This window comes from Microtetraspora sp. AC03309 (assembly GCF_020826795.1).
GTDB lineage: Bacteria > Actinomycetota > Actinomycetes > Streptosporangiales > Streptosporangiaceae > Microtetraspora > Microtetraspora glauca.
In genome coordinates this window covers 1-56,933 of record NZ_JADDIL010000061.1, presented here as the reverse complement: position 1 = coordinate 56,933, position 56,933 = coordinate 1, and the positions used below count along the sequence as shown (strand labels likewise).

50 protein-coding genes and 3 tRNA genes (1 of these 53 running past the window's edge) are annotated in these 56,933 nt (G+C 70.4%); 29 read left to right on the top strand and 24 right to left on the bottom strand.

The window, feature by feature from the left end; all coding sequences use genetic code 11:
- Window positions 1-335, top strand: the 3' portion of a protein-coding gene (locus IMZ11_RS30260) for a PD-(D/E)XK nuclease family protein (RefSeq protein ID WP_228645831.1). It extends 538 nt beyond the left edge of the window; the window shows 335 of its 873 coding nt (coding positions 539-873); its start codon lies beyond the left edge, outside the window; it ends in the stop codon at window positions 333-335.
- Between the two features lie 125 nt (window positions 336-460).
- On the opposite strand, the gene IMZ11_RS30255 is transcribed toward IMZ11_RS30260, so the two are convergent.
- Together IMZ11_RS30255 and IMZ11_RS30250 are read right to left on the bottom strand one after the other, a co-directional pair.
- Complete coding sequence (locus tag IMZ11_RS30255) at window positions 461-1,339, bottom strand: alpha/beta fold hydrolase (RefSeq protein ID WP_228645830.1); 879 nt, start codon at window positions 1,337-1,339, stop codon at window positions 461-463.
- Between the two features lie 160 nt (window positions 1,340-1,499).
- Window positions 1,500-3,221: a DEAD/DEAH box helicase gene (locus IMZ11_RS30250; RefSeq protein ID WP_228645829.1), complete on the bottom strand. Its 1,722-nt coding sequence runs from the start codon at window positions 3,219-3,221 to the stop codon at window positions 1,500-1,502.
- 412 nt (window positions 3,222-3,633) lie between these two features.
- Here IMZ11_RS30250 and IMZ11_RS30245 point away from each other — a divergent pair, with 412 nt between their 5' ends.
- Window positions 3,634-4,293: a ferritin-like fold-containing protein gene (locus IMZ11_RS30245; RefSeq protein WP_228645828.1), complete on the top strand. Its 660-nt coding sequence runs from the start codon at window positions 3,634-3,636 to the stop codon at window positions 4,291-4,293.
- Between the two features lie 471 nt (window positions 4,294-4,764).
- On the opposite strand, the gene IMZ11_RS30240 is transcribed toward IMZ11_RS30245, so the two are convergent.
- From IMZ11_RS30240 to ligD, 4 genes are all read right to left on the bottom strand, one after another.
- Window positions 4,765-4,995, bottom strand: a complete 231-nt coding sequence (locus IMZ11_RS30240) for a DUF3107 domain-containing protein (protein WP_061259310.1) — start codon at window positions 4,993-4,995, stop codon at window positions 4,765-4,767.
- A 112-nt stretch (window positions 4,996-5,107) separates the two neighbouring features.
- Complete coding sequence (locus IMZ11_RS30235; protein ID WP_082777370.1) at window positions 5,108-5,728, bottom strand: TetR/AcrR family transcriptional regulator; 621 nt, start codon at window positions 5,726-5,728, stop codon at window positions 5,108-5,110.
- 56 nt (window positions 5,729-5,784) lie between these two features.
- Complete coding sequence (locus IMZ11_RS30230) at window positions 5,785-6,018, bottom strand: hypothetical protein (RefSeq protein ID WP_228645827.1); 234 nt, start codon at window positions 6,016-6,018, stop codon at window positions 5,785-5,787.
- Window positions 6,019-6,088: 70 nt separating this feature from the next.
- The gene (ligD, locus tag IMZ11_RS30225; protein WP_228645826.1) at window positions 6,089-6,970 is read right to left on the bottom strand and encodes a non-homologous end-joining DNA ligase; all 882 of its coding nucleotides are present in this window, start codon (window positions 6,968-6,970) and stop codon (window positions 6,089-6,091) included.
- Window positions 6,971-7,084: 114 nt separating this feature from the next.
- On the opposite strand from ligD, the gene IMZ11_RS30220 reads away from it, so the two are divergent.
- Window positions 7,085-8,011 (top strand): Ku protein, encoded by a 927-nt coding sequence (locus IMZ11_RS30220; protein ID WP_228645825.1) that lies wholly within the window; start codon window positions 7,085-7,087, stop codon window positions 8,009-8,011.
- Between the two features lie 373 nt (window positions 8,012-8,384).
- Here IMZ11_RS30220 and IMZ11_RS30215 read toward each other — a convergent pair whose 3' ends face one another.
- The 7 genes from IMZ11_RS30215 to IMZ11_RS30185 form a co-directional block, all read right to left on the bottom strand.
- Window positions 8,385-8,741 (bottom strand): hypothetical protein, encoded by a 357-nt coding sequence (locus IMZ11_RS30215; RefSeq protein ID WP_228645824.1) that lies wholly within the window; start codon window positions 8,739-8,741, stop codon window positions 8,385-8,387.
- A 561-nt stretch (window positions 8,742-9,302) separates the two neighbouring features.
- Window positions 9,303-9,779, bottom strand: coding sequence for a hypothetical protein (locus IMZ11_RS30210; protein ID WP_228645823.1), 477 nt, complete (start codon window positions 9,777-9,779; stop codon window positions 9,303-9,305).
- Window positions 9,780-10,383: 604 nt separating this feature from the next.
- Window positions 10,384-10,851: a hypothetical protein gene (locus IMZ11_RS30205; protein WP_228645822.1), complete on the bottom strand. Its 468-nt coding sequence runs from the start codon at window positions 10,849-10,851 to the stop codon at window positions 10,384-10,386.
- A 625-nt stretch (window positions 10,852-11,476) separates the two neighbouring features.
- A complete protein-coding gene (locus IMZ11_RS30200; protein ID WP_228645821.1) occupies window positions 11,477-11,947 on the bottom strand; it encodes a hypothetical protein in 471 nt (156 codons plus the stop codon).
- Window positions 11,948-12,499: 552 nt separating this feature from the next.
- Window positions 12,500-12,850 carry a hypothetical protein gene (locus tag IMZ11_RS30195; RefSeq protein WP_228645820.1) on the bottom strand — a complete coding sequence of 117 codons (351 nt, stop codon included), beginning with the start codon at window positions 12,848-12,850 and terminating at the stop codon, window positions 12,500-12,502.
- A 491-nt stretch (window positions 12,851-13,341) separates the two neighbouring features.
- A complete protein-coding gene (locus IMZ11_RS30190; protein WP_228645819.1) occupies window positions 13,342-13,686 on the bottom strand; it encodes a hypothetical protein in 345 nt (114 codons plus the stop codon).
- 608 nt (window positions 13,687-14,294) lie between these two features.
- Window positions 14,295-14,615, bottom strand: a complete 321-nt coding sequence (locus tag IMZ11_RS30185; RefSeq protein WP_228645818.1) for a hypothetical protein — start codon at window positions 14,613-14,615, stop codon at window positions 14,295-14,297.
- 299 nt (window positions 14,616-14,914) lie between these two features.
- Between IMZ11_RS30185 and IMZ11_RS30180 the strand changes: the two genes are divergently transcribed.
- The 11 genes from IMZ11_RS30180 to IMZ11_RS30130 all read left to right on the top strand — a co-directional run bounded on the left by IMZ11_RS30180 (window position 14,915) and on the right by IMZ11_RS30130 (window position 31,232).
- Window positions 14,915-15,817 carry an alpha/beta fold hydrolase gene (locus IMZ11_RS30180; protein WP_228645817.1) on the top strand — a complete coding sequence of 301 codons (903 nt, stop codon included), beginning with the start codon at window positions 14,915-14,917 and terminating at the stop codon, window positions 15,815-15,817.
- Between the two features lie 83 nt (window positions 15,818-15,900).
- On the top strand, window positions 15,901-17,079 hold the full coding sequence (gene moeZ / locus IMZ11_RS30175) for an adenylyltransferase/sulfurtransferase MoeZ (protein WP_061259285.1): 1,179 nt from the start codon (window positions 15,901-15,903) through the stop codon (window positions 17,077-17,079).
- A gap of 105 nt (window positions 17,080-17,184) precedes the next feature.
- Window positions 17,185-17,904: a hypothetical protein gene (locus IMZ11_RS30170; RefSeq protein WP_228645816.1), complete on the top strand. Its 720-nt coding sequence runs from the start codon at window positions 17,185-17,187 to the stop codon at window positions 17,902-17,904.
- Window positions 17,898-19,133, top strand: a complete 1,236-nt coding sequence (locus tag IMZ11_RS30165; RefSeq protein WP_228645815.1) for a S8 family serine peptidase — start codon at window positions 17,898-17,900, stop codon at window positions 19,131-19,133. The genes IMZ11_RS30170 and IMZ11_RS30165 overlap by 7 nt, the downstream gene beginning before the upstream one ends.
- Before the next feature lie 9 nt (window positions 19,134-19,142).
- Window positions 19,143-19,973 (top strand): hypothetical protein, encoded by an 831-nt coding sequence (locus tag IMZ11_RS30160; protein ID WP_228645814.1) that lies wholly within the window; start codon window positions 19,143-19,145, stop codon window positions 19,971-19,973.
- Window positions 19,967-21,088: a S8 family serine peptidase gene (locus IMZ11_RS30155; protein WP_228645813.1), complete on the top strand. Its 1,122-nt coding sequence runs from the start codon at window positions 19,967-19,969 to the stop codon at window positions 21,086-21,088. Before IMZ11_RS30160 ends, IMZ11_RS30155 begins: the two co-directional genes overlap by 7 nt.
- 101 nt (window positions 21,089-21,189) lie before the next feature.
- Window positions 21,190-21,561, top strand: coding sequence for a hypothetical protein (locus IMZ11_RS30150; RefSeq protein WP_228645812.1), 372 nt, complete (start codon window positions 21,190-21,192; stop codon window positions 21,559-21,561).
- Entirely contained in the window at window positions 21,549-21,851 is a 303-nt protein-coding gene (locus IMZ11_RS30145; protein ID WP_228645811.1) for an MGMT family protein, read from the top strand. Before IMZ11_RS30150 ends, IMZ11_RS30145 begins: the two co-directional genes overlap by 13 nt.
- Window positions 21,852-21,900: 49 nt before the next feature.
- Entirely contained in the window at window positions 21,901-24,795 is a 2,895-nt protein-coding gene (locus IMZ11_RS30140) for a CDP-glycerol glycerophosphotransferase family protein (RefSeq protein ID WP_228645810.1), read from the top strand.
- Window positions 24,796-24,849: 54 nt separating this feature from the next.
- On the top strand, window positions 24,850-28,023 hold the full coding sequence (locus tag IMZ11_RS30135) for an ATP-dependent DNA helicase (protein ID WP_228645809.1): 3,174 nt from the start codon (window positions 24,850-24,852) through the stop codon (window positions 28,021-28,023).
- The gene (locus IMZ11_RS30130) at window positions 28,017-31,232 is read left to right on the top strand and encodes an ATP-dependent helicase (protein WP_228645808.1); all 3,216 of its coding nucleotides are present in this window, start codon (window positions 28,017-28,019) and stop codon (window positions 31,230-31,232) included. The genes IMZ11_RS30135 and IMZ11_RS30130 overlap by 7 nt, the downstream gene beginning before the upstream one ends.
- A gap of 270 nt (window positions 31,233-31,502) precedes the next feature.
- Here IMZ11_RS30130 and IMZ11_RS30125 read toward each other — a convergent pair whose 3' ends face one another.
- The 3 genes from IMZ11_RS30125 to IMZ11_RS30115 form a co-directional block, all read right to left on the bottom strand.
- The gene (locus IMZ11_RS30125; protein WP_228645807.1) at window positions 31,503-33,131 is read right to left on the bottom strand and encodes an IucA/IucC family siderophore biosynthesis protein; all 1,629 of its coding nucleotides are present in this window, start codon (window positions 33,129-33,131) and stop codon (window positions 31,503-31,505) included.
- A gap of 86 nt (window positions 33,132-33,217) precedes the next feature.
- Entirely contained in the window at window positions 33,218-34,798 is a 1,581-nt protein-coding gene (locus tag IMZ11_RS30120; RefSeq protein ID WP_228645806.1) for an IucA/IucC family protein, read from the bottom strand.
- A complete protein-coding gene (locus IMZ11_RS30115; protein ID WP_228645805.1) occupies window positions 34,795-35,970 on the bottom strand; it encodes a siderophore biosynthesis protein in 1,176 nt (391 codons plus the stop codon). The genes IMZ11_RS30120 and IMZ11_RS30115 overlap by 4 nt, the downstream gene beginning before the upstream one ends.
- Before the next feature lie 88 nt (window positions 35,971-36,058).
- Between IMZ11_RS30115 and nudC the strand changes: the two genes are divergently transcribed.
- The gene (gene nudC / locus IMZ11_RS30110) at window positions 36,059-36,970 is read left to right on the top strand and encodes an NAD(+) diphosphatase (protein ID WP_228645804.1); all 912 of its coding nucleotides are present in this window, start codon (window positions 36,059-36,061) and stop codon (window positions 36,968-36,970) included.
- A 79-nt stretch (window positions 36,971-37,049) separates the two neighbouring features.
- On the opposite strand, the gene IMZ11_RS30105 is transcribed toward nudC, so the two are convergent.
- The gene (locus IMZ11_RS30105) at window positions 37,050-37,289 is read right to left on the bottom strand and encodes a mycoredoxin (protein WP_228645803.1); all 240 of its coding nucleotides are present in this window, start codon (window positions 37,287-37,289) and stop codon (window positions 37,050-37,052) included.
- A 176-nt stretch (window positions 37,290-37,465) separates the two neighbouring features.
- Window positions 37,466-38,389: an alpha/beta hydrolase gene (locus tag IMZ11_RS30100; RefSeq protein ID WP_228645802.1), complete on the bottom strand. Its 924-nt coding sequence runs from the start codon at window positions 38,387-38,389 to the stop codon at window positions 37,466-37,468.
- Between the two features lie 116 nt (window positions 38,390-38,505).
- Between IMZ11_RS30100 and IMZ11_RS30095 the strand changes: the two genes are divergently transcribed.
- The 5 genes from IMZ11_RS30095 (at window position 38,506) to IMZ11_RS30075 (ending at window position 42,605) form a co-directional block, all read left to right on the top strand.
- A complete protein-coding gene (locus IMZ11_RS30095; protein ID WP_061259271.1) occupies window positions 38,506-40,551 on the top strand; it encodes an ATP-dependent DNA helicase UvrD2 in 2,046 nt (681 codons plus the stop codon).
- A 13-nt stretch (window positions 40,552-40,564) separates the two neighbouring features.
- A complete protein-coding gene (locus IMZ11_RS30090) occupies window positions 40,565-41,431 on the top strand; it encodes an acyl-CoA thioesterase II (protein WP_228645801.1) in 867 nt (288 codons plus the stop codon).
- Between the two features lie 283 nt (window positions 41,432-41,714).
- The gene (locus tag IMZ11_RS30085) at window positions 41,715-41,990 is read left to right on the top strand and encodes a hypothetical protein (protein ID WP_228645800.1); all 276 of its coding nucleotides are present in this window, start codon (window positions 41,715-41,717) and stop codon (window positions 41,988-41,990) included.
- Between the two features lie 124 nt (window positions 41,991-42,114).
- Window positions 42,115-42,378 carry a WhiB family transcriptional regulator gene (locus tag IMZ11_RS30080; RefSeq protein WP_061259399.1) on the top strand — a complete coding sequence of 88 codons (264 nt, stop codon included), beginning with the start codon at window positions 42,115-42,117 and terminating at the stop codon, window positions 42,376-42,378.
- Window positions 42,379-42,422: 44 nt separating this feature from the next.
- Window positions 42,423-42,605 (top strand): hypothetical protein, encoded by a 183-nt coding sequence (locus tag IMZ11_RS30075; RefSeq protein ID WP_228645799.1) that lies wholly within the window; start codon window positions 42,423-42,425, stop codon window positions 42,603-42,605.
- A 217-nt stretch (window positions 42,606-42,822) separates the two neighbouring features.
- Here the strand turns inward: IMZ11_RS30075 and IMZ11_RS30070 are convergent, their stop codons facing one another.
- Together IMZ11_RS30070 and IMZ11_RS30065 are read right to left on the bottom strand one after the other, a co-directional pair.
- On the bottom strand, window positions 42,823-44,163 hold the full coding sequence (locus IMZ11_RS30070) for an AarF/ABC1/UbiB kinase family protein (protein ID WP_228645798.1): 1,341 nt from the start codon (window positions 44,161-44,163) through the stop codon (window positions 42,823-42,825).
- On the bottom strand, window positions 44,160-45,224 hold the full coding sequence (locus IMZ11_RS30065; protein WP_228645797.1) for a ThiF family adenylyltransferase: 1,065 nt from the start codon (window positions 45,222-45,224) through the stop codon (window positions 44,160-44,162). The genes IMZ11_RS30070 and IMZ11_RS30065 overlap by 4 nt, the downstream gene beginning before the upstream one ends.
- 181 nt (window positions 45,225-45,405) lie before the next feature.
- Here IMZ11_RS30065 and IMZ11_RS30060 point away from each other — a divergent pair, with 181 nt between their 5' ends.
- A complete protein-coding gene (locus IMZ11_RS30060) occupies window positions 45,406-45,921 on the top strand; it encodes a M48 family metallopeptidase (RefSeq protein ID WP_061259266.1) in 516 nt (171 codons plus the stop codon).
- On the top strand, window positions 45,918-46,493 hold the full coding sequence (locus tag IMZ11_RS30055) for a hypothetical protein (protein ID WP_228645796.1): 576 nt from the start codon (window positions 45,918-45,920) through the stop codon (window positions 46,491-46,493). Before IMZ11_RS30060 ends, IMZ11_RS30055 begins: the two co-directional genes overlap by 4 nt.
- Window positions 46,494-46,518: 25 nt before the next feature.
- Here the strand turns inward: IMZ11_RS30055 and IMZ11_RS30050 are convergent, their stop codons facing one another.
- From IMZ11_RS30050 to IMZ11_RS30040, 3 genes are read right to left on the bottom strand one after another with little or no spacing between them, the layout of a single operon-like run.
- Window positions 46,519-47,505, bottom strand: a complete 987-nt coding sequence (locus IMZ11_RS30050; RefSeq protein ID WP_228645795.1) for an endonuclease/exonuclease/phosphatase family protein — start codon at window positions 47,503-47,505, stop codon at window positions 46,519-46,521.
- Window positions 47,506-47,545: 40 nt separating this feature from the next.
- Window positions 47,546-48,094, bottom strand: a complete 549-nt coding sequence (locus IMZ11_RS30045; protein WP_228645794.1) for an NUDIX hydrolase — start codon at window positions 48,092-48,094, stop codon at window positions 47,546-47,548.
- A complete protein-coding gene (locus IMZ11_RS30040; protein ID WP_374462979.1) occupies window positions 48,091-49,338 on the bottom strand; it encodes a zinc-dependent metalloprotease in 1,248 nt (415 codons plus the stop codon). The genes IMZ11_RS30045 and IMZ11_RS30040 overlap by 4 nt, the downstream gene beginning before the upstream one ends.
- 82 nt (window positions 49,339-49,420) lie before the next feature.
- Here IMZ11_RS30040 and IMZ11_RS30035 point away from each other — a divergent pair, with 82 nt between their 5' ends.
- The 7 genes from IMZ11_RS30035 (at window position 49,421) to IMZ11_RS30005 (ending at window position 55,933) form a co-directional block, all read left to right on the top strand.
- Entirely contained in the window at window positions 49,421-50,491 is a 1,071-nt protein-coding gene (locus tag IMZ11_RS30035; RefSeq protein ID WP_228645793.1) for an NAD-dependent epimerase/dehydratase family protein, read from the top strand.
- 59 nt (window positions 50,492-50,550) lie between these two features.
- Window positions 50,551-50,973, top strand: a complete 423-nt coding sequence (locus tag IMZ11_RS30030) for a molybdenum cofactor biosynthesis protein MoaE (RefSeq protein WP_228645792.1) — start codon at window positions 50,551-50,553, stop codon at window positions 50,971-50,973.
- Window positions 50,974-51,023: 50 nt separating this feature from the next.
- On the top strand, window positions 51,024-52,070 hold the full coding sequence (locus IMZ11_RS30025; RefSeq protein WP_228645791.1) for a PDZ domain-containing protein: 1,047 nt from the start codon (window positions 51,024-51,026) through the stop codon (window positions 52,068-52,070).
- Window positions 52,071-52,173: 103 nt separating this feature from the next.
- Window positions 52,174-55,068 carry a UPF0182 family protein gene (locus IMZ11_RS30020; protein WP_228645790.1) on the top strand — a complete coding sequence of 965 codons (2,895 nt, stop codon included), beginning with the start codon at window positions 52,174-52,176 and terminating at the stop codon, window positions 55,066-55,068.
- 53 nt (window positions 55,069-55,121) lie between these two features.
- Window positions 55,122-55,195 (top strand) — tRNA-Met (locus tag IMZ11_RS30015).
- A gap of 295 nt (window positions 55,196-55,490) precedes the next feature.
- Window positions 55,491-55,564, top strand: a tRNA-Met gene (locus IMZ11_RS30010).
- 295 nt (window positions 55,565-55,859) lie between these two features.
- A tRNA-Met gene (locus tag IMZ11_RS30005) sits at window positions 55,860-55,933 on the top strand.
- Window positions 55,934-56,030: 97 nt separating this feature from the next.
- Here IMZ11_RS30005 and IMZ11_RS30000 read toward each other — a convergent pair.
- On the bottom strand, window positions 56,031-56,435 hold the full coding sequence (locus tag IMZ11_RS30000; protein WP_228645789.1) for a hypothetical protein: 405 nt from the start codon (window positions 56,433-56,435) through the stop codon (window positions 56,031-56,033).
- Window positions 56,436-56,933: the final 498 nt, after the last annotated feature.

Below are 56,933 nucleotides of genomic sequence, written 5' to 3'. Positions count from 1 at the left end.
CGCGCGTGATGCACCGCACCTGCCGCAAGGTGGAGCTGCACCACCTGCCGACGGGTTCGGTGGCCGAGTGGGAGCACACCGACGAGTCGCTCGATCGGCATCTGCGCCGGGCCGAGGAGATCGCGCGGGAGGCGTCCGAGGCCGACGAGGCCTACCGCGCGTGGTCCGGCGCCTCCGGATCCCGTACGGCGAGCACGGACCCGGTGCCGCCGGAGGTCGACGCGCTGTTCCCGCCCAGTCCCGGCCCGATCTGCTCGTGGTGTGACTTCCGGCGGCACTGCCCGCAGGGCCTGCAGGCAGGACAGGAGCGCAATCCCTGGGACGGCCTCCACTAGGTGGTGCCTGGCAAGGTAGGCCGTGCACCCCACGGCCTGCTACGCACGCCCTGGGGTGCACGGCCTGAGGCGTGTCGGGTGCTCCCCGGCCGGTGAACGCCCTGTGGGGCCCCTCCCGGGGCCCGTCAGGAGTGGTGCAGGATCTCGCTCTCTGCGGCGTTCCAGAACCGGGTGAGCGCCGCGGCCGTCGTCTCGGGAGCCTCGACGGCCGGGGAGTGGGCGGCGCCGGGCACGACCACGCATTCGGCGTCGAGCCGGTCGGCCATCTCGGCCTGCAGGAGGGGCGGCCAGCCGTCGTCGTGCTCGCCGTACAGGACAAGGATGGCGAGGCCGCTCTCGGCGAGTTCGTCCACGCGGTCGGGGGCGTCGAGCACCTCCCTCGCCATGGCGAGCAGCCCGGCGGGGGAGTGGGCGAGCAGCCGCTTGCGCAGGAAGGACACGATCTCGTCGGGAACCCCCGCCCTGAGCGCCTCCGGCTCCATCCGGTTGGCCCAGAGGTACTCGACGCCGTACTCCGGCAGCTCGGTGAGCATGATCCGGCCCGTCTTCTCGCGGGGTCCGATGATCCCCGCGGGACCCGAGCTCATCAGCGTGTACGACGCGAGCTTGGCGGTGCCGTCCAGGGCGGCCTCACGGGTGATCAGCCCGCCGAAGGAGTGTCCGAGCAGATGCACGGGCTCGCCCCCGCCGACGGCGTGGGCGACCAGGTCGATGTCGGCACCCAGGGCCGCGCAGGTGTACGCCGAGGGATCGTCGGGCCCGGGCGTCTCGTACTGGCCGCGGATGTCGACCGCGACGACCCTGCGGCCGGCCTGGGCGAGAGTCTGGAGGACCGAGATGAAGTCCTCCTTGCTGCCGGTGAATCCCGGGACGAGGAGGGCGGGCCAGCGCTCGGGGACACCGCTGACGGGCTCCGCCGAGAGGACCGTGAACGTGCCCGCCGGCGTCTCGATCTGCTGGGTGGTGACACCCGGGGGCAGCGTCAGGAATCGCGGCGTACTCACGTGGCACCACGATACCCAGCGATGCTGTTGGCAACACCGCCAACAGCACTTTGCCGGTTGTGACCCATAACTCCATGCCTCCTACAGAGGGTTTACCCACTGCCGGATGGCGGTCTCCCGTCCCCGGCCGGCGGGCCGGGGACCGGTCTGTCTCCCGTGGCTATCCGCCTCGCCGTGACCGCGCTGGGCGGCGACGCTGGGCCGCGCGCTCCGTCGCCGCGGAGGGCGCGGGAATGTCGTCCTCCGTCGCGAGGTCGGGAGATCGGAACACCACGACGAACGGGTTCGGCGGGATGATCCGCTCAGGCTGCGCCTTCGGCTGGGGCAGCGGTTCGGGCTCGAGTACGGCCAGCGGCTCGGGCACAAGATCGCGCTCGGGCACGAGGTCGCGCTCGGGCACGAGGTCGCGCTCGGGCTCGGCTTGCGGCGCGGGCGCGGGCTGGATCTCCTCGACGGCGGCGGGGACCGCCGTCTTCCGGGTCTTCCGGGTCTTGCGGACCTGGTCGACCTCGCGGGTCTGCTCGATTTCGCGGACCTGGTCGGCCTCGCGGGTCTGCTCGACCTCGAGAACCTCTTGTGGCTCGCGTGCCTCGACCGCCGCCTCGGCCTCGGCGCTGCGTCCACCGCGGGTGCGGCGGCGCTCCCTCGGCGTACGGGCGGGGCGCTCACGGCGCTCCTCCCGTCCGGGCCGGTCGCCGCGACCGCGAGAGCGAGTACGCCCGGTCTCGCCGAGATCCTCGATCTCCTCGGCGGCCAGACCGGCGCGGGACCTCCTGGCGTGCGGCAGCACGCCCTTGGTGCCCTCGGGGATGCCCAGGTCCGTGTAGACGTGCGGCGAACTGGAGTAGGTCTCGACCGGCTCGGCGAAGTCGAGGCTGAGCGCGTTGTTGATGACCTTCCAGCGGGTGAGCTCGGTCCACTCGACGAACGTCACGGCGACGCCGGTGCGCCCGGCGCGGCCGGTCCGGCCGATGCGGTGGACGTAGGTCTTCTCGTCCTGCGGACAGTCGTAGTTGACCACGTGGGTGACGTCGTCGATGTCGATGCCGCGGGCCGCCACGTCGGTGGCGACGAGGACGTTGATCTTTCCGTTGCGGAACGCGCGCAGGGCCTGCTCGCGCTGGCCCTGCCCGAGGTCTCCGTGCACGGCCGCGACGGCGAAGCCCTTGTCGTCGAGCTGCTCCGCCACCATGTCGCAGGCGCGCTTGGTCTCGCAGAAGATCATGGTCAGGCCGCTCGTGGTGCTCTGCAGCAGCCGGGCCACGATCTCGATCTTGTCCATGCGGTGCGTGCGGTACACGAACTGCGTGGTCTGCGGGGTCGCCTCGGCCTCGGCGTCGTTGTTCTCCGCGCGGACGTGGATCGGGCGGTTCAGATAGCGCCGCGACAGCGCGACGATCTCGCCCGGCATCGTGGCGGAGAACAGCATGGTCTGCCGTTGCTCCGGGACCAGCTTGATGATGCGCTCGATGTCGGGAAGGAAGCCCAGGTCGAGCATGCGGTCGGCCTCGTCCATGACGAGCATGGTGATCTGGCCGAGGTCGAGGTGCTTCTGCTTGACCAGGTCGAGGAGCCGGCCGGGGGTGCCCACGATGACGTCGACGCCGCTCTTGAGGGCCTCGATCTGCGGTTCGTAGGCGCGGCCGCCGTACACGGTGAGGATTCGGGAGCCGAGCTTGCCCGCCGCGAGGACGAGGTCTTCCGTGACCTGCAGGGCGAGCTCTCGGGTGGGGACCAGGACCAGGCCGCGCGGCTTCTTGCGGTTCTTCCGCGGCTTGCCCACGAGCTGCAGCATCGCGACGCCGAACGCGTAGGTCTTGCCGGTGCCGGTGCGTGCCTGGCCGATGACGTCCTGCCCGGCGAGGGCCAGCGGGAGCGCCATTTCTTGGATCGGGAACGGTGAAGTGATGCCCTCGGTCTCGAGCGCATCGGCGATCTCTGGGATGACTCCCAGGGCTCGGAACGTCGTCAGTGTGACCTGCCTCAGTCGTTGGCGAAGGCGGCCCACCGGAACCAGATCGGCCGGAACTCTCCCAGGCCGTGTTCTCACGGATGTGGCGCCCTCGGCGTCATCAGCGACCGCGGCATCCAGTTACTGGGGGTCTGGAGCCGGACGGCCCAGATCAATACAGTGCGGTCGCACTTTCGCGAACCAGTCTACTCGATACCACAACATGGAACCGTTTTCTCCGTGTTCCCGATGTTCGGTCAAGTGTTTTCGCGTGATCATTTCCTCCGGGCGCGCGTCGGGTGGGGCGAAACCGGCCCGCGTACGACCCGCGTACGCTGCACCCATGAACGAAACCCCTCCTGGTGTCGTGGACCTGCTCGGCGTGCTCGCGTACGCAGAGCTCACCGCGTTCCTCCGGCTGGCCGAGGACGCGGCGCTGCTCGCGCCCACGTTGACCGACCGTGCCGCACTCGGTGACGTGGCCGCGGCCGAGTACGGGCACTTCCGGCTGCTGCGCGACCGGCTCGCCTCGCTCGGCGTCGACTCGGAGGAGGCCATGGCGCCGTTCGTCGACGCCATCGACGCCTGGCACGAGCAGACGAAGCCGAGCGACTGGTACGAGGCCCTGGTCAAGGCGTACGTCGGCACGGGGATCGCCGGTGACTTCTACCGCGAGGCCGCCCGGCACGCCGACCCCTCCGTCACCGAGCTGGTGGAGGAGGTGCTGGCCGACGAGGTGCGGTCGGCGTTCACCGTGGACCGGGTGCGTGCGGCCATCGAGAAGGATCCGCGGTTGAGCGGCCGCTTGGCGTTGTGGGCCCGCCGGATGGTCGGCGAGGCGCTCAGCCAGGGGCAGCGGCTCGCGGCGGCCCGCCCCGACCTGGCGGTCCTGCTGGTGGAGCCGGGAAGCGAGGACCTGGCCGAGATCGGGCGGCTCTTCGCCCGCCTGACGGAGGCGCACGGGAAGCGGATGTCCGCCCTGGGGCTCACGCCGGGCCCGTGAGTGCCAGCCCGTGAGTGCCGGCCCGTGAGCGCAGGGAGCCCCGTGAGCGCGGGCCTGTGAGCGTCAGTCCATGAGTGCCGGGGCCGTGATCACTGGGCGCGTCGAGCGTGTGGGACCGGACCTCTGGCCATCTATCCCGGAGCCGCCGGGGCCGGTACCGATAGGGCAGCCGGTCCGCTGATCGAGCGGCGGGAGGACGCCAACGGTTGTAGCGTGCGAGGCATGAGCGCCTCGCGCCGCTACGGCAGTTCCTTGACGAGATGTGGGCCGAACCGCTGGACGACACGCGCTGTGTTGCGCAGGGGCAGCGCGGGCTGTCCCACCATCAGCCGCAGGCGTGACGAGGCGCACCGCATGGCCGTGGTCCGCCGTCCTCCCGGGTGCGCGTACGGGCCACGCTGATCCGGAGCGGCGCAGGAGGCCACCGTCCCCCGCCGCGCCGCGACGGGGGACGCGACTCGGAGGGCCGGCCTAGAGTGTCCCGCCGAAGCCGATCGTGCGCTGCTCGTCCTCGCCGACCTCGACGAAACCGAGGGCGGACACGGGCACGACCACTCGGCGCCCGTTCGTATCGGTGAGCGAGAAGACGCCCTTGTCCGCGGCGAGAGCCTGGCGGAGCTCCTCCTCGATCTGCTCGGCCGACATGTCGGTCTCCACGACGAGCTCGCGGTGCACCGACCGAACAGCGATCTTGACTTCCATCGGGCTCCCCTTTCCAGAGGGCTGCGTCACGCAGCGCCTCACCCCCATCGTCGCCGTCCTCCGGCGCGGTGAGCCCTCTGATCGCGTCAAGCGAACAGGAAATCCCGCGCGTTCAGCCGGTCCGGGGGAAGCCGCTGATGCCGCGCCAGGCGAGGCGGGCCATCAGCTGGGTGGCGGCCTCCTTGGGGATGGAACCGTGGCTGCTGAGCCAGTAGCGCGCGCTGACCTCGGCCATGCCGACCAGGCCGACCCCGAGCAGGTGCGCCTCGTCGCTGGAGCAGCCGGTGTCCTCCTGGATGACCTGGCTGATCGCGTCGGCGCTCTCCCGCAGGGACCGCTCCATCCGCTGGCGTACCGGGGCGACGTTGCGTAGATCGGACTCGAAGACCAGCCGGAACGCCTCACCCTGGCTGGACACGAAGTCGAAGAACGCCCCGATCGCCGCCTGGACCCGCTGCTTGTTGTCGCTGGTGGAGGCGAGGGCCTCGTGGCACCTCGTCACCATGTCGTCGACGTGAAGATCGAGCAGGGCGAGGTAGAGCTCGAGCTTGCCGGGGAAGTGCTGGTAGAGCACCGGCTTGCTGACACCGGCCCGCTCGGCGATCTCGTCCATGGCCGCCGCGTGGTAGCCGTTCTCCACGAACACTTCCTGCGCCGCGCTCAGAAGCTGACGGCGGCGGGCCATACGGGGCAGGCGGGTGCCCCGGGGCTTGGCGTCCGGGGTAGCGGTCACGGCACTCTCGTCTCCTTGTTGCGGGAACTCGCCCATCCTACGTGTGGGTAACCAGGTCAGCGGTAGTCCTCTTCGCCGTACTGCTCGACCACGCGTTCCTGATCGGTGGCGTCGGCGGCATCGGCCTCGATCGGCACCTGCTCGGGCCAGCGGGGTTCTTCCGCGGACTTCAGCCGCTGGAGATCCTCGACCGCGTCCTCGTCCGGCGTCTCGCTCGAGATCTCCTCGGGCGGGATCTCCTCGGACAAGGTCTCCTCAGGTGTCTCTCCGAGGGAGTCCATCTCGGACATCTGCCGTCCTCCGTTCCCGGCCCCGTCGACGCCGCGACAGGTCCAACACTACGGCCACGGGCCGTACCGGCTAAGCGGTGGAGCCCCGGAACAGGTCTCCATGCCGCTCGACCCGGTCCAGCACGTCTCGTGCCGTGTAAACGAGCTGCCCCGGGTCCGTACAGGCATCCACTTCTGCCCACGAAAGTGGGGTCGACACGGTCGGGACGCTGCCGGCCCGCAGGGAGTAGGGGGCGACCGTGGTCTTCGCCGGGTTGTTCTGGCTCCAGTCGATGAACACCTTCCCCGGCCGTTCCCGCCTGGCCATCACGCTGGTGACGAACGTGTGCTCGCGCTCCAGCCGCCGAGCGAGTTCGCGGGCGTACGCGTTCGTGTCCTCGTCGCCGTTCCACGGCACGTAGAGCTGCATGCCCTTGCCGCCGCTGGTCTTGGGTGATCCCTCGTGGCCGTCCTCCTTGAGCACCTCGCGGAGCAGGAGGGCCACCTCGCAGCACTCCACGATCGTCGCGGGGGCGCCGGGATCGAGGTCGAAGACCAGGGTGTCCGGTGGCAGCGGGTCTCCCTCCTCGGAGACGCGCCACATGGGGACGTGGAGTTCCAAGGCGGCGAGGTTGGCGTAGTAGACGAGCGTCGCCAGGTCGTCCACGATCGCGAATTCGATCTTCTCTCGCCCCTTCGAGCTGCCGGGGGCGGGCAGGGTGGCCGTACGGACCCAGTCGGGGGTGTGGCCGGGCACGTTCTTCTCGAAGAAGAACTGGCCGTCGACGCCGTCGGGGTAGCGCTTGACGGTCAGCGGGCGGCCGCGCAGGTGGGGGAGCAGGGCCGGGGCGATCCGGGTGTAGTAGTCGATGACCTCGGCCTTGGTGAACCCGGCGTCGGGGTAGAGCATCTTGCCGAGGTTGGTCAGCACCAGTTCCCTGCCCTCGACCTGGACCCGTACCTTCCTGGTCACAAGCACACCTCCGAGGCGGCCGATAGGGCACCGCCATAGTGGGTACCTGCCCAACAGGTAAGTCCTTTGAATCCCGAGATGGTGTAGTTCGAACAAAGAGACGAGAATGTGGCTATGCGCAGCATCTGGAAGGGCGCCATATCGTTCGGGCTGGTCACCATTCCCGTGAAGCTCTACTCCGCGACGGAGCAGAAGGACGTCGCCTTCCACCAGGTGCACCGGGAGGACGGCGGGCGCATCAAGTACAAGCGGGTGTGCACGGCCGACGGCCAAGAGGTGTCCTACTCCGACATCGCCAAGGGGTTCGAACTGCCGAGCGGCGACATGGTGGTGCTGACCGACGAGGACTTCGCCGACCTGCCGCTGACCACGTCCCGCCGGATCGACGTACTGCAGTTCAGCCCCGCCGAGCAGATCGACCCCATCTACTTCGCCAAGTCGTACTACCTGGAGCCGGAGGCGCAGGGGGCGAAGCCGTACGTGCTGCTGAGGGACGCGCTGGAGCGCTCGGGCCAGGTGGCGGTCGTGAAGGTGGCGTTGCGTCAGCGCGAGTCCCTGGCGACGCTCCGCGTCCGTGACGGCGTGTTCGTGCTGGAGACGATGTTGTGGCCGGACGAGGTGCGCACGGCGGAGTTCCCGTTCCTCGACGAGGACATCGACGTCCGCCCGCAGGAACTCAAGATGGCCGAGTCCCTGATCGAGACGATGGTCGCGGACTTCGATCCCGGGGAGTACAAGGACACCTACCGCGAGGCGCTCCAGGCGACCATCGAGGCGAAGATCGCCGGCAGGGAGGTGGTGGCCCCCGAGGCTCCCGCCGAGGAGGCGCCCGCCGTCGACCTGATGGCCGCGCTCCGCGCCAGTGTCGAGGCCGCCAAGAAGGAACGCGAGGGACGCGCGCCGGCCAGGAAGGCGGCCGGCGGGAAGGCCGCAGAGAAGGCCGCAGGTAAGGGCGCTGGGAAGGCTGCGAAGAAGGCGGACACCAGTGCCGAGGAAGAGGAGAAGGCGCCTCGCAAGCGCGCGGCACGCCGCTCCGCGTGATCCCGCTCCGCGTGACCCTGGGCCGGGTGACCCTGGGCCGGGTGATCCCGCTCCTTGTGACTTTGGGCTGCGTGGACGTCCGGACAGGAAACGAACTGCGTGGACGTCCGGACGGAAATCGAACCGCGTGATGTCCGGACGGGAAAAGAGATGGCCATCCGGCCGGATCAACCGGGCCGGATGGCCGTAGTGGGTTGGAAGGCGCTGACCCGCGGGATCTCACCCGTGGCGTCCGCCTTTCTGCGCTGAACGATGAATCTCATCGTGTGGGCGAGGAAGCAGACGTGTTCCTCGTCCGTGTGGTGGCGCCTCTCCGCGTGCCTCCCGTCCAGGATGAGCGGGGTTCACGGTGAGATGGCCGACGGAGATCGGGTCAGCCGACGGCGGCGGGCGCGACCTGCACGACGGCGGGTGCCTCGGCCGGCTCAGGGCGCTCTTCGCGAACATCCCTGGGCAGACGGATCGTGATGTTGTTGATCACGTGCTGGCGCTGCCGCTGGTGCTGCCGCTGGTGCCCGCGCTGGTGCTGGCGGAGGCGGTTGTGGTTGCGGTTCCAGTTGCGGTTGCGGTTGCGACCCTGGCCGCCCCAGTTACCGCAGCCGCAGCCGCCGGCCTGGACGACGGCGGCGCTCGCCGTGGTCGCGGTGGTCGTGGCGCCGAGGGCCACGGCTCCGCCGGTCATCGCGGTGCTGATCGCCAGCCCCGCGATGGCGCTCTTCAGCATGGACATTGCGCTTCTCCTTTGAAAGGAATTGATTTTCCTCCACATTTGGGCATTCTCTGGATTGCTGCAGACAATGCCCGAGAGATCGTCCTTTGTGGATCATCTCTGTGATATCTTGATTGCCTGACCGGCCAGGTAGTAAACGATGGAATTGGTCTTTTGTGGTGCGCTTGCCGTTTCGTTGACGACGTCGCGCAATGAGGGATTTGTTGCGCGGCGAGGGGAAGGTCACCGGCGAGTCGTGCGGTCGATCGGGGCACATGCGGGATATCTCTCCGGCCCGGTGGAATTTCGCGATGAACGCGGCACCGAGTGAAATCCGGCGCGGCGCGGCGCCGCCGTACATGAGGAAAGGCCCGTCCGATCGGCGTGGCGCCGGCCGGACGGGCCTCGGTGTTTTTCCTGAATGGTGAGCCCTCGGGCGTCCCGGTGGTTGTCGTCCCTTACCCGGCCCGCTCGTTCGCGCCGGTGTCGTGTATTCATCCGCCGATGCGGACGACAGGTGAACAGGGCGGGACGATCATCCGTCGATCGCTCGCGGTCTCACGGTTTGGTGGATGCGCTTACTTACTGCTGGTTGGCCGTGCCGGCGGCGTTGCCGTTGCCGCCGTTGCCGCCGTTGGCGTTGGAGTTGTTGCTACCGGCGATGGCGCCGCCGTTGCCGCCGTTGCCGCCCCGGGCGATGACGAGCTGGGCGAGGACGTCAGCCGGGATCTCGACGTTCCGGACCTCCCTGACCGGCTCGCGCCGCCGCTGCTCCGGCTGGCGGATGCGGATGTTGTTGATCACGTGCTGGCGCTGGCGCTGCTCCTCGCGCTGGTGCTCGCGCTGGTTCTGGTGGTTGCGGTTGTGGTTGCGGTTGTGGTTGCGGTTGCGGTTGCCGCGACCCCAGCCCCCGCCGCCGCCCCAGCCGCCGCCGCAGCCGACCTGGACGACGCCGGCGCTGGCCGCGGTGGTGGTGGTCGCCGCGCCCAGCGCGACGGCTCCGCCGGTCAGCGCGGTGCCGATGGCGAGAAGTCCGACGAGGTTCTTGAACTTGGGCATTGCGTTTCTCCCCCGAAAATGAATCGGTTCCTCTTGGCACTCTGACATCTTCGCGAAATCCCCGAAGAATGCCCCGGATGCCCCTGATGTGGCATTTCCGTATTGTCTTGATTTCCGGATGTATGGGGTGACAAACACTGCCGTTCCGTTCTTAGTCAGCTCTTTTGCCTTCATTGGGTGCGTCGATCGCGGCATGTTTCCCTCGATGGCACCGGGCCGTCCACGAGGGGATTCCGTCGCGTACGGCAGTGCGGGGATCTGTGCGGCTTTTGTCCCCTTCTTGGGATAGCAGAAAGGGTGAACGCGAAAAACCCTGTCCGCCCGCATGAAGCGGCCGGACAGGGTGGTGTGTTTTCGGCGAGGGGCGAGTCACCCGACAGCGTCTTCGCTGTCGGCGGCGTAGCCGGTCCGACGGCCGAGACCTTTCCGCCGCCTGGTCGCGTTCGTCGTGAACGCCGGTCAGGAAGAACCGCGTCCCGGGTGGATGCGGATATCGTGGAAAAGGGTTTGGATGCCGCGGTGGCACGCTGCCGCCGGTGTTCCATGAGCGAGGCCGACCCCGCGCTTGTCGCTCGGTGATTTCACGGCCGGATAGTGCGCTTACTTACTGCTGGTTGGCAGCGCCCGCGGCGTTGCCGGTGCCGCCGTTGCCGCCGTTGGCGTTGGAGTTGTTGCTGTTGGTGACGGTGCCGCCGTTGCCGCCGTTGCCGCCGCGGGCCGCGACGAGCTGGGCGAGGACGTCAGCCGGGATCTCGAGGCCCCGGTTCTCCCTGACCTCACGCTCTCGCCGCTGCTCCGGCTGGCGGATGCGGATGTTGTTGATCACGTGCTGGCGCTGCGTCTGGTGCTCGCGCTGGTGCTCGCGCTGGTTCTGGTGGTTGCGGTTGTGGTTGCGGTTCCAGTTGCGGTTCCGGTTGCGGCCGTTCCCGCCCCCGTTGCCGCAGCCGCCGCCGGCCTGGACGATGCCGGCGCTGGCCGCAGTGGTGGTGGTCGCCGCACCGAGCGCGACGGCTCCGCCGGTCAGCGCGGTGCCGATGGCGAGAAGTCCGACGAGGTTCTTGAACTTGGGCATTGCGTTTCTCCCCCGAAAATGAATCGGTTCCTCTTGACGCTCTGACATCTTCGCGAAGTCCCCGAAGAATGCCCCGGATGCCCTTGATGTGGCATTTCGGTACAGTCTTGATTTCCGGGTGGGCGGCGTGACAAACAAGGCCGTACGCTTCTTGGATCGTTCTTGTCGTCCTAATTGAGCGCGCCGCGTGAGCCGATTACACCTCGGGCGATGGTGTGATTCCCGGAGGAACTCCGTCACGCACGGCCGTCGTGTATGCCATCAACGGATCGTGGACGTCGTGATTCGCGGTGGGAAAGACCGGGAAATCGAAAGTCCTGTCCGGCCCGCATGGTACGGGCCGGGCAGGACATTCTTCTGCGCCGAGGAACGTGAGGCGGTTCGCTCACAGACGCCCTCGCTTCTCGCGCCGGCTCTTTTCCCATGACCGGGACCGGCACGGTCTCTTCCATCCCGTCCACGCTCTCTGTGAACGTCGAACAAGAAGAACCGCGTTCCCATGGACGTGGAAACCGTTGAGACGGTCGTCCGACGCGACGGCGGTACATGCCGCCGGTGTTTCCATCAGGTGAGATCCGCCTCGCGCTTGTCGCTCGGTGATCTCACGGCCGGAGAATGCGCTTACTTACTGCTGGTTGGCCGTGCCGGCGGCGTTGCCGTTGCCGCCGTTGCCGCCGTTGGCGTTGGAGTTGTTGCTACCGGCGATGGCGCCGCCGTTGCCGCCGTTGCCGCCGCGGGCCAGGACGAGCTGGGCGAGGATGTCCTCGGCCAGCACGTCGCGGAGGTCGCGGCCCTGCTCGCGCTCACGCTGCTGCTCCGGCTGGCGGATACGGATGTTGTTGATCACGTGCTGGCGCTGGCGCTGCTGCTGCCGCTGGTGCTCGCGCTGGTGCTGGCGGAGGCGGTTGTGGTTGCGGTTCCAGTTGCGGTTCCGGTTGCCGCGACCCCAGCCCCCGCCGCCGCCCCAGCCGCCGCCGGCCTGGACGACGCCGGCGCTCGCCGCGGTGGTGGTGGTCGCGGCGCCCAGCGCGACGGCTCCGCCGGTCAGCGCGGTGCTGAGCGCGAGGAACCCGATGAGGTTCTTGAACTTGGGCATTGCGTTTTCTCCCTTGAAAGGAATTGATATGCGCCGACACTCCGACATCCTCGAGATGCTTCTCAGGAGAATGTCTGGATGACCCGTGGCGGATCACCTCTGCGTTGTCATAGATTTCCGCCCATGTCGGGCGGCAAACGGTGGTTGACTGCTCTTAGTCTCTGCTTGTCGCTCTATTAATGAAGTTAGGCACTAGAAAGTGATATGCGACCAATGTGCCCTATGTCGGATTTGACCGGTGTGGATTTCCGCCGGAAGGTCCGGAGATGCACGTGAGGCCGCGTCGTCCGCAGACGTTCCCCGTCGCTGAAATCCGTATGGGCGGGGTGAAAGAGAAATCCGGCCGGCGGGATGCCGGCCGGATCGGTGCGTTTTCAGTTGGGTGTCGTGACGGCTCGCGACCGCGAGAGCGGCCGTCCGCCGCCAGAAACCGGCGTCCGCCTCTGGGAGAGGAAACGGATATCCCCGCCCATGTGACGCCACGCCTCCCGGGTGTGGGATCGCGCCTCTGGCTGAAGACGGGCCGGCTCGGCCCGCGTGTCGAGGCCGGGCTCAGTCGAGGACCCTGAATTCGCGGATGATGTCCCTGCCATTGGAGCTGGACGTCGTGGTGCTGGTCGGCGCCAGGTTCTCGTCCTCCGGGATCACGACGTCGTTGATCAGGAACTGCGTCTGCTCCTGATGCTGGTTCTGCTGGTTGTGCTGGCTCTGGTGCTTGTTGTTCGTGTTGCGGTTCCAGCCTCTGCCGTTGCCGCCCCAGCTGCCGCAGCCGCCGCCGCAGCCACCGGTCTGGATGACGGACGCACTCGCCGTGGTGGTGGTCGCCGCGCCGAGCGCGACCGCACCGGCGGCCATAGTGGCGCCGACGGCGAGAAGCCCGGCGAGCCTCTTGAACTTGGGCATTGCGTTTCTCCTTCGAAAGGAATCCGTTCGCCCCCGCGTTTCGACTTTCTGGGGTATTTCCAGAGTCGCGGCGGACGGCGGGGTGGCCTCGGTGATCACTCCCGCGGGTCTGTGATTTCCTCCCGTGTCGAACGGCAAACAGTAATTGACTGCTCTTAGTTGCGGCTTGTCGCTCTATTACTAATGTTGAGTTGATAAATTCAGATTCGCGGGCATTTGCGCGATATGTCCGAGTTGGTGTGATAACAAAAATCCGGCCGGCGGGATGCCGGCCGGATGGGCCGCGTTCTCGGTGAGGGCCGCGGACGTCGCCGCCCCCGGCGGAGCCCTGCCACAGGCAGGGCTCCGCCTCTCCTCCGGGAGCGGGATGTCCCTCATCGAGCGTGCCCGCGCTCCCCGTGACCGCCCTCGCCTCCTGCTCTGAGGCGTACGGGGTCCGGTTGAACGCGGGTACGCGGGATCACTTCTCGGCGCTGACGGCGCCCGGCTCTTTAGAGCGTGTCGTTCGCGTTGGCCAGGATCTCGGGCAGGTCGTCGCCCTCGTCATCGTTCCGGTCCACCCGGATGTTGTTGATCACGTGCTGGCGCTGCGTCTGGTGCTCGCGCTGGTGCTCGCGCTGGTTCTGGTGGTTGCGGTTGTGGTTGCGGTTCCAGTTGCGGTTGCGGTTCCGGCCGTTCCCGCCCCAGCTGCCGCAGCCGCCGCCGCCGCAGCCGCCGGCCTGGACGACCGCGGCGCTCGCCGTGGTGGTGGTGGCAGCGGCGCCCAGGGCGACCGCTCCGCCGGTCAGCGCGGTGCTGAGGGCGAGAAACCCGACGAGGTTCTTGAACTTGGGCATTGTTGTTCTCCCTTGGAAGGAATGGATTTGCCCCGACACTCTGCAACTCTCCGAATTCGGAGAATATGCGGATGACCCTTATGCGGATCATCTTCGCGCCGTTTTGATTTCCTGCCAGGTCGACAGATAAACGGCGATCGGCGGCCTTTACCCTCTGCTTGTCACTTTATTGGAGACGTTGAGTGATTAGTGCCTCTTATGTAGCGAGATGTCGCCGATGTCGCAATTGTCAAGGTTGATGGGTATTGCTCCCTTGGGGGTGGCGAGGGCCTCGTAGCCTCAGGTGGTAGGCGGCGGCCACCGCGCCTGAAGTGCGGCGGGTCCGGAGCGTCAAACGAATACACGCGAAACGCGAAAAGGCCATCCGGTCGGCAGCGCTGCCGACCGGATGGCCTTTTCGCGTTTCGCTGTGGTGAGGGCTCCCGCGATCTTCCCTCGCGGGAGCCCTCGCATCATTGTGGGCAGAGGATCACGTCTCACCTCACGGTGAGGAACTCACGTGATCCACCGTGCTCTGGCCTGCCGGCCGCCCGCCGAACCTCGCGTTCCGGAGAACCGAGATCCCGGTAGAGCGTCGGTACACGTCGCCTCGCCTTCGCCCTTCGTGATTAGAACTCGTCGTCGAAGCCCCGGCCGCGGTCGATCCTGATGTTGTTGATCACGTTCTGGCGCTGCTGCTGACGCTGGTTCTGGTGGTTGCGCTGGTGCTGACGGTTGTGGTTGCGGTTGAAGTTGCGGTTGTGGTTACGGCCGCCACGGCCCCAGCCACCGCAACCGCCCCAGCCGCCGCCGCAGCCGCCGCCGCAGCCGACCTGGATGACGCCGGCGTTCGCCGCGGTGGTGGTGGTCGCCGCACCGAGCGCGACGGCTCCACCGGTCATCGCCGTGCTGATGGCGAGACCCGCGATGACACTCTTGAGCTTGGGCATTGTGTTTCCCCCTTGAAAGGATGGTTGCCCCGTTTTTCGACATTTCCCAAATAATTTGGAAAACGGCTTGGATAGTCCGTGAAAGGTCCATCCTGGTTGTCATGATTTCCGGGTAGCCTGCCCGACAAACGGCTCTCGTGCGCTTTTACTCCTTGCTTGTCGCTTTATTGACGATGTTGAACTCTTATCGCTAGTTATGATGCGAAATGTCCTTCTATGTCCGGTTTGTGGCTGTGCTGGGCGGAGGTGGCGATATCGTCGGAACATCGTCGGAACGGCGGGCGAACAGGGGAGGTCGCGTGGGTGTCGAGCCGATTCCGGACTGGCCGGGCGAGCTGATCGAGCTGGGGAACACGCGGATCCACGTGCGATCCACTCCCCGCGGCCCGGCGGAGGCCGCGGTCTTCGTCCACGGCCTGGCGGGCTCCGCGACGAACTGGACCGACCTGATGGGCGAGTTGGCGGGCGAGGTCACCGGATGGGCGCTCGACCTGCCCGGCGCGGGTTACTCGCCGGCGCCCGCGGACGGGGACTACTCCGTGGACGGCCACGCCCGTGCGGTCATCGCGCTCATCGAACATCTGGGCGGCCCGGTCCACCTGTTCGGCAACTCGCTCGGCGGCGCCGTGTCCGTACGCGTCGCGGCCACCCGGCCAGAGCTGGTCAGGTCGCTCGTGCTGGTGTCACCGGCGCTGCCCGACCTGCTTCCCCGGTACGGCCCGGCCCGCGTGGCCGTCTCCGCGGCGCCGCGCCTCGGGGAGTGGGCGGTCCGGCGGCTGAGCACGGTCCCCGCCGAGCGCAGGGTGCAGGCGACCCTCGGCATGTGTTACGCGGACCTGCGCAGGGTCCATCCCGAACGCCTGAGGCTCGCGGTCGAAGAAGTGCGGCGGCGGGACGCGCTGACCCACGCCGGCCAGGCGCTGGTCGGCTCCGCCAGGGGCATCGTCGGCGAGTACTTCCGTACCGGCCCGGAGAACCTGTGGCGGCAGGCCGCGCGGGTGACGGCGCCCACGCTGGTCATCCACGGCCGGCGTGATCGGCTGGTCGACGCCCGGATGGCGACGCGTGCCGGGCGGACGTTCCCCGATGTGCGTCTCGTCACTATCCGGCACGCCGGGCACGTCGCCCAGATGGAGTTTCCCGAGATCGTGGCGCGCGAGGCCAGGCGCCTGCTCGCCGAGGCACGCGTCCACGCCGGTTGACCTCTCGATTGGGGAATGCCGGAGGCCCCCGGCTAGGTTGTCACTAGATGCTTGTGATGACCCCCTGAAATGGGAGTGGGACTGTGTCGTTGCCACCACTGGTAGAGCCGGCAGCAGAGCTGACCGTCGACGAGGTGCGCCGTTATTCGCGCCACCTGATCATCCCCGACGTCGGGATGGCCGGGCAGAAGCGGCTCAAGAACGCCAAGGTGCTCTGTGTGGGCGCCGGTGGCCTGGGTTCCCCGGCGCTGCTGTACCTCGCCGCGGCGGGCGTCGGCACGCTGGGCATCATCGACTTCGACGTCGTGGACGAGTCGAACCTGCAGCGGCAGGTCATCCACGGGCAGTCCGACGTGGGCCGCCTGAAGGCCGACTCCGCCGCGGCGAGCGTGCGCGAGATCAACCCGCTCGTCAACGTGGTGATCCACAACGTGGCCCTCACCACCGACAACGTGATGGACATCTTCTCCGGCTACGACCTGATCGTGGACGGCACCGACAACTTCGCCACGCGTTACATGGTCAACGACGCCGCGGTGCTGCTCGGCAAGCCGTACGTCTGGGGATCCATCTACCGCTTCGACGGGCAGGCCAGCGTGTTCTGGGCCGAGCACGGCCCCTGCTACCGCTGCCTCTACCCGGAGCCCCCGCCTCCCGGCATGGTTCCCTCCTGCGCCGAGGGCGGCGTCCTCGGCGTGCTGTGCGCGTCGATCGGCTCCATCCAGGTCAACGAGGCCATCAAGGTCATCACCGGCATCGGCGAGCCGCTCGTCGGCCGTCTGATGATCTATGACGCGCTGGAGATGAAGTACCGCGACGTCAAGGTCCGCAAGGACCCCGAGTGCCCGCTCTGCGGCAAGAACCCCACGATCACCGAGCTGATCGACTACGAGGCGTTCTGTGGCACCATCTCCGACGAGGCCCAGGAGGCCGCTCTCGGCTCGACGATCACCGCGGCCGAGCTCAGGGACATGAAGGAGCGCGGCGACGACATCTACGTGATCGACGTCCGCGAGCAGAACGAGTACGAGATCGTCAACATCCCCGGCGCCGTGCTGATCCCCAAGGGCGAGTTCATCAACGGCTCGGCTCTGGAGGGTCTGCCGCAGGACAAGAAGATCGTCCTGCACTGCAAGTCCGGCGCCCGGTCGGCCGAGGTCCTCGCGATCCTCAAGAACGCCGGCTTCGCCGACGCCGTCCACGTCGGCGGCGGCGTGCTCAGCTGGATCAAGACGGTCGACCCCTCGCTTCCCACCTACTGACGGCCACTCGCCCGGCCGCCGTCCTCATGATCAGGACGGCGGCCGCGGTGTGGTCGTTTCGTCTTTTTGAAGGATTTGTGCCTGGGTGGGGTTAAGGTCGCTGACGTGAGTGGGACACGGACGTGGCCGGCGCTGATGGTGGCGTCCGCACTCACCGTGATCTGCGCGATCATCGCCGGAGTCGCGGCGAGCGCGGCGGCCGGCGAGCTCACCAGGGGCCCGAGCGCCGGAGAACTGCGGCAGGCGTCCGCCGCCGAGGTGGCCCGCCGCTGGGAGTTCTGGCCCGCGGGCCGGATCTTCCCCGCGACCCTCGGTTACACCGGCGAGCAGGGCGGCCGCGAGAAGGCCAGAAGAGTCGGCGTCTCCTCACGTACCGACTGTGCCGCCTCCGTCGACGCCCCCCTCCGCGCTCCGATCCGCGCCGCCGGATGCCGGGCGGTCCTGCGCGCCACCTACCTCGACGCCCTCCAGGGAATCGTCATCACCGTCGGCGTCGCCGCGTTCCCCGACTCCGTCTCCGCCTCCGCCGCCGAGGCGGCGTTCCCCAAAGGCGGGAAACCCTCGCCGGGGCTGCGCGCCCTCGCCTTCCCCGGAACCGTGACCGACCGGTTCAGCGCCGCCAGCCGCCAGGCCGGTACGGCCAGGCAGGCCGGGCCGTACGTCATCCTGACCACGGTCGGGCAGGTGGACGGGCGGCCGGCGCGCTGGGTGGGCAAGCAGCGACCCACCATCTTCACCTTCACCGGCGATCTGGCCGCCCAGATCGCGACGGCGCTCACCGCGCCCGCCGCCCCCGACTGCGAGGCGAAGGAGTGGCGATGCTGAGGCCGCGCGTCCTGGCCGTGCTCGCCGCGCTCACGGTCGCCCTGCTTCCCGGTACGGCGCGCGCCGACGACGTGCGGGCGAGCCAGCACCCCGTGTTGCGGACCCTGGACCTCGCCGAGGCGTGGCGCCACACCAAGGGCGAGGGCGTCACCGTGGCCGTACTCGACTCCGGAGTGGACCCCCGGCACCGGGACCTCGCCGGATCGGTGGTCATCGGCAAGGACTTCACGGTGGGCGCGAACCCCAGAGGTGTCGCCCCCACCCGCCTGCACGGCACGTACATGGCGTCCCTGATCGCCGGACACGGGCACGGCCCCGGGCGCGAGGACGGCGTGATCGGTGTCGCGCCGGACGCGAGGATCCTCTCCGTGCGGGTGATCCTCGAAGACGAGGAACCCGGCTTCCGGACGTTCAACTCCGATGTGCGCTACGAGGGCGTGGTCGCCAAGGGCATCAGGTACGCCGTGGACCGCGGCGCCGACGTGATCAACATGTCGATCTCGAAGGACCTGCCGACCGAGGAGGAGCGGGACGCCATCCGTTACGCCATCTCCAAGGGCGTGGTCCTGGTCGCGGCGGCGGGCAACGAGGGGGCGGGGAAGCGCGACGCCCCCTACTCCTATCCGGCGGCCATCCCCGGCGTCATCTCGGTGGCCGCGGTCACGCCCGCCATGCGCCGGGCGTCGTTCTCCAACCGGAACTCCTCGGTCATGGTCGCCGCGCCCGGCGTGGACATCCTCGGCGCCGGTCCGGGCGACGAATACTGGGTGGGCCGCGGCACCTCCCAGGCGACCGCCCTGGTCTCCGGCGTCGCCGCGCTGATCAAGGCGCGCTATCCCCGGATGTCACCCGCCCTGGTCGCGCAGGCGCTCACCTCATCCGCTTCCACCCGGAACAGGTACAACACCGGCACCGGATTCGGCGTGGTCAACGCGAACCGGGCCCTGACGACGGCGGCGGCGCTCGCCCGGCACCGGGCCACGGCGTCGGGTCCGGGCGTGCAGGACCCCTCCCGGAAGATCGGCGCGAAGGAGCGCGATCCCGAGCCGGTGGCGGTGGTGCGGCGCGACCAGCGGGCCATCGTCGTCTACGCCGCCGTCGCGATCGGCGGCCTCATCGGTGCCGGCACCGGCCTGGTCGTCCTGGTCCTTCTCGTACGGCGGGCCAGGCGCGAGGACGACGACACCCTGGTTCCGCCTGCTCCTTGGCGTACGGAGCCTCAGACGTAGCATCGAGGTATGTCGCCCGACCAGCCGGGGAAACGTCCCCGCGCGCACCGCTGGCCCGCGTCCGCGCGGAGGGCGGAGGCGGCCCAGGCGGCCGCGGCGCGGGCCGAACTGACGCGCGGCGTCAGGCTCCGCTCGACGTACGTCGCCATCATGGGCGTCGTCCTCGCCGTCGCCGCCGTGAACGTTCTGCTCGGGGCGGTCGGCGTGCTGCGGGAGACGCGCTCACGCCCGCTGACCGGCGCCGAGCGGGCCAGATACGCCCAGGAGGACGTCGCCCGCCGATGGCGGGCCTGGCCGGTCGGGATGGTCTTCCCCGAGGAGCTCGAATACGCCGGGCTGGGCCGCGCGCAGCAGTTCGCCCGCCGGGTCGGGATCGCGCCCGAGAGCGCCTGCACTGCCGCGGTCGACGCGCCCGTGGCGTCCGTCCTGCGGAGATACCGCTGTGTCACCATGCTGCGGGCGACGTATGTGGACCAGACGGCGACCTTCGCCGTCACGGTCGGCGTGGCGGTGCTCCGCGACGAGCAGACCAGGGTGGACGCCTCCGCCAAGCTGCCGCAGGACGACCGGGTCGGCGTGCGGCCGGTCGCCTTCCCGAACACGGTGACCGACCTCTTCGGCGCGGCGCAGCGGCAGCGTACGGGCTGGGTGGGGGCCGGGCCGTACATCGTCTTCTCCTCCGTGGGGTACACCGACGGTCGAACCCGTGACTCCGTGTCCCCGGAGGAGCAGTTGAACAGCGAGATGTGGCCGGTCGCGCAGTCGATCGCCGCGCGCATCGCGCGTTCCCTGGCAGAGCCGCCGGACGTCCCACGCTGCACCCAGGGGAACGTGTGCTGAGGCGCGCGGCGCGGTGCGCCGCCGCCCTGTCGGTCCTGCCCGTCCTGTCGGTCGTGTCCGCCGCCCCGGCCCTGGCGGCGCCAAGCGGCGACCGCGTGGTGCTCGACGCCGTCAACGCCGAGAAGGCGTGGAAGGTCACCAAGGGCGAGGGCGTGATCGTCGCCGTCCTCGACGGCCGGGTGGACGGCGGCGCGTCCGAGCTGAAAGGGCGGGTCGAGCAGGGCCCCGACATGACCGGCACCGTCTTCGGCCGGGCGAAGTCGTCCCCGGGGGAGGCCACGGCCGCGGCGTCCCTGATCGCCGGCGACGGGAGCGGCGGCGGCGCCTGGGGCGTCGCGCCACGCGCGCGCATCCTGTCCATCCCCGTGATCTCCGAGACCCTGCCCGGCGACTTCGTCGATCCGCAGGCGGAGCCGGGAGTCGCGATCGACAGCCCGCTCGCCCGGGCGATCCGGCACGCCGCGAACAACGGGGCGAGCGTCATCAGCGTCCCCACGGGCTCCTATGCCGTGGGCAGGATGGACCGCGACGCGATCTCGTACGCGCTCTCCCGGGGCGTGGTGATCGTCTCGGGCGTGGGCGACGGCGGGGACTACTGGCGGTTCCCCGCCGGATATCCGGGAGTCGTCGGCGTGGCCGCGGCCGGGAAGGGCGCCCCCACCAGCACGAACCTGTCGGTGGTCGTCGCCGCGCCCGGCGTGGACCTGCCCGTGGCCCTCCCGGACGGCCGGCACGGCCACAGGACGGGCAGCGGCCCGGCCAGCGCGATCGTCGCCGGCGTCGCCGCCCTCATCAAGGCGCGCTACCCGGACCTCAAGCCCGAACTGGTGACCCGCGCCCTCATCACCACCTCGCGCCGCGGGGCGCCCGGATACGACAAGAAGACCGGCTTCGGCGTGGTCGACGCGGCGGCCGCGCTCGCCAGGGCGGGGGAGCTGGGCGGGTACGCCCGTACGGTGCCGGTGGAGGAGGATCTGCACTTCGGTGACGGCAAGCTCACCCCGGGGCCCGCGCGCCCGGGACCGGATCCCGTTAGGCTCTGGATCTACGGCATCGGCGTCCTTCTCGGCGTCGGCGCCTTCGTCGCGGCGGTCGTGGCGCTCACCCGCCGGTGATCACGTGTTGATGGCCGTTCGGCTGCGTTTCGGCTGCGGTATGGCCGATCTCGGCACTATCGGGCACAGGCGGGGGCAAAGGTTCGCTAAGGTCGCGGCTCATGGGGTACGAGCTGCGCGTCGAGCGGGAGTCACCGCTCGCCTACGCCGAACTCGCGAGCGTGATCTCGGCGGAGGCCGGATACGAGCTGCGCGGGTCGCAGGAGGCCGGCGAGGTTCTCGCGTGGCACGGCGACGCCGTGCATCCGGTGGCGACCTGGTCGGGCCGGCTGTCCGGCCAGCCGGGGTCCGACTGGCATGTGGCCCAGCTGGCCCGGCTCTCCGATCTCGTGGGCGCCGGCCTCATCGGTGAGGACGGCGAGGCGTACGGCATCAGGAACGGCATCGTCGAGCAGATCAACGGCACGTCGAGCTACGAGTTCGGGAAGCTGGAAGAGATCATCGCCGCCGGGCCGGCCGAATGGAGCACCTGAGCGGCTACGCCGAGCGGGTGCTCGAGGTGGTCGAGCGGATCCCACCCGGCAAGGTCATGCCGTACGGCGACATCGCGGAATACCTGGGGGAGGGTGGGCCGCGGCAGGTGGGACGCGTCCTGTCCCACTGGGGCGGCGGCGTTCCGTGGTGGCGTGTGCCCAGGGCGGACGGATCCCCGCCCGTGGGGCACGAGAGCGAGTGCCTCGCCCGGTGGCGCGAGGAGGGCACGCCGCTCCGGGGAGACCGAGCCGACATGAGACGCGCTCGATGGGACGGACGCGCTCGCTGACCGCTTACCATTTCTAGAACACCGGTCTCCGAAGGGTGGTGCCTCCCCTATGACACCCGCGCCCACGAGCGACACCGTCGCCGACCGATTGCGGGCTGTTCAGGAGCTTTATGACCGGGGTGAGTCCATAGGGGCGCTGGTCGCCCTGGTCCGGGAGGCGGGCCTCGGGCCGGCGGAGCGCCGCGGCGTCGATCGCGAGGCGCTCGCCGGACCGCTCGGACTGCGACTGGACGCGGCGGCCAAGCGCGGAGCCGCGCGCCGCCGCGAGGCGATCTCGGTGCTGCGGCCCTATCTCGCCGAGGTGGACCCCAGGGTCAAGCGGGACCTCCCGGTCGGCCGCCGGGCCGGATACCACCTGGTCGAGACCCGTGACCCCGGGGAACTGGCCGAGAGCGACGCGCTGGCCAAGTTGGCCGCCGCCGCGGCCGAGCCGTCCCGGCGGGTCCGCAAGGGCTTCCGGTGGTACGCCGACCTGCCCGTCGAGGTGGACGACAAGCTGCTCCGGCTGCGCAGGGCCGACCTCGTCCCGGTGACGCAGATCGACGACATCTCCTGGGTCGGCGGCCGGCTGCGCATCACCGGTCACGCCTACCTCGCCGGCCTGTCCGTGCGCAGCCGTCGCTTCAACCACGCGACCGTCGTGCTCAAGGGCCCTCGCTGGCTGCCGCGTGTGACGTTGAAGACCCGCCGCGTCTACCGGCCGGAGGCCACCCACGCGGCCAAGGAGCCGGGCTGCAACTACGACTGGGCGGGGTTCACCGCCGAGCTGCATCCGTTCTCGCTCCGCTGGCGGGCCGCCCTGCGGGCCGTGGTCCGCGGCGGCAAGCGGGTGCTCCGCCGCCGCAACACGGTCCAGGACACCACCACCTGGCGGGCCGAGGTCGCGATCTGGAGCCGCATGGCCCGGGCGACCGGCACGCTCCGCGGCCCGGCCATCGGCCGTACCGAGCGCCCGGCCGGCCTGCAGGTCAGGCCGCGCTGGTGGGTGCGCCCCGTGTGGACGTCCGACAAGTCGCTCCAGGTGGTCCTGCAGCCGACGAGGGCCGAGCTGACCCGCGTCCGGCTGGACGGCGACAACGTCGTGCTCACCGGCTTCATCCCCGGGCATCCCGTCACCAGGGGCAAGGCCCGGGTGGGCGGCCACCGGATGGCCGCCGAGTTCGCCCCGGTCGAGGGCGGCAGCGAGTTCACGCTGGCGCTGGGTGTCCAGACGCTGCTCAAGGACCGCGACGCGCGCCGGCTGTGGGTCGAGCCCAAGGGAGAGCCCGCCGCGGCCGTGATGCTGGAGGGCGGCGAGGAGACCCGGCTCATCGTCGGCGACCGTGAGATCACCGTCCAGGGCGACCGGCGTGACCGGGTGGTCATCTCCGGGCACAAGATCCTGCCCGTGATCACCTCGGCCGAGTGGCAGGACGACGCGCTCACCCTCACCGGCACGTACCCCGACCCCGATCCCGGGCCGCGAGACCTGCTGTTGCGGCACCGCGGCGGCCTGATCATCCGCGTTCCCCTGCGGCGTGACGGCGAGGAGTTCTCCGTACGGCTCGCGCCCGGCGCGATGCCCAGGTTCGGGAGCACCGTCCCGCTGGCCGAGGGCGTCTGGAGCATGTCGGTCGCGCCGCCGGGCAAGCACGGCCCCGCCATCGCCCCGACCCGCTTCGACCACGCGGGGCTGGACGCCCTGGACGAGGAGCAGCGCACCGTCGACGGCCGCGTCTACCGGTTCGTCGCGACCCGTTACGACGTCCCCGTGCTCGTGGCGGCCGAGGACCGGCCGGGCGACGAGCGCAGCGCGGCCGGAGTCTGGGCGCTGAGCCGCAACTTCTACCCCGCGGAGCGGGCGCGGCCCCTGCGCGAGGCCGCGGTCTACGTCTCCTACGACGGCAGGTCCTACTCCGACAGCCCGCGGGCGATCTACGAGGAGCGGCTGCGCCGGGGCGACGACAGCGAGCACATCTGGGTCGTCAGGGACGGCGCCTTCGTCCCGCCGGGCTCGGCCGACCTCGGCCTCGACGGGGACATCGTCCCCAAGATCGTCAGGGAGGGCAGCCGGGAGCACTACGAGGCGCTGGCCCGCGCGAGATACGTCGTGTCCAACGGCTTCCTGCCGCCGTGGTACCGCACCCGTGACGACCAGGTGTGCGTCCAGACCTGGCACGGCACCCCCGTCAAGCACATCGGCCGCGACCTGCCGCACATGCGGCGTGAGCCGAGGCCGCCGGTCTGGCACCGCCAGGCCGTCGAGGTGCGCGGATGGGACGTCCTGGTCTCGCAGAGTGCCTGGGCCTCCTCCGTGATGCGCAAGGCGTTCGGCTACGAGGGAGAGATCCTCGAGAGCGGATACCCGCGCAACGACGTGCTGGCCGGGGACCGCGAACCCGCGGCCGCCGCTATCAGGCGCCGGATAGGCATCCCCGAGGGCAAGCGTGTGGTCCTCTACGCGCCGACCTTCCGCGACTACGACCGCAGGAACGCCTCGGTGAAGCTGGACCTCGTCGACGCGCGACGCGCCCTCGGCGCCGACCTCGTCGTCCTCGTGCGCGGCCACGCGATGCAGGCGTTCCCGCACGTGCCGTCCCTCGACGGGTTCTCCATCGACGTGACCACCTATCCCGACATCGCGGACCTGCTCCTGATCGCGGACGTGCTGGTCACCGACTATTCCTCGACGATGTTCGACTTCGTGGCGAGCGGGCGGCCGGTCGTGCTGTTCACGCCGGACCTGGACCGCTACCGCTCGGCCCGCGATCTTTACCTCGACCTGGAGTCGCAGCGGCCCGGGCTCCGGCTCGCGACGTCTCCGGAGGTCGTCGAGGCACTGCGGTCGATCGACTCGGTGTCGGCGAAGCTCGCCGACCGATACGCCGCGTTCGTCCGCACCTACGCGCCGCACGACAACGGCAAGGCCGCCGCCCGCCTCGTCGATCACGTGTTCTCCTCCTGACCCTGTGCCCAACGGGGCACGATCAGTCCCCGTGGTCTGGTGGAATGGCGTGTTATGAGTTATCAGCTGGTGCGTCGTGGGGCGGTGGGGCGGCATGCCGCCCCCGTTCTCGACGAGCACCAGCGCGCGGTCGTCGAACACGGGTCCGGCCCGCTGCTCGTGCTCGCCGGGCCGGGCACGGGCAAGACCACCACGATCGTGGAGACCGTGGTCGACCGGATCGAACGGCGCGGCGTCGATCCCGAGCGCGTCCTCGTCCTCACTTTCAGCCGCAAGGCCGCCGGTGAGCTGCGGGAACGCATCACCGGCCGGATGCGCAGGACGACCAGGACGCCACTCGCCCTCACCTTCCACAGCTACGCGTACGCGCTGCTGCGCCGTGAGGCGGTGCTGGCGGGCGAGCCGCCGCCCCGGCTGCTGACCGGCCCGGAACAGCTCCTGGAGGTCCGCAGGCTGCTCCACGGCGAGCTGGAGGACGGCGCGCGGCACTGGCCGTCCCGGATGCGGGAGATGCTCGGCACCCGCGGGTTCGCCGAGGAACTGCGCGACTTCCTGTCCCGGGCGGCGGAGCGCGGCCTGGACGGCGACGCGCTGATCCGGCTCGGACGCCGGCACGGGCGGGAGGACTGGCAGGCCGCCGGGCTGTTCTCCTACCGCTACCAGGACCGATTCGACCTCGACCCGGTGCCCTCGCTCGACTACGCCGAGCTGATCCGCGCGGCCGCCGGCCTGCTCACCGACGGCGACGTACGGCGGCGCGAGCGCGCGGCCTACGACGTCGTGTTCGTGGACGAATACCAGGACACCGATCCCGCGCAGGAACTCGTCCTCCAGCAACTCGCGGGCGACGGGCGCGACCTGATCGCGGTGGGCGACCCCGACCAGTCCATCTACGGGTTCCGTGGCGCGGACGTGCAGGCGATCCTCCGGTTCCCGGAGAGGTTCCGCACCCTGGACGGCCGCGAGGCGCCGGCCATCGCGCTGCGGGTCTGCCGCCGCAGCGGCCCCGAACTGCTCGACGCGTCCAGGCGGGTCGCGGCGCGGCTTCCCGCCACCCGCACCGGCCATCGCGACCTGCGGCCGGTGACCGGAGCGGAGCCGGGCGGCGTGCGCGTCCTGATCGCCGACAGCGCCAGCCAGGAGTCCGCCGTCGTCGCGGACACCCTGCGCCGGGCCCATCTGCTCGACGGCGTGCCCTGGTCCCGGATGGCCGTGCTCGTGCGCAGCGCGGCCAGACAGATCCCGGTTCTGCGCCGAGCGCTGGTCACGGCGGGGGTGCCGGTCGTCGTCGGCGGCGACGAGGTGCCGCTCATCCAGGAGCCCGGGGTGCGGCCCCTCATCACCCTGTTCAAGGTCGCGGTCCGGCCCCCCGCGCTCGACGCGGCGACCGTCGAGGAACTCCTCACCGGTCCGCTGGGCGGCACCGACATGATCGGCGTCCGGAGGCTGCGCCGCGCCCTGCGGGCGGAGGAGCACGCCGAGGCCGCCGACGAGCACACGTTGCCGTTCGAGCCCCGATCCTCGGACGAGCTGCTCGTGGCCGCGATCCGTGAACCTCAGACGCTGATCCCGGTGGAGCCGCACGTGGCCGCGCCCGCCGAGCGTGTCGCCAAGCTGCTCCAGATCGCGCGCTCCGCCGTACGAGACGGGCCGGAGGCCGTGCTGTGGGCGATCTGGCAGGCCAGCGGGCTCGCCGAGCGATGGACCGAGACCAGCATGTCCGGCGGATCCAGGGGAGCCCAGGCCGACCGCGACCTGGACGGGGTCGTGGCCCTGTTCGACTACGCCGCCCGCTTCGTCGACCGGCTGCCCAAGGCGGGCGCCGAGGTCTTCCTCGACGACCTGATCTCGCAGGAGATCCCCGGCGACTCGCTCGCGGAGCAGGCGCCGGACGGCGAGGCCGTACGCATCCTGACCGCCCACCGGTCCAAGGGCCTCGAATGGGACGTCGTGGTGGTTCCCGGCGTCCAGGAGGGCGTGTGGCCGGACCTGCGGCTGCGCGGTTCCGTCCTCGGCATCGAGACGCTCGTCGAACTGGCCGGAGGCACGGCGCCGGACACGGCCGCGCTCGACACCGGCGCCGCCGCGGCCGCGCTCGCCTCCAAGCTGCTCGCCGAGGAGCGCCGGCTGTTCTATGTCGCGGCCACGCGGGCGCGCCACAGGCTGGTCGTGACCGCGGTCGGCGGCGAGGACACCGACGAGCGTCCCTCCCGCTTCCTGTCCGAGCTGCTGCCCGGCGGTGCCGAGCCGGTGACCATGGACGACAAGGCGCGTTGGCTCAGCATGCCCGCGCTCGTCGCCGACCTGCGCGCGGCCGTCTGCGACCCGACGACGCCGGAGGCGCTGCGTCGGGGCGCCGCGACGCACCTCGCCCGGCTGGCCCGGGCCGGGGTGCCGGGCGCGAGCCCACATGACTGGTACGCGCTGACCCCGCTGTCCGACGACCGCCCGCTCGGCTGGCCGGACGACATCGTCCGCGTCTCGCCGTCCGCGGTGGAGAACTTCACCAAGTGCGGACTCCGGTGGGTCCTGGAGACGGCCGTGGGCGCCGGGAGCTCCAGCGTGACGCAGAGCCTCGGCACGGTCATCCACGCGATAGCCGTACTCGCGACGGGCGACGACCCGGACCTCGGAAAGCGGCTGGACGAGGTCTGGGGGCAGTTCGACTTCGGCGGGGTGTGGTTCAACCGGAAGCAGCGCAAGGTCGCCGAGCAGATGGTCGAGCGGTTCCTCCAGTGGCACAGGAACAACGAGCGCGACCTCGTCGCGCTGGAGGAGCCGTTCACGGTGACGCTGCCCGACGCCGACGTACAGATCAAGGGCCGGGTGGACCGGGTCGAGCGGGACAAGGACGGCCGGGCCGTCATCATCGACATCAAGACCGGCGGCACCAAGCCCAAGGACGGCGAGCTGGACCGGCACCCGCAGCTCGGGGTCTACCAGCTCGCCACGCTGCTGGGCGCGTTCAAGCGGCACGGCCTGGTCGAGCCGGGCGGGGCCGCGCTCGTCCAGGTGGGCAAGGCCGCGGGCGTCAAGGGCGAGGCCAAGGAGCAGGCGCAGGGAGCGCTCGGCGAGGACGCGGATCCCGGTTGGGCCGAGGACCTGGTCACGACCGTCGCGGCCGGCATGTCCGAGAAGGTGTTCGTCGCCAAGGTGAACGACGGCTGCCGCACCTGCGCCGCGAAGGTCTGCTGCCCGGTCAACGACAGCGGAGGTCAGCTGTGCTGAGCCCGGTCGAGCTCGCCGGGAAGCTCGGCATCCTTCCCCCCACCCTCGAACAGGCGGCCGTGATCGAGTCCGGCCTGGAGCCGATGGTCGTCGTGGCCGGCGCGGGATCCGGCAAGAGCGAGACCATGGCCGGCCGGGTCGTCTGGCTGGTCGCGGCGGGCCTGGTCCGGCCGGAGCAGATCCTCGGGCTGACCTTCACCCGTAAGGCCGCGGCGGAGCTGGCCGACCGGGTGCGCAGGCGCTTGGCCGGGCTCGCGTCGGCCGGTCTGGTCCCGGCCGAGCTGCTCGACGCCGAACCCACCGTCTCGACCTACCACGCGTACGCCGCCCGGCTGGTCACCGACCACGCGCTCCGCGAGGGGCTGGAGCCGACGATGCGGCTGATGACGCCGGCCGTGGCCTGGCAGATGGCCGCGCGCGTCGTCGGCCAGTACGACGGCCCGATGGACCTGGTCGACCTCGGGCCGCCGAGCGTCACCGCGGCGGTCCTTGAGCTCGCGGGCGAGATGGCCGAGCATCTGCGCGGCGCGGGCGACGTCCACGAGGTGGGCGTGTGGCTCCGTGAACGCCTCGCCGCCGTGCAGGGGAAGGCCACGCTGCCCCAGCAGCGGCCGGTACGGACCCAGGCGGTGCGCGAGCAGCTCCTGCCGCTGGCCGAGGCGTACGAACGGGTGAAACGCGCCAGGGAGGTCATCGACTACGGCGACCAGATGGCCCTCGCCGCGCGGATCGCGGCGAACCACCCCGAGGTGGGCGCGTCGGAGCGGTCACGGTTCTCGGTCGTGCTGCTGGACGAGTACCAGGACACCAGCCATGCCCAGCTCGTCCTGCTTCGGGCCCTGTACGGCGGTGGCCACCCGGTCACGGCGGTGGGCGACCCGTGCCAGTCGATCTACGGCTGGCGTGGCGCGTCGGCGGGCAACCTGTCCCGGTTCCCCGAGGACTTCCCGACGGCGGCGGGAGATCCCGCGCCGGTCCGTCAGCTCTCCGTCAGCTTCCGCAACGGCGAGCGGGTGCTCGACGTGGCGGCCAAGATCCAGGTCCCGCTGCGGGACGGGCGTCGCGGGAGCGTGCCCGTGCTCGTGCCCGGCTCCAACCGGGTGGATCGCGGCCGGGTCGTCTGCGCCTTCCACGAGACCGCCGAGAACGAGGCCGCCTGGATCGCGGACGGCATCGCCGGGACGCTCGGCGCGGAGCAGGCACCCGACGGCCTGCCCTGGGCCGAGGGCGAGCGGGGGCGCGCCCTGCAGGCCAGGGACGTGGCGATCCTGGCGCGCAAGCGAGCACAGTTCCCCGCCCTGCGCCGCGCCCTCGAAGCGCGGGGCATCCCCGTCGAGGTGGTCGGGCTCGGCGGCCTGCTGACCGTCCCCGAGGTGGCCGACATCGTGGCCACGCTGCGCGCGCTCTACGACCCGACGGCGGGTGACGCGCTCGTGCGGCTGCTGGCGGGGCCGCGCTGGCGGATCGGCCCCGCCGACCTGAAGGTCCTCGGCGACCTCGCCCGCCGGCTGAGCCAGGAGAGCAGGCGGGCGAACGACCCGCTGGAACAGGTGATGGCCGACCTGGAGAGCGAGCGTGGCAGCCTGATCGACGCGCTCGACGAGCTGCCCGACCGGCCCGAGTGGCTGGAGCCGTTCTCGCCGCTGGCCCGGGTCCGCCTGCCCGCCCTGGCGGGCGAGCTCAGATCGTTGCGCGCCCGCGCGGGCCAGCCGCTGCCGGACCTCATCATCGAGATCGAACGGCGGCTCGGCCTGGACGTCGAGGTGGCCGCCAGGGGCGGCAGCGCGCTGGCGGCACGGGCCGACCTCGACGCGTTCCTCGACGCCGCGGCCCGGTTCGCCGGCGACGCAGAGGACCCGACGCTCGGCGCGTTCCTCGCCTACCTCAAGGCGGCGGAGAGCGAGGAGTTCGGCCTTGAGGCCGGGCGGGTCGGCGAGACCAACAGCGTGAAGCTCATGACCGTCCACGCGTCCAAGGGCCTGGAGTGGCCGGTCGTCGTCGTGCCCGGCCTGTCGCAGATCACCACCCAGAAGGGCGGCCTGGCCAAGGGCAGCGTCTTCCCCGCCACACCGGTCACCAACTCGCGATGGACGGAGAACCCACGCAAGTTGCCGTACCCGCTGCGTGGCGACGTGTCGGACCTGCCGGAACTCGCGGGCCTCGACAAGGACGCGATCGCCGAGTTCGACGAACGTTGCCGCGACCGTGACCTACTGGAGGAACGCCGCCTCGCGTACGTGGCCGTGACCCGGGCGCACTACCTGCTGATCGCGTCGGGATACCGCTGGGGCACCTCGTCGAAGCCGCTCGAACCCTCCGACTTCCTGACCGAGATCCGCGACGCGGGCGCCACGGTGACGCACTGGGACGAGAGCGACGCGGCGCAGAACCCGCTGCTCGCCGAACCGGCCGAGGCGTCCTGGCCGTCCCTGTCCGTACGCGACGCCGTGCTGGAGGGTGCCCGCATGGTCGAGGAGGCCATGGAACGGGCGCTCGAAGGGGTCGACGACCATGCGCCCGCCAGGGGCGAGCGGATGCGGGCCTGGGAACGTGACACCGAGTTGCTGCTCAGGGAGCGAGAGCGGCGTAGGGAGGCGGCGGTCGTCGATCTGCCCGCGCGGCTCTCGGTCTCGTCACTCGTCACGCTGGCCGGGGACCCGTCGGCGCTGGCCCGGCAGGTACGGCGTCCGCTGCCGAGGAAGCCGGCGCCCCTGGCCCGGCGGGGCACCGCGTTCCATGCCTGGTTGGAGTCCCGGTGGGGGCAGCAGCGGCTGATCGACGACTTCGAGCTGCCCGGCGCGTCCGATGACCTTTCCGACGCCGACGTCCAGCTCGCCGAGCTGCAGGCGCGGTTCGAGGAAAGCGTGTGGGCCTGGCGGGAGCCGCTCGACCTGGAGGTTCCGTTCGAAACGATGATCGCGGATCGCCTGGTCCGTGGCCGCATGGACGCGGTCTTCACCGACGGCGACGGCTATGTGGTGGTCGACTGGAAGACCGGCGAGCGCCCGCGGGGCAGGGCCGCCAGGACCGCCGCCGTCCAGCTCGCCGCGTACCGTCTGGCCTGGGCGTCGCTCGCCCGGGTGCCGCTGGAGAAGGTCGGGGCGGCCTTCCACTACGTCCGCTCGAACGAGACCGTGCGGCCGGTTGACCTGCTCGACGCCGAGGGCCTGGCCGCCCTGATCCGCCGGATTCCCCAGCTGGATTCGTGAGGTGGGGTGCCCTCGGGAGTCAGCCGAAGATCAGTGACGTGTCGAGCTTGATCCCGAACGGCTCGGGCAGCTCCAGCGGCCGGCCCGCCTCCACCATCACGATCTTCTGGTACGGCTGCCGCTCGTCGCCTCACGGTACGTAGAGTTGTCATTGCGCAACAGAAAGTGACAGGGGGAGGGGTGTGTCGATCGGCTCGAAAGGAGGGCGGGAGAAGGCTCTCTACCGCAGGGTGGAGAGACCCTGCCCGGCGGCTCCGGCGGACTCCGGCGTCAGGCGAGGGGGTTGGCCACGGGGACGTATCCGGCGGACCGGTCGGCGTCCCTGGCCCAGCGCACGCCGAGGTTGGCCTTGGCGGGCAGCGGCGTGCCCGCGAGCAACTCTGCCAGCAGGGGCGGCGAGCCGTGCCCGGCGGCGTACGCCTCGATGACGTCCCTGGTGATCGACCAGAGCCGGGGCAGCGTGTCTCCGCCCGCGTGGTCGGCGACGGTGGCGGCGATCTCGGCGAGGTGGTTGACCAGGAGGCAGTAGACGACGCGGTTCCAGCCGCGCTCGGCGTCGTAGGTGATCGCCGAGGCCACCGCGGGGGGCAGACCCGACACGTCGTGCCGGTCCCTGACGAGCTTGGTCCCCTCCATGTCCCGAAATATGGCTTCAACGGGGAAGCCGTGGTGATCGACCCCGATCAGCACGTTCTGCAGGTGGGGTTCGAGGACGACCCCGTGCGTGAAGTACGCGTCGAGCACCGGCGGCGCCACGCGTTCCACATAGGCGTGCCACCAGGCCAGGGGGTCGGCCGCGCCGTACGGAGCCGAGGCCGGTGTTCCGGGGTGCAGCGCTCCGGCGAGGACCGGGGTGACGCCCGGACCGCACACCTCCCACGGACCCGGCCGGAGGATCACGCCGAGTCCTTCGAGCAGCCGGAGGCCGAGGTCCGCCGACCGGTAGCCGGGCTCGGGCAGCCGCCGCGTGCCCGGGAAGTCCGCGGCGAGCCGCGCGAACACCGGGCCGAGCCGCTCGCTGAGCTCCACCGCCCCGATCAGCTCATACCAGGCGTTCTTCCGTACGCAGTTGGTGATCCGCACGTCGAGGCTGAACTTCAGGCACAGCCCGGAGCCCGGGTCGTACACGGTCCGGACCGACGAGGTGGGGATCACGGGCCGGGAGCCGTCTCCCAGATCGACGAGCCGTCCGTCGGACAGCGGGCCGCGCAGTTCGTCGGCGAGAAGGTCGAGCTGCCACGGGTGGGCGGGCAGCAGGACGTATCCCGGCGGCGCGGAGCCGAGCAGGTCCAGCGCGTCGGTGTCGCCCCGCCCGGCCACCAGGTCGGCGCGTACGCCGAGCAGCCGGAGCGGGAACTCCACGTGCGCCTCCGGCGCGTAGCGCAGCCAGCCCGAACCTGCGCGTGCCTTGGGGGAGGGGTGGAAGGGGTGGCCCGCCACCAGCGCCTGCTCCGAAGCGAGCCACGGGTCTTCGGGGGGCGTGGCACGTTCGCGGGCGCGCAGCAGCGCCGTGACCGCCTCACGGCTGCTCGCCACCTGCCCGGCGAACTCCTCGTTGCCTCCGGGGAGCTCCTGCTCGACCAGCTTGACGAGCATCTCGGAGCTGAGCGGCTGCCACACGCCGCCCGCGAGCCACTCGGGTGGGCCGTCGAAGCGCAGTGCGATCCCGCCGTGGACTCGGGCGCGCAGCAGGGTCCCGGCCACCCGGAGCAGCAGGTACGGCCCGGCCGGCCAGACCTGACCGCGCGGCCCGGCCACCTCGCGGACGCAGCAGCGGAGCAGCGCGCCCAACGTCACCGCCTCCGCGACGGCGCGGCGGTCCTCCCCGGCGGTCGAACGGCCCTCATCCACGGACGGGCGGCCTTCGTCGGCGAACGGACGGTCCTCGTCTGTGAACAAGCTGCCTTCTCCCGCGAACGGGCGGCTCTCTCCCGCGGATGGACGTTCTGAGGCGGGCGGCCGGTTCTCCGCCGCGGGCACGGCGCTCATCGCGGGAAGCGGAGGTAGTTCGGCCCGCTGGTGCCGTAGAACTTGTTGACGTCCCTGGCTCCCGACCGTTCCTTGTCCACCAGGGTCGCGGCGGTGACCATGGACTTGCCGACCAGCCGGGCCGCGTCCAGGGTCCTGGCCCGCAGCAGACGGGCCATCGGGTGCTCGCCGAACTCCGAGAGCGCGTCGTCGAGCGCGCCACGGACCAGCCCGGCCGCGTCCTCGACCGCCCCGAACACGATCGCCGCGGCGGCCAGATGCAACGTGATCGTCACGAACACGTCGGCGAGGGAGTGCGGGTCGTCGGTCAGCATCCGCTCGTCGGCGAAGGCCGGTACGGCGAGCCCGGCCGAGCCCAGGCGGTCCGGGGCGGCGAGGAGCCCGTCGTTGTCCTTCACCATCAGCCGCATGGTCCCGTCCGCGAACACCAGCGACAGGTTCTGCTGGTGGGCCTCCAGCGCGATGCCGTACCGGGCGAAGAGCCGGACGTTCCACGCGAAGAGGATGCCCAGATAGTCGCGGAGAAGCGCCCGGACGTCACCCGCGTAGAACCGGGCGGCGATCTCGGGTAGCACACCCGGCGCGGCCAGGGCCGCCACGGGGACGATCTCACCGGGGGGCAGCCTGCGGATCATCCAGCCGAGGTATTCGTGGCCCGCGTGGCCGTGGAGCTGCTCGTCCGCGAGGACCACCGGCAGGTCCGGCTCCCGGCTGAGCACCTCGCGGAGCAGCGACTCGGCGAGCGCGCCGTCTCCCAGCGTGCCCGGCTTGATCGACCGCCGGTTCCGCAGCCCGAGCGTGCTCGTCGGGATCGGCAGTTTGAGGTGCAGCCGTTCGCCGGCCACGACCGTGCGCATCGACAGCGTGGGGCGGACCCGGAGGTACGGCAGGCCCGCCACGATGACGCCGGCGATGCCGGTGACCACGGGAAGCGCGAGCGGATGCACGGGGAAGAGCCGGTGCGTGTCCGCCAGCCGTTCCGGGAGCCCCACCTCGGCCATGCCGGGGAAGAAGAGTCCAGGGCTGGTTTCCGCTTCGGAGGAGAGCGTGACGCGGTCCCGGGGAACCGCGGCCCAGCGGAGGTCGAACGCGGGCGCGAACTCCGGAGCGTACGCGAGCAGGCCCTCGACCGGAACGCCGAGGCGGCAGCGCGCGGTCGGGTACACGGGATGGTCCACGGCCGCCGCGAGCGCCTCGTACCGGATCGGGCCGTGTACGCGGGCGGGCGCCTGCGTCCCGTGGCGGTCGTAGAGCTCCAGCGCGGCGAGGGTCTCGTGGCATTCGGTGGCGAAGGCCGCGACCCCCGGGGCGTCGGCGGGCGTGGCGACCGCCTCCAGCGTCTCCAGCACCTCCGCCAGGGTGAGCGTCACCTCGGGGGCGATGGAGAAGTCCTGAAACAGGCCGCCGGGCGCGAGCCGCACCCTCCGGCCGGACGCGAGGACGAGGGCCACGCCGTCCCTGCTGTGTTCCAGCCGGGACGCCATCCCCGCGAAGTCCTCGCGGAGCAGCGCGTTCAGCACCCTCCTCGCCAGGTACGGCTCCCGCCCCACGGGGTGGAGCCCGGGCATCGCGTTCATGCGATCACCCAGGGCCGGCCGCCTCGGAAGGAGGCCACGGCGGCGTCGACGCTCGTGCGGTCCGGGCCGACCGCGCGCAGCAGGCCGAGATAGTCACGGTTGGTGCGGGTCAGCTCGACGCGCTCGCCGACCCGGCGCAGCGGCCGGTGCCACAGGCGCACTCCGTCGTGTTCGCACGGTCCGTCCCACGGGCACTCCCCCGTCGGAGGCGCGGCGGCCACCACGCCGGAACGGTCGGCGATGAGGCTCACCACCGCGCCGTGCCCGGCGACGGTCGCCTCGCTCCACTCGGGCAGCGGCTCGCCCGCGTGCACCCGGAGTGTCCATTCGAACAGCGGCACGCCGATCAGGTCGGCGAGAAGGAAGTCGCAGTTGTCGCCGATCACGCGGTAGTTGACCTCGATGATCCGCGGCCCGTCCCGCGTGACGACGTATTCGGTGTGGCACGCGCCGAAACCCACGCCGAGCGCGGCCAGCGCGGCCAGCACGTGCTCGCGCGCGCCCGGGGGAGGCTCCGGATCCCAGTCGAGCCGCTCCTCGACGAAGTGCGGCAGCGGGCCGAGCGTGGTGCGGAATCCGCCCAGTACGGTCGTGGTGCGGCCGTCGCCGAGCGTTTCGAGGGTGTGGAGGGGGCCGTCGAGGTACTCCTCGGCCACCAGGACCTCGCCGGGCCGCCGCGTCCTGATCCCGGCGACGGCGTCGGCCAGTTCCTCGGCGTCCCTCACCAGGACGACGTCCTCGCTGGCGACACCCGTGGCGGGCTTCACCACCGCCGGGTACGGCACGGCGTCGGGGAGGCCGCCCCCGGGCGTCAGCCGTACGGACCGGACGGTCTCGACCGGCGTGAGCCGGTGGCGGGTGAGCGCCTTGTTCTTGGCGGTGACGCAGGCGCGCCAGTCCTTGCCGGGGAGGCCGAAGTACGCGGCGGCGAGGGCGGTCTCCGCCTGGATGTGGTCGGAGTTGGAGAAGACGGCGCCGGGCGCGTGGTGCCGGGCGATGGTGTCGATCACGGCGCGGACGTCACGGACATCCGTGTCGATGGTCTCGAACCCGGGATATCCGCCGGGGTGGTCGGTCAGGATCGTGACGTCCCAGCCCAGAGCCTCGGCCGCGGGCAGGAACCCCCCGGTGACCGAGTCGGTCGGATTCAGCGAGGTGAGGTACAGCCGCACGCAGTGACCCCCGAAGGTAAGGCTAACCTAACCCGGCTCATCCTAGCCTTCGAGAGATCGTTTTGGCGGCGAATGGAAAGATAGGCGAGTGGAATCGACTGACGTGCTCATGGGTCCGCTGCTGTTGTCGCGCGGGGTCGTCGACCGTTCGGCCGCGCTGCGCAACGACGAGAACTGGCTGCGGCGCGTGTGGGCCGACGACGCGACCCGCGTCCTCCTCGTCCATGAGGGCGAGACCCTGATCCGGAACAGCGGCGCCGAGGCGAGCCTGACGCTGATGTCACCGGCCGAGGCTCCCGAAGGGCCGCGTTACCTGCTCGGCGTGGACGCCGCCGGCGTGCCGTACTTCGCGGTCAAGGCTCCGCTCACCGCCGGGGGCCGGGCGGGCGATCCGATGGGCCTGCGCCGGGCGGGGGCGCTGCTCGACGACCGGGACGCGGGGCTGTTCGTCTACGCCGTCGCCCTGGAGGCGTGGCACGCCGGGCACGAGCACTGCCCGCGCTGCGGAAGCCGTACGGACGTCGCGGCCTCGGGCCACATGCGGATCTGCCCCAAGGACGGCAGCCAGCACTTCCCCCGCGTGGACCCGGCGGTGATCATGCTGGTGCGCGACGAGGCCGACCGGATCCTGCTGGCCAGGGGGCCGCAGTGGCCGGAGGGCCGGATGTCGGTGCTCGCCGGGTTCGTCGAGCCGGGCGAGTCGCTGGAGCAGGCCGTCCTGCGCGAGGTCCTCGAAGAGGTCGGCGTCGTCGCGGCCGCGCCGCGGTACATGGGCAGCCAGCCGTGGCCGTTCCCCCGCAGCCTCATGGTGGGGTTCTTCGCCCAGGCGCTCTCCACCGACCTCCGGCCGGACGCCGACGAGATCGCCGAGGCTCGCTGGTGGTCCAGGGACGAACTGAGCGCGGCCGTGCGGTCGGGGGAGCTGGGCCTGCCGCCCCAGGTCTCGATCGCCCGCAGGCTCATCGAGACCTGGTACGGCTCGCTGATCGAGACCGACTGACCCGCGCGACGGTCGGTTCCGGGATCGACACGACCCCGGTTCCGAGGGTCGTTACGGGCGTGCCGGTTTCGGCGGTAGGTCAGCAGGCGCCGGTGAGGTGCCGCCGGACCTCGGCCACCGAGGGGTTCGTCATGGTGTGGCAGTCCGCCACCACGGTCGGGACGACCTGGTTGCCGTTGTTCACGCTCATCACGAACTCGGCGGCGTCCGGATGCCGCTCGATGTCGATTTCCTGGAAGGTGATCCCCTCGCGGGTGAGCTGGCCCTTCAGCCGCTTACAGGGGCCGCACCAGCTCGTCGTGTAGACAGTGAGCGCCATCTTCGTCCCTTCGTGTGACATGAGCAGTCATTGACAACACGGACGACCACTGCTCATGTTCCCGCTGGGGCATGCCGGTCAGATCACACTGCCCGGCGAACGCGGACCCGCGGCCCAGACGTGCGGCCCCGACCCTCGACCCGGGAGACGCGGCTCGAAGGTGCGGCTCGGGCGGCTCACTTGGCCAGGCGTGCGGCGATCCACGACTGGACGCCCTCGGCCACGCCCACCTCGCGGTAGAGCGGCGCGCTGTGCTGGGCGCCGGGCATCGTCCGGATGGTCATCTTCACGCCGACCGCCTCGAGCGCCTGCTTGAGCAACTCGCTCTGGTACGGCGGCACGAACTCGTCCAGGGAGTGGACGGTCAACATCGGGGCGTCCGACGCGCTCGCGTGGAACGCCACCTCCATGCTCGACCAGATCTTGGGGCACTGGGTCGGCCCGCATCCACCCGCCAGGGCGACCGTGGCCTTGCGCAGCTTGCGCTGGTAGGCGTCCCCGCCCTCGTCGCCGTCGGTGAACGCGGTCAGCGGCGAGATCACGGGCGAGACGCCCGCGACGCCGCGCAGCCCCGGGAGGCCGTTGCCGTACGTGCCGACCGCCGCGGCGATGTGGCCGCCCGCGGAGAAACCGAGCACGACGTAGCGGTCCGGATCCATGTTGAACACCTCGGCATGCCTACGCACGGTCGCGATCGCGTCGAGCGCGTCGCTTCGCTGCGCGGGCCACGGGGCGTCACCGGAGAGCCGGTAGTTGATCGTGATGACGGTGTAGCCGAGCTGGGCGTAGCTCCGGCTGATCGAGGTCGTGTACTTCTTGTCGCCGCCCGACCACCATCCGCCGTGGATGATGAAGACGGCCGGGCGCCGCTCGCCCGTGGAGTGCCACCAGACGTCCATCCGCTGCCGGGCGTGCGAGCCGTACGAGAAGGTGCGGACGGTGGTGTCAGAGGACAGCGGCGTGGCGGTTACCGTGGCCGTGGGACTCGGACTGGGACTGGGCGACGGCGTGGGGTCGTCCGCCGCGGCGTCGGCACCCGACGGCGCGAGCAGAACGGCAGCGAGGGCAAGGGATCCGACACCTACCGCTGTCCTTCGCACCGCTCGTTCCTCCCCGGAGCCAGGGTCGCCCCCTGTGGGGAAACCACGCTGTCTCTGTTAGTTGCTGGAAGGATGATGCCAGTTCATCCGTCCGCATCGCATGTTGGGAGCGTTACGTGGACGTCCTCGCGGGACTGGACCCCGAGCAGCGCGACGTCGCCGAGGCGGTGCGCGGCCCGGTGTGCGTGCTGGCCGGCGCAGGTACGGGCAAGACCCGGGCCATCACCCATCGCATCGCGTACGCCGTGGCGTCGGGGGTGGTCGAGCCGCAGTGCGTGCTGGCTGTGACGTTCACCACACGGGCGGCGGGCGAGCTCAGGCAGCGGCTGCGCCGGCTCGGCGCGCCGGGCGTGCAGGCGCGCACCTTCCACGCGGCGGCGCTGCGGCAGCTCAGCTACTTCTGGCCGCGCGTGATCGGTGGGGACACGCCCCAGATCGTGGAGTCCAAGCTGCCGCTGCTGGTCGAGGCGTGCCGCCTGGCGAGGAGGAACCCCGACCGCGGCGAGTTGCGCGACGTCGCGAGCGAGATCGAGTGGGCCAAGGTCACCCAGATCGGGCCGGAGGACTACCCCGCCGCGGCGCTCAAGGCCCGGCGCACCCCGCCGATCGCCCCCGAGGAGGTGGCCCGGCTCTTCGAGGCGTACGAGGACCTGCGCCGCCGCCGGAACCTGATCGACTTCGAGACGATCCTGGAGCTGACCGCCGCGGTGATGACCGAGCACCGCGAGGTCGCCGCCCAGATCCGCCAGCAGTACCGCTACTTCGTCGTGGACGAGTTCCAGGACGTCAACCCGCTGCAGAAGCTGCTGCTCGACACCTGGCTCGGCGGCCGGGACGACCTGTGCGTGGTGGGCGATCCCAACCAGACCATCTACTCCTTCACCGGCGCGACACCGCACTACCTGACGAACTTCGCCGTCGAGCACCCCTCGGCCAAGGTGATCAGGCTGGTGCGCGACTACCGCTCCACCCCGCAGGTGGTCACGCTCGCCAACCGTGTCATGGCGCGCTCGGCGCACCGGCTCGAACTGGTCGCGCAGCGCCCCGACGGGCCCGCGCCCGAGTTCACCGAGTACGACGACGAGCCGGCCGAGGCGCTCGGCGTCGCGCTGACCGTCAAGAAGCTCATGGCCGACGGCGTCCCCACCCGGGAGATCGCCGTGCTCTTCCGGGTCAACGCCCAGTCGGAGGCGTACGAGCAGGCGTTCACCGAGTCGGGCGTGCCGTACGTGCTGCGCGGCGCCGAGCGGTTCTTCGAACGGCCCGAGGTACGGCAGGCGGTGGTCCTGCTGCGGGGGGCCGCCCGGTCGGCGAACGACGAGGAGCCGCTCGCGCCGGGCGTCCACGCGATCCTCTCGGGCATCGGTCTCACGCCCGAGCCGCCCGGCGGCGGCAAGGCCAGGGAGAAGTGGGAGTCGCTCAAGGCCCTCGCCGATCTCGCCGAGGACATGGCGGCCGAGGGCGCCAACCTGCCGGCCTTCGTCGCCGAGCTGGAGCGCAGGGCGATGGAGCAGCACGCGCCGCCGGTCGAGGGAGTGACGCTCGCCTCGCTGCATGCCGCCAAGGGGCTCGAGTGGGACGCCGTCTTCCTCGTCGGGCTCACCGACGGCATGGTCCCGATCGTGTACGCCGAGACTCCCGAGCAGGTCGAGGAAGAGCGGCGGCTGCTCTACGTGGGCGTGACGCGGGCCCGTGAGCACCTGCACCTGTCCTGGGCGCTGGCGCGCTCCCCGGGCGGCCGCAGGTCACGCCGGCCGTCCCGGTTCCTCGAAGGACTCTCCCCGCGTACGGCGACCCCGCCGCCGGTGGAGCGGCGTTCCCCGGCGAGGAAGGCGGCGCTGCCCGTCCAGTGCCGGATCTGCGGCAAGTCGCTCGCGACGGCCGCGGAGCAGAAGCTGGGCCGCTGCGTGGGCTGCCCGGCCGACTACGACGAGGCGCTGCTGGAGAGCCTCAGGTCCTGGCGCACCTCCGTCGCCAAGGAGGCGAAGGTCCCGGCGTACGTCGTCTTCACCGATGTGACGCTCCAGGCCATCGCCGAGCGGGTGCCCGTCTCCGAGGACGACCTTCTACGGATAGCGGGGATAGGACGGGTCAAACTGGACCGGTATGGTGACGCTGTGCTCGACCTGTGCCGTGCCGCCGCCGGGGTTACCGGCGAGTGATGGGAGGTTCGTTGTGAACTCCGCCCTCAAGGAGCTCCTCGACCTCCTCGATCTTGAGCAGATCGAGCTGGACATCTTCCGGGGCCGCAGCCCCGAGGAGCGCATCCAGCGTGTCTTCGGCGGGCAGGTCGCGGCGCAGGCGCTGGTGGCCGCGGGCCGTACGGTGCCGCCGGACCGCATGGTCCACTCACTGCACGCGTACTTCATCCGCCCCGGTGACCCGGCGATCCCGATCGTCTACAACGTCGAGCGCGTGCGCGACGGCCGCTCCTTCACCACGCGCCGGGTCGTCGCCATCCAGCACGGCAAGGCGATCTTCACCATGTCGGCCTCGTTCCACGTCGACGAGCCCGGCGTCGCGCACCAGGCGCGGCCGATGCCCGATGTGCCCGCCCCCGAAAGCCTGCCGACGTTCCAGAGCCGGATGCTCGCCGCCTTCGGCGACGACACGCTCTGGCGCGAGTGGGCCGCCAAGCCGCGGCCGGTCGACTTCCGCTATGTCAGCGCCCTCCCGTGGGAGGCGCAGCGTGACTCCAGCCTGGTCAGCACGGAGAACAACGCCTGGTTCCGCTACGACGCGGAGCTTCCCGACGACCCGCTGCTGCACGTGGTGCTGGCCGCCTACGCCTCCGACTTCACCCTCGTCGACACCGTCCTGCTCGCGCACGGCATGGCGTGGGGGGCGACGAATGTCAGCGGCGCCTCCTTGGACCATGCCATGTGGTTCCACCGGCCGTTCCGCGCCGACGACTGGCTGCTGTACGCCCAGGAGTCGCCCTGGTCCGGTGGCGCGCGCGGTCTCGCCCGCGGCGAGATGTACACGTCGTCAGGGCAGCTCGCGGTGTCGGTGGTCCAGGAGTGCCTCATCCGCGTCAGTTAGTGCCCCTCCCGTCCCGTGCGCGTCCTGTGCCAGGGCTCCGGAGGCATCCGGACGGGCGCCGGAGCGGCCCGACGCCGGGCCGAAAGCCGCGGCCGGCCACGCCGACCCGAGGGGCGGTCCCGGGCCGCGTACGAGGACGGTGCTAGCCTGACGGCCAGTGTCGCGAAACCGTGAAAATCGCAGGTAGAAAATAGGTTGCCGGGTTCCCGGTTTCGCATTTAGGGTCATGAAAGTCGGTCGGGCGGCCCAGCCCGACCATCGCATTCAAATGGAGGTGAGTCCTGTGGAGAGCACGATCATGTTTGCCACCCCGTGGCTCGCTTCCGCACGCCCGGCCGCCGATGTCGCGCCAGTCGCACTGATGCGCGGCAAGGTCGCCCGTGCCGAGGCTCTGCCCGGTTCGGCCGCCTTCGGCGTTCTCGCCGACGCGCGCCGTGGCATCCCCGCCTACCGTCCGTCCATCACGGAGCGGCCGATGGGCGCTCAGCAGACCAGCCACACCGCCAATGGTGGAGTGCGCGGTTCGCGCTACGCCTGGAGAGAACCAGTCACAACCTGACTGGTCTTCCTCTTCAGGCCGCGGATCCGCACACAGGATCCGCGGCCTTCTTGTTTTGCCCGCCAGGTTCCGCCCACCACAGAGGACAAACCAGCCCAAGAAACCAATCAAAGAGGTGACGCAGATGGCGGCCCCGGTCATGGACCTGATCGAAGCCGAAATCCCCTGTCGTACCGAGCCCGACCTGTGGTTCGCCGAGTCTCCGGAGGACGTGGAGTTCGCCAAGGCGCTCTGCGGAGGCTGCCCGATCCAGAAGGCCTGCCTGGCCCGCGCGCTGGAGCGCGAGGAGCCGTGGGGCGTCTGGGGTGGCGAACTCATCCTGCGGGGGGCCATCGTCCCCCGGAAGCGGCCGCGCGGGCGCCCCCGCAAGACTCCGGTCGCAGCCTGAACACCACCGCACGCAGCACGAACCCTGAAAGAGGAGAAGAACCGATGACCATCAACCCCACCGCCGCCATGTATATGCATCAAGAACTGGTCGACGAGCGAATACGCGGCCTCCACCAGGAGGCCGCCGAGCAGCGACTGGCCAGTCGGATCCAGGACGTACAGAGGGCGCGCCGCAAGGCCGAGCGCGCCTCCCGGCGTCTGCTCGCGGCGCTCGCGCGCGCCTGACCGCTCCACCTCTGGGAGCCCGCGTCACCGAAGGGCGGCCGAGACGGCCGCCCGGCGCACGGCGGAACATGACCGAGGCCCGGGCCGTTCGTCGGCCCGGGCCTTCGTCGTCCGTACGGCGCCCGGCGCCAGGTCAGACGACAGATGACCCTTGCGCCGGGACCGAACCGCGCCGGGGCCTCCCGGAGGGCGGGCCGGGACCGGACACCGCGTCAGGTCAGACGGTGGTGAGGGCGGTGTCCTCCTCCGGCTCCTCGTCGGAGAAGCCCGGGACCCAGGTGATCACCTCGTCGCGGAACCTGGCGGTCGTGCCGAGCTGGCACAACACGCCCACACCGGCCGCGTGCACACGGTGGATCAGCACGTACGACGGGGGAAGGTTGAGCTGGCGCACCACGTTGCCCGGCCGCAGGTCGGCCACGGCCGCCGCCTGCCGCTGGAGCCATTCGCGGCTGAAGGTGAACTCCTCCACCCGGGTGGGCTCGACGTAGGGGGCGAGGAACACCCGCAGAGCGTCCACGTCGACGTCGATGTGCGGCCGGATGAACCCCTCGTCGCGCAGCCCCTGGACCACCGCCTCCATGTCGCCCTGGTTGAAGATCCGGGTCAGCGTGCCGAACATCCGGGGATAGCCGTCAGGGAGCCGGTTGACGGCACCGAAGTCGAGCACCCCCAGACGCCCGTCCTCCATCATCCGGAAGTTGCCGGGGTGCGGATCGGCGTGCAACATGCCGACCCGGGCGGGAGAGCAGAAGAGGAAGCGGACCAGCAGCAGCCCGGCGAGGTCGCGCTCCTCGGTGGTGCCGTCGGTGATGATCCGGGACAGCGCGCTGCCGGACATCCACTCCGTGATCAGGATCTGCTCGTTCGCGGCGATCACGTCCGGTACGAAGAAGTCGGGATCGTCGCGGAACTCCTGGGCGAACGCGTGCTGCGCCTCGGCCTCGCTGAGGTAGTCGAGCTCCTCGGCCACCCGTTCCCTCAGCTCGCTCAGCACGGACCTCACGTCCAGGCCGGGCAGCAGCGCCCCGAAGAGCTTCCCAAGTCGCGCCAGCTGGTTGAAATCGGACAGCAGCGCCTTGCCCGCGCCGGGGTACTGGATCTTCACCGCCACGGGACGGCCGTCGTGCCACACCGCCTTGTGGACCTGACCGATCGAGGCCGCCGCGGTCGGCGCGTCGTCGAACTCCAGGAAGTTCTCCCGCCAGTCGTCGCCCAGCTGCTCCGCCAGGACCTTGTGGACGACCGGAGCGGGCAGCGCGGGAGCGGCGTCCTGCAGCCTCGTCAGCGTCGCGCGGTACGGCCCGGCGATCTCCGTGGGCAGGGCCGCCTCGAAGATGGACAGCGCCTGGCCGAACTTCATCGCGCCGCCCTTGAGCTCGCCGAGCACCTTGAAGATCTGCTCTGCCGTACGCTGCTGGATCTCCTGGGCGACGATCTCGGCGGACTTGCCGCCGATCCGTTTCCCCAGGCCGAGTGCGGTCCGGCCGGCGAACCCCAGGGGAAGGGCGGCCAGCTTCGCCGAGCGCGTCATTGCACGTCGCGGAAGGTCACTCACGCGACCATTGTTAGCGAATTTCGACGGTTTCGACTACAACGACATCTCGGATGGCGGTCGTAGGCGCGCCGCCGCCAGTCCCAGTCGGGTGTTATCTCCAGTGTGTCGTTGCTCACAGCCGCGCCTTCGAGCCAGGCGAGCGCCTGCCCCGCGGCCTGTGCGGCGACCAGCGCGGAGAGGGCGGCGTCGCACGCGATCTCGCCCGCGGGGAAGCCGCCAAGGCGGGCCTGGACGGCGGGCCAGGAGGGGTCCCGGTCACGCCGGAACAGATCTCGGCAACGCAGGCACGGAGTGACTCCGGGGATCACCAGCGGCCCGACGCATCCGCACCCCTCGTACGCGCTGACGAGCAGGTGCGGGATGCCGGCGGCGTGCAGCTCGCGCACCAGAAGAGAGTCGAGCGGCTCGACCGGGGCGAGGATCACCAGGTCGGGACGGCGGGCACCGTCGGCGGGGTGTGAGGCGGTCCTGCCGGTCCAGGCGTTGACGCCGGGGGCCAGTCGCCGGGCGACCTCGACCGCGCCCTCCTCACGACTCGCCCCCACCTCCGGCCGCCCCAGCCCGCCGGGCGCCACGTCCTGGGGCCGGGCCGTGCCGGCGTCGACGACGCAGAGGTGACCGACGCCGGAGGCGGCGAGCAGGGAGGCGACCTGGGCGCCCACCCTGCCCGCTCCGTACACCCGGACGTGCGCCGCTCTCCTGCGCCGCAGCCCGGCGAGCCCGCCGTCCGCGGACGTGAGGGAGAGCCGGTCACGCTCGGGACGGAGCAGCTCGCGCTCCTCGCGGGACAGCGCGGAGAGCTCGCCGGGCCGGGCGGACGCGTCCTCCACCAGGCCGTGCCGTACCAGCAGGGCGATCACCTCGCGGGCGGCGCCCGCGTCCAGGCCGCTCGCGGACACGGCCTCATCGAGCGTGCGGGTGCCGTCGAGGCTCTCGACGAGCCGGCGCACGGCGGGTTCCAGGTCCGTCAGGACGGTCGCGCGTGCCGGGTGGACGCCGAACTGGAGGGTGCGGCCGTCTCTTTCCACGCGGCGCAGGGCGGTCTTCAGACGAGGTCTCATAGCAGCGTGAGATTAGTCACACCAGGTGAGGCCGTGTTTGTGCCCTGTGGATAACTTCTGTGGCCGGTGGGAGACGCGGGGTCCGCGTTTCCCGTACGGTCGGCCGGTGTTCGCCTGATTGACCAGGGAGAACGTCATTGACCCCCTGTGGAAACAGGCAGTTGTCGGCTACCTTGCATATGTGCCCCCCGAGACAGTCGAGGTTCGTCGGAGCACACGTCGGCGGCGAACCGTTTCCGCGTACCGCGATGGTGACAAGACCATCGTGTTGCTTCCTGCCGGTCTGAGTACGACCGACGAGGAGCAGTGGGTGCGCCGCATGCTCGACCGGCTCGCCGCGAAAGAGCAGCGAAGACGCCTCAGCGACGACGATCTGCTCGACCGCGCGAGGGAGCTGTCCACTCGCTATCTGGACGGCAGAGCGCTGCCCAACAGCGTGCGCTGGGTCGAGAACCAGCAGCACCGGTGGGGATCCTGCACACCGGATCATGCCACGATCAGGTTGTCGACGCGCCTGCGGGGGATGCCCGCGTGGGTCGTAGACTACGTGATCATGCACGAGCTGGTCCACCTGCTGGTCCCGAGCCACGGTCCCCGCTTCTGGGCGCTGGTCGAACGCTACCCCAAGGCGGAGCGCGCCCGTGGCTTCCTGGAGGGTTTCTCCATGGCGGCCAGCGGTTCCGCGGAGGAGTGTTGACCCGCGTCGCGGCCGTCCTCGTCACCCCCGGCATGGCCGACGGGGCGCCTCCCGGAGTCGATCCGGCCGAGTTCCTCATGGCCGTCGCCGAGGACACCTACGAGATGGTCGCCGGTCTCGAACTGGTCGAGCCGGTCATCCTGTCCGCCGGAGTGCCCGGACTGGACGAGATCGCCTGGCCGGGCACGCCGGTCCTGTCCATCGGCTCGCCCGCCGAGGCGTTCGCCGCCCTGCCGTACGGCACCGAGGGGGTCGTGGTCAGCGCCGACGCCCCGGATCTGCCGCCCCTGCTGATCGGCAAGCTCTTCCGCGCGCTGGGCCGGGCCGAGATGGCGGTCTGCCCCGCGGAGGGCGGGGGCGCCGTCGCCGTCGCGGCGCGGCTGCCGCTGCCGACCTGGGCTGACCCCGACTTCGACGACCCCGACCTGGTCGGACGGCTCCGCCGCCAGGCGCCCGGCCCCCGCATGGTCGCCACCGGCCCCGGCTGGCACCGGCTCAGGAAGCCGGTCGACGTGGGGCGGCTCGACCCCGGCCTGGAAGGCTGGGACAACACCCGGGCGCTCCTCGGCTAGCGCTCCTCCCGGCGGCCCCCGCCGGTCAGGGCGAAGAGGGCAGCCGCAACTCGGCGAACAGCGCGCGGTGGTCGGTACCCGGCACGTCGTGGACGCTGACGTCGACCGCCGACGCCCGTTCGTCCACGAGCACGTGGTCGATGGTGATCAGCGGAGGAAGGCGCCGGTTCGCGGGCCAGGTCGTGCGCAGCCCGGTCCCCGTGGCGTCGGCCGCGTCCAGGTACCCCCGGCCGAGCACCTCGCGCAGGGCCGCGTGGTCGAGGCTCGCGTTGAAGTCGCCGGCGAGGACGCGGACCGTTCCCGGGACGGCCGGGGGCAACGAACGCAACGCCTCCTTCCAGGTGGCGACGTCCGGCCCGAGAGGCGCCATGGTGTGCACGTCGACGAGTTCGACGGCCTGCCCGCCGGGCAGGGAGAACCGGACGTACGGCATGTGGTGCCCGTCCGAAGGAGCGAAATCGGGCAGTTTCGTCAGCGGATAGCGCGAGTAGATGCCGCTGCCCGACGCGCTGTACTCCTGCTGCAGGTGGCTGTACGGCATGAGCGTGCCCAGCCCGGCCGCGTCCAGGGCCTCGACCGCCCGCGGATCCAGTTCCTGCGTGTTGAGGATGTCCGGCCGCAACCGGCGGACCAGGTCGATCACCGTACGGGCGTCGCCGCGCCCGAAGAACAGGTTGATCGTGAGGATCCGCAGGGACGGGCCGGTCGCCGCCGGGGTGTCGCCGAACGCGCGGGGCAGCACCATGAACGCCAGCAGGGTGGACGACGCCGCCGCGACGGCGACGACGGCCCGGCCGCGCGACCCCAGCGCCAGAAGGGCCGCGAACAGCGAGAACAGCGCCACATACGGCGTGGCCGTGATCAGCTCGGTGAGGACGGGCCCGTCGACGCCGGCCAGCCGGACCAGCGCCCATACCGCGCACGGCACCACGGCGATCCAGGCCAGCGGCCTCGGCAGCCGCCGGCGGTGCCGGGGAGTCGTGATGACGCCGCCCACGTCGACCTGAGTCATGTCGCCGACCCTAGCGACTGGAACCGCAAGGCCGCGTAAGTCAGATGTGCGGATCCTGTGCAGACCGGGCGCGGGCGGCGAGCCGCCGGGTCGCCTCGTCGCTCGGCTCGGGGATCTCCTCGATCGGGAACCAGCGCAGGTCGAGCGACTCGTCGCTGATCACCGCCTCGGCCCCGGGCGGGGCGACCGCGCCGTACTCGACGTCGAGGTGCCAGCTGTGCGGCGGATGGCACCAGACCTGGTGCCGGTCCAGGGCCAGCGGCCCGGGCAGCAGCGTGAGACCCGTGATGCCGGACTCCTCGGTCGCCTCTCTGAGAGCGACCTCGGCGAGCGAACCGTCCGTGACCTCGCAGTGGCCGCCCATGGGCAGCCACATCCCGGCTTTCGGATGCAGGGTGAGCAGCACCCGGGCGCCGTCGTGCGAGATCACCGCGGTGGTCGCCGTCAGGTGGCCGGCCGCGCAGCCGCGCCACATGGCGTCCTCGTACGTGTCGAGGTGCTCCAGGAACTCCTTCCTGAGCAGCTCCTCGTCCGCGGTCGGCGCCGTCCACCCGGTGAGTACAGCGTGCGCGTCCCGGTGGAGGCTCACTCCTCGTCGTCCTTGGGCTCCTCCAGCGCGGACAGGTCGAACCTCGCCTCGCCCTTGACGAAGGAGTCGGGATCGGCCAGGTCGTCGGCGGTGGGCATGAGGTCGGGGTGGCTCCAGACGGCGTCCCTGCCCTCGACGCCACGCTCGGCGGTCAGCGCCTTCCAGAGAGCCGCGGCCTCGCGCAGCCGCCGGGGGCGCAGTTCCAGGCCGACCAGGGTGGCGAAGGTCCGCTCCGCGGGCCCGCCGGTCGCGCGGCGGCGCCGTACGGTCTCGGCGAGCGCGGTCGCGGAGGGCAGCTTGCCCTCGGCGGACTCGTCCACGACGGTGGCGACCCAGCCCTCGACCAGCGCGAGCGCGGTCTCCAGGCGGACCAGCGCGGCCTTCTGCCGCTCGGTCTCCTCGGGCTTGAGCAGCTCGCCGCCGCCGAGGATCTCCTGAAGCTGCTCGGGGTTGTTCAGATCCAGCCCCTGGAGCTTCCCTTCGAGGGCGGAGACGTCCACGGTGATGCCCCTGGCGTACTCCTCGACGGCGCCGAGGAGGTGCGCCCGCAGCCACGGGACATGCTGGAACAGCCGGTGGTGGGCCGCCTCACGCAGCGCGAGATAGATCCTGATCTCCTCGGCCGGCGTCTCCAGGCCCTCGCTGAACGCGGCGATTCCGCCGGGCAGCAACGCGGCCGTGTCCGACAGCGGCAGGCCGATGTCGGAGGAGCCGACGACCTCGCGGGCGAGCGTGCCGAGCGCCTGGCCGAGCTGCTGCCCGACCATCATGCCGCCCATCTGCTTGAGCATGCCCATGAGCGGCCCGGCCATGGCCTGCGCCTCGGGGGGCAGGCCGGTGGCGCTGAGCGTGCCGCCCATGGTCTCGACCATGCGGGCGGCGACCGGCTCGCACAGCTGCTTCCAGACCGGAACGGTCTTCTCGATCCACTCGGACCGGCTCCACGCCTGGGGGCTCGTCACGCCGCTGGGCAGCGTGGTGGCCTCGTTCAGCCAGAGGTCGGCGAGATTGAGGGCGTCCACGATCTGTCGTCGCTCGCCCTCCATGACGCTCGGGTCCCCTTCGGCGACCACGGCGTGTCGTGCGATGTTCTTGGCCATGTCCCAGTTGACAGGCCCGGCGCTCTGCGGGGCGGACAGCATGTCCGCGAACTGCCGCATCGCCGCCGCGATCTGCTCCGGGCTGCCGAACATGGCGAACGGGTTTTCGTTGGGGTCATTTTCACGACCTGGCAGGTCAGTCACCGCGCCACCTCGTGCAGGATGGAGGAGTCCACATCCGCCACGTTATCCGCCGTGGGGCGGATCAGTGCAAAGTGAGGACCTCGTGCCAACCTCGAAACGCCTTCGTCCGCCCGTAGTCGCCGTCACGGGCGCCGCCTCCGGTCTCGGCAGGGCGTTCCTCGCGAAAGTCGCCTCGTCTGCGGATTTCCGCCGCGTCGTGGCCATCGACGACCAGCGCGGAGATGTGCCGGATGTCACCTGGCGTGTTCTCGACATCCGCGATCCGCTCTTGGCGAACCGCATATCCGACGTCGACGTCCTGGTCCATCTGGGCGGCGACTATTCCCTGGACTCCGACCCGGACGAGCGCCGGGCGTACAACCTGCGCGCCGCCCAGACCGTGCTCACCGCGTCCGCCGCGGCCCGGGTCCGCCGCGTCGTTCTCGTCACCAGCGCGATGGTGTACGGCGCGGCCGGCGACAATCCGGTGCCGCTCGCGGAGGACTCCCCGGTCGCGGCCGAGCCCGACACCGGCGTCGTCGGCGACCATCTGGAGATCGAGGCCCTGGTGCGGCGCTCACTCCGCTCGCATCCCGGTCTCGGGGTCACCGTGCTCAGACCCGCCGCGCTGGTCGGCCCGGGCATCGACACGGTGATCACCCGCCACTTCGAGGCTCCGCGCCTGCTCGTCGTCAAGGGATCGCTGCCGCGTTGGCAGTTCTGCCACATCGACGACCTCGTGTCGGCGCTGGAGACGGCCGCGCTCGGGCACGTCAGCGGGGTCGTGGCGGTCGGGTCGGACGGATGGCTGGAGATGGAGCAGGCCGAGGAGATCTCCGGCCTGCGCCGTTTCGAGCTGCCCGCCGGATTGACCTTCGGTACGGCACAGCGGCTGCACCGGCTCGGCATCACCCCGGCCCCGGCGACCGACCTGCACTACGTCGTCTATCCGTGGGTCGTCGACTGCGCCGCGCTGCGCGCCGCCGGGTGGAAACCCGCGTGGACCAACGACGCCGCCCTGCAGGAACTGCTCGACCAGCGCAAGGGCAAGCACGCCGTGGTCGGCCGCCGTCTCTCCGGCAAGGACGCCACCCTCACCGCGGCGGGTGCCACCGTCGCCGTCATCGGCACCGCGGCCATCGTCCGCGCCGCGAGGCGCAAGCGCCGCGTCTGACCCGGCCGGTACGGCGCCGCCCGTGTTCCGCGGGCCGGCGCCGTACTAACCTCGGGGACGTGGACGTCATCCGGTTACTGGCCATTCGTGACACCCCGCTGTCTGTGGACGAGGTGCTGAGCGCGGTCGGAGACCACGCGGCCGGCGGTACCACGATCTTCGTGGGGACGGTCCGTGAAGAGGATCAGGGCAAGCAGGTGACACTCCTGTCCTATTCGGCCCACCCGTCCGCCGAGGAGGAGTTGCGGAGGGTGGCCGAGAAGGTCGCCGCCGACTTCCCCGTGACCGCGCTGGCCGCCGTGCACCGCGTCGGCGACCTCCAGTTGGGGGACATCGCGGTCATCGTGGCCGTGGCCTGCCCCCACCGAGGGGAGGCGTTCGAGGCGTCCCGCAAGCTGATCGACGACCTCAAGCACCAGGTGCCGATCTGGAAGCACCAGGTTTTCACCGACGGCGCCGCGGAGTGGGTCGGCGCGTGCTGACGGCCGTGCTGATGTGCGGGGCCGTCGGTCGCAGCACATAGAGTCTGACCATGTCCCGACGCGCTCTCACCTTGCTGGTGGCGGGTTTCCTGACCGTGATCCTCGCGGTCGCCGCGGCGTTGCTGCCCGTGCCGTACGTCGTGCTGAGCCCGGGGCCGACGGAGAACACGATCGGCGACGTCAAGGGCAAACCCGTGATCACGATCTCGGGGCACACGACCTATCCCACCGACGGCAAGCTGAGCATGGTGACCGTCGCCTACCAGGGCGGGCCGAGCAACAGCATCGACCTGCTCACCGCGCTGCGCGGCTGGGTCGACCCCACCATCGCGGTCGTCCCGGAGGAGACCATCTTCCCGAGGAAGACGACCGCCAAGGAGGTCGAGCAGCAGAACACCCTGCAGATGACCACCTCGCAGGAGGACGCGACGATCGCGGCGCTGCACGCGCTGAAGATCCCCGTTCCCGAGGTCGTCTCCGTGGCCGTCGTGGAGAAGGGGCTTCCCGCGGACGGCAAGCTGCAGGTGAGTGACGAGATCACCGCGGTGGACGGCGCGGCCGCCACTGACCAGAACACCGTCGCCTCGGCCGTGCGGAAGCTCAAGCCGGGCGAGCAGGTCCGGCTCACGGTGAACCGGAAGGGCACCTCCACCGACGTGGTCCTCGGCACCGTCGCGGGCAAGGACGGCAAGGCCAGGGTCGGCGTGACCATGGGGATGAGGTACAAGCCGCCCTTCAAGGTCGACATCAGCGTCGGCGACATCGGCGGCCCGAGCGCCGGCCTGATGTTCTCGCTGGGCATCTACGACAAGTTGACCCCCGGTGCCCTGACCGGCGGCAAGTCCATCGCGGGCACGGGGACGATCACCCTGGACGGCGCGGTCGGCCCGATCGGCGGCATCGAGCAGAAGATGGTCGGGGCCAGGAAAGCGGGCGCGACGATCTTCCTCACCCCTGCCCTCAATTGCCCGCAGGCCGTACGCGCGGTGCCCGACGGGCTGCGCCTGGTCAAGGTCGAGACCCTCGAAGGCGCCATCAAGGCGATCGACGCGCTGCGCACCGGCACGGGTGACGTCCCAGCATGCACCAAGAACTGAAATCACGACCGGCCGTTTCGCGGTGTAGGTTGCCAGGCACGGACCGTTGTTCTGAGACAAGGGGTTGGCGTTGAGCTTCCGGAGCCCCGGAGCCGGTCGGGCGATGCGCTTGCCCCGCCGGCCGCGACTGCTCATTCCCGTTGTGATCGCTCTCGTGGCGATCGTCGTATTGTTCTTCATCTTCACCGCGATATTCACCGACTTCCTGTGGTACGACTCGGTCGACTTCTCGTCGGTGTTCTCGGCCATGCTGGTGACGCAGATCCTGCTGTTCGTGGTGGGAGCCGTCCTCATGGCCGGCATCGTCGGGGGCAACATGGCCCTGGCGCACCGGACGCGACCGATGTTCGGCCCCGGCATGTTCGGCTCCCCGCAGGGGGCCGACCGCTACCGCCTCGCCGTCGACCCGCACCGCCGGCTCTTCTTCTTCGTCGGCATGGGCGTCCTGGCCCTGTTCACGGGCTCCTCCACGGCCGGCCAGTGGAAGACGTGGCTGCTGTTCGCGAATTCCACGCCCTTCGGCAAGAAGGACGAGCTGTTCCATCTCGACATCGCGTTCTTCATGTTCACCGTCCCCTTCCTCAGGACGGTGCTGAACTTCCTGTTCACGGCGATCGTCCTGTCGATCGTCGCCGCGGCGATCGTGCACTACCTATACGGCGGCTTCCGGATCGCCTCGCCCGGCGGCGTGCACGCCTCCAGGGCCGCGCGGGTCCACCTGTCCGTACTGCTCGGCGTTTTCGTCCTGCTCAAGGCCGCCGCGTACTGGCTCGACCGCTACGACCTCGTGTTCTCCACCCGCGGCATCGTGGACGGCGCGTCCTACACCGACGTCAACGCGGTGCTCCCGGCGAAGGGCATCCTGGCCGTCATCGCGCTGATCTGCGCGCTGATCTTCTTTGCGGGGATCATCCGGCCCGGCGGCATGTGGCCGGGAGCCGCCTTCGGTCTCCTGGTCCTGTCGGCCATCCTCATCGGCAGCGTGTATCCGGTCCTGGTCGAGCAGTTCCAGGTGCGTCCCAACCAGCAGGGCAAGGAAGGGACGTCCATCTCGCGGAACATCGCCGCGACCCGTGAGGCGTACGGCGTCGCCGACGCGGACGTCGTCACGTACGACGCGCAGGCCACCCCGCAGAAGGGGGCCGCCACCGACGAGACCGTCGCGGGCGTCCGGCTCCTCGACCCCACACTGGTCGCCAAGACCTTCCAGCAGAAGCAGCGCATCCGCGGTTTCTACGACTTCCCCGAGCAGTTGGACGTCGACCGGTACAAGGACGCCGACGGCGTCGTACGCGACCACGTGGTCGCCGTACGCGAGATAACCGGCCCGCCGTCCGATCGCAACAACTGGATCAACCGGCATCTCGTCTACACCCACGGATACGGTTTCGTCGCCGCTCCCGGCAGCGAGGTGGACAGCGAGGGCCTGCCGAACTTCGACGCCAAGGACATGCCGGTCTCCGGCTCGCTCGTCCCGAGCGCAGGGCTGAAGGAGCCCCGCGTCTACTTCGGCGAGCAGTCGAAGGACTACGCCATCGTCGGCGGCAAGGAGAAGATGGAGCTCGACTACCCCGTCGACGGGACGACGGGCCAGGAGAACACCTCCTACGCGGGCAAGGGTGGCGTCCCGGTCGGCTCGTTCTTCAACCGGCTGCTCTACGCCGCGAAGTACGGCGAGATCAACATGCTGCTGTCCGGCGACGTCAACGAGCAGTCCCGCATCCTGTACGACCGGACTCCGGCCCAGCGCGTCGCCAAGGTGGCGCCGTTCCTCAACCTCGACTCGGATCCGTACCCCGCGATCGTCAACGGGCGGGTCGTCTGGATCGTCGACGCGTACACCACCGCGAACGAGTACCCGTTCTCCCAGAGCAAGAGCTTCTCGGACATGATCCGGGACACCTCGACCAACCCGGGAGTGATCGCGCCGCAGCCGCGTGACCAGATCAACTACATCCGGAACTCGGTCAAGGCCACCGTGGACGCGTACGACGGCACGGTGACGCTCTACGAGTGGGACACCGAGGACCCGATCCTGAAGTCCTGGGAGAAGGCGTTCCCCGGGATCATCAAGCCGAAGGACACGATCGAGCCCGAGCTGCAGGACCACCTGCGCTACCCCGAGGACCTGTTCAAGGTCCAGCGTGACGTGCTGTCCCGCTACCACGTCACCAACCCGGAGTCCTTCTACGGCGGCCAGGACTTCTGGAACGTCCCCGACGACCCGTCGGCCAACGAGAAGAACATCAAGCAGCCGCCCTACTTCCTGTCGGTCAACATGCCGGGGTCCAGCGGGCCTGCGTTCTCGCTGACCACGACCTTCGTGCCGAAGCAGGGGCCGAACCTCGCGGCCTTCATGGCGGTCGACTCCACCGCCGGGCCCGGCTTTGGGAAGCTGCGGATCCTCCGGATGCCGGCGAACACCACGATCGCCAGCCCTGGCCAGGTGCAGAACACGTTCACCAACCGGTTCGCCGGCGAACTGAACATCCTCGGGCTCGGTAAGGCACAGATCGTGCACGGCAACCTGCTCACCCTGCCTTTCGCCGGCGGGCTCGTGTACATCGAGCCCGTGTACGTGCAGACAGCGGCGGGGGCGGGCCAGGAGCCGTACCCGATCCTGCGGCGAGTCCTGGTGATGTTCGGCAACAGGGTCGGCTCCGCCGACACCCTGAAGGACGCGCTGAACCAGGTGTTCGGCACCACGGTCGAGCAACCGGCCAAGCCCGACGAGAACACGCCCCCGGAGGGTAAGCCCGCGGCCGATCCCAGCCTGAAGGGTGTGATCGAGAAGGCGCAGGCCGCCTATGACGACGCACAGAAGGCCCTGTCCGCGACCCCGCCCAAATGGACCGAGTACGGGGACGCCCAGAAGCGACTCAGCGACGCCCTGAACGAGCTCCAGGCGCTGCATAAGGATCAACCGCAGGCCACGCCGTCACCGACGCCGTCCTCGACCCCGTCCGAGCCGAAGCCGTCACCTTCGAAGAGCTCATAGCGACGGACCGATTTGCTTCCACCTCGCGTGCCGGGTAATGTTCTTCTTACCGACGCGGGGTGGAGCAGCTCGGTAGCTCGCTGGGCTCATAACCCAGAGGTCGCAGGTTCAAATCCTGTCCCCGCTACTGATCGAAGGCCCTGGTCACCGGAAACCGGCGACCAGGGCCTTCGTCTTTCCTTGTAATGTCACCTGTCGTGCCAGGGCCGTCCGCGCTCCACCGGAGGTTTCCCGCCGTACAGGAGGAGCGGACGCGGCCCGGCAACCGTAGAGGGATACAGCCAGGCAACCGGAGCGGTTTATCCGGAAATTACGCCATTTGTCCGGATGGTCATTGACGGTGATTCATGCTCGTGGGAGGCGGGTGAACCTATTGGTTTGCTCCTCCCTTCGCACATGGGTAGTCTGTAGACACACACCGACGCGGGGTGGAGCAGTTCGGTAGCTCGCTGGGCTCATAACCCAGAGGTCGCAGGTTCAAATCCTGTCCCCGCTACTGATCGAAGGCCCTGGTCACCGGAAACCGGCGACCAGGGCCTTCGTCTTTCCTTGTAATGTCACCTGTCGTGCCAGGGCCGTCCGCGCTCCACCGGAGGTTTCCCGCCGTACAGGAGGAGCGGACGCGGCCCGGCAACCGTAGAGGGATACAGCCAGGCAACCGGAGCGGTTTATCCGGAAATTACGCCATTTGTCCGGATGGTCATTGACGGTGATTCATGCTCGTGGGAGGCGGGTGAACCTATTGGTTTGCTCCTCCCTTCGCACATGGGTAGTCTGTAGACACACACCGACGCGGGGTGGAGCAGTTCGGTAGCTCGCTGGGCTCATAACCCAGAGGTCGCAGGTTCAAATCCTGTCCCCGCTACTGATCGAAGGCCCTGGTCACCGGGAAACCGGCGACCAGGGCCTTCGTCTTTTTCGATCTCTGTTTCTCTGCGGTAGGGCGGCTCGGGGGTCGCCGATCACCGCGGCAACGTACGGCTCACGCCGACGCAGCTCCTCGACCTGCCGTTCGGCCGCGACCGGCGCGCGGGTGCCTCGTCCTCGAGGAGCGGGATCAGCGATTGGGCCGTCTTGGCGTCGGACAGGATGCGCCGGGCCTCGGCGTCGTCGGCCGGCAGTTGCCCGTGCTTGTCGAGTTCGTGCACCAGGAAGGTCATCGGTGCGGGATCACCCGCGTTCGACGCGGCCACGGTGGCGCGCGCGGCCGTCAGCAGGCTGAGGTAGTAGGAGCGCAGGGTCGCCTCGCGCACCCGGGCCTGCTCGAGGTCGTCGAGCAGTTCGCTCGCGATCTGCAGCAGGTCAGCCGCGTGCCGGGCCTCGGCCGTGATGTGTGCCCGGATGTCGTCGAACTCCGACCGCGTCATTATGGCTACCTCCACCGGCGAGAGCCCGGGCGGCCGGGATGGCGCCAAACAAGGACTCCCACTCTGCTTTCGTAAGGCGTGGCGATTGCGGACGGCTTGACGACAGGTTGCGATGCGGACCTCATCACTGATGCCGATCTCCTCGTCCCCACCCCGTGCCGGCCTCGTCGCCGTAGTGCTACTTAGATGCTTGAGAGGCGGATCTGGTTGTCCCCGCTGAACTGCCCGTTTTCCCGGGTATCGCTGCGGACGCTTCGGGAGTTACCGGTCCGGCGGTCCTCGTCGGCATATCCACCGATATCCCCGTGCCACCGTCGGGTTGGAGCGTGGCTGGCGGGGCATGGCCGGCCGAAGGGAGGCGGCGCCACTCCCGGCATCGGGTTGTGACGGAATGCGTCTCGATCACTCCGGAGAGGCTGCTAGTCTTCTCGAGTCGGCGCAGCCCGGCGCCTTCCCTCCCCTTCCGCTTAGCGGTTCAGGCATGGGACGGCGTGGGCT

Excerpts from the sequence above, each read along its gene's own strand:
- IMZ11_RS30250 (WP_228645829.1), bottom strand. The coding sequence starts at position 3,221 with ATGGCGCTCCCGCTGGCCCTCGCCGGGCAGGACGTCATCGGCCAGGCA.
- IMZ11_RS30245 (WP_228645828.1), top strand. The coding sequence starts at position 3,634 with ATGAACGAAACCCCTCCTGGTGTCGTGGACCTGCTCGGCGTGCTCGCG.
- IMZ11_RS30240 (WP_061259310.1), bottom strand. The coding sequence starts at position 4,995 with ATGGAAGTCAAGATCGCTGTTCGGTCGGTGCACCGCGAGCTCGTCGTG.
- IMZ11_RS30230 (WP_228645827.1), bottom strand. The coding sequence starts at position 6,018 with ATGTCCGAGATGGACTCCCTCGGAGAGACACCTGAGGAGACCTTGTCC.
- IMZ11_RS30220 (WP_228645825.1), top strand. The coding sequence starts at position 7,085 with ATGCGCAGCATCTGGAAGGGCGCCATATCGTTCGGGCTGGTCACCATT.
- IMZ11_RS30215 (WP_228645824.1), bottom strand. The coding sequence starts at position 8,741 with ATGTCCATGCTGAAGAGCGCCATCGCGGGGCTGGCGATCAGCACCGCG.
- IMZ11_RS30210 (WP_228645823.1), bottom strand. The coding sequence starts at position 9,779 with ATGCCCAAGTTCAAGAACCTCGTCGGACTTCTCGCCATCGGCACCGCG.
- IMZ11_RS30205 (WP_228645822.1), bottom strand. The coding sequence starts at position 10,851 with ATGCCCAAGTTCAAGAACCTCGTCGGACTTCTCGCCATCGGCACCGCG.
- IMZ11_RS30200 (WP_228645821.1), bottom strand. The coding sequence starts at position 11,947 with ATGCCCAAGTTCAAGAACCTCATCGGGTTCCTCGCGCTCAGCACCGCG.
- IMZ11_RS30195 (WP_228645820.1), bottom strand. The coding sequence starts at position 12,850 with ATGCCCAAGTTCAAGAGGCTCGCCGGGCTTCTCGCCGTCGGCGCCACT.
- IMZ11_RS30190 (WP_228645819.1), bottom strand. The coding sequence starts at position 13,686 with ATGCCCAAGTTCAAGAACCTCGTCGGGTTTCTCGCCCTCAGCACCGCG.
- IMZ11_RS30185 (WP_228645818.1), bottom strand. The coding sequence starts at position 14,615 with ATGCCCAAGCTCAAGAGTGTCATCGCGGGTCTCGCCATCAGCACGGCG.
- IMZ11_RS30165 (WP_228645815.1), top strand. The coding sequence starts at position 17,898 with ATGCTGAGGCCGCGCGTCCTGGCCGTGCTCGCCGCGCTCACGGTCGCC.
- IMZ11_RS30160 (WP_228645814.1), top strand. The coding sequence starts at position 19,143 with ATGTCGCCCGACCAGCCGGGGAAACGTCCCCGCGCGCACCGCTGGCCC.
- IMZ11_RS30150 (WP_228645812.1), top strand. The coding sequence starts at position 21,190 with ATGGGGTACGAGCTGCGCGTCGAGCGGGAGTCACCGCTCGCCTACGCC.
- IMZ11_RS30145 (WP_228645811.1), top strand. The coding sequence starts at position 21,549 with ATGGAGCACCTGAGCGGCTACGCCGAGCGGGTGCTCGAGGTGGTCGAG.
- IMZ11_RS30140 (WP_228645810.1), top strand. The coding sequence starts at position 21,901 with ATGACACCCGCGCCCACGAGCGACACCGTCGCCGACCGATTGCGGGCT.
- IMZ11_RS30135 (WP_228645809.1), top strand. The coding sequence starts at position 24,850 with ATGAGTTATCAGCTGGTGCGTCGTGGGGCGGTGGGGCGGCATGCCGCC.
- IMZ11_RS30120 (WP_228645806.1), bottom strand. The coding sequence starts at position 34,798 with ATGAACGCGATGCCCGGGCTCCACCCCGTGGGGCGGGAGCCGTACCTG.
- IMZ11_RS30105 (WP_228645803.1), bottom strand. The coding sequence starts at position 37,289 with ATGGCGCTCACTGTCTACACGACGAGCTGGTGCGGCCCCTGTAAGCGG.
- IMZ11_RS30080 (WP_061259399.1), top strand. The coding sequence starts at position 42,115 with ATGGCGGCCCCGGTCATGGACCTGATCGAAGCCGAAATCCCCTGTCGT.
- IMZ11_RS30075 (WP_228645799.1), top strand. The coding sequence starts at position 42,423 with ATGACCATCAACCCCACCGCCGCCATGTATATGCATCAAGAACTGGTC.
- IMZ11_RS30065 (WP_228645797.1), bottom strand. The coding sequence starts at position 45,224 with ATGAGACCTCGTCTGAAGACCGCCCTGCGCCGCGTGGAAAGAGACGGC.
- IMZ11_RS30050 (WP_228645795.1), bottom strand. The coding sequence starts at position 47,505 with ATGACTCAGGTCGACGTGGGCGGCGTCATCACGACTCCCCGGCACCGC.
- IMZ11_RS30025 (WP_228645791.1), top strand. The coding sequence starts at position 51,024 with ATGTCCCGACGCGCTCTCACCTTGCTGGTGGCGGGTTTCCTGACCGTG.
- IMZ11_RS30020 (WP_228645790.1), top strand. The coding sequence starts at position 52,174 with ATGCGCTTGCCCCGCCGGCCGCGACTGCTCATTCCCGTTGTGATCGCT.
- IMZ11_RS30000 (WP_228645789.1), bottom strand. The coding sequence starts at position 56,435 with ATGACGCGGTCGGAGTTCGACGACATCCGGGCACACATCACGGCCGAG.